This window comes from Micromonospora sp. NPDC004336 (genome assembly GCF_053602615.1).
Genome location: NZ_JBSGDY010000043.1, coordinates 1 through 41,766, shown reverse-complemented (window position 1 = coordinate 41,766; position 41,766 = coordinate 1). Strand labels below are relative to the sequence as shown.

The following is a 41,766-nucleotide window of genomic DNA, read 5'->3' as shown; positions in this document are numbered from 1 at the left end:
AGCTGCTCTCCGCGCTGGTCACCCAGAACGTGGTGGGCGAGGCGAGCCGGATCGGCCGTACTCCCGCCGGTCAGCGGACCGGGGCGGGAGTTCGGGCGGGGGCCCGGGCGGCGCGCAGCGCGGCGACGCGGCGGTCGCGGGCCGGGCCGGTCAGCAGGTGGCAGCCGGCGGCCAGCAGCCCGAGCCCGCCGACGATGAGCCAGTGCCGGTCCCCGAGGTACTGCAGGCTGACCCCGCCCAGCGTGGGCGCCACGAACGACGCCGCCGGGAACGCCAGGTAGAACACGGACTGGTAGCGGGCGCGCAGCTCCGGCGGGGCGAGGTCGGCGTTGATCTGGGCGTTCGGCGGGGCGGCGAGCATCTGGCCGACCGTCCACACCACCGCCGCCCCCAGGTAGACCACCAGTTCGTCGGCGACGGCGAGGGCGGCGAAGCCGGCGGCCAGCAGGGCGGTCGAGACGGCCAGGACGTGGTGCTTGCGGTGCCGGTCGATCAGCCGCGGCACGAAGAGCTGCCCCACCACGATCAGCACGCCGCCGAGCGCCACCACCGCGCCGTACGCCGACGGCCGCAGCCCGTCCGCCCGCATGGCCAGCGGCATGATCGTCGAGGTCTGCATGGTCAGCACGGCCAGCACGAAGGTCAGGCCCACGAAGACCAGGAACGTGCGGTCGGTCAGCGCCGTGTGCAGGCCGGGCGCTCGGGTCCGCCCCTGCCGGGTCGCCCGCCCGCCGCGCGCCGCCGTCGCGTCCCGCGCCCCACGCTCCGCCGACGCGGCCCGCGCGTCATGCTCCGCCGACGCCGACGCCGACGCCGACGCCGACGCCGACGCCGACGCCGTGGCCGTCCGCGCGCCGAGCTCCGCCGTCGCGGCCCGGGCGGCGCGTGCGCGGGTCAGCGTCTCCGGGACCTTCCAGCCGATCACCGCCGCCGCGGCCAGGGTGGCGGCGGCGTCGACCAGGAAGAGCGCGACGAAGCTCGCCTCGGCGAGCAGGCCCGCCAGCAGCGACGCCACCGCCATGCCGAGGTTCCACGCCCAGAACTGGAGGTTGAAGGCGCGCGAGCGGCGCTCCTCCGGAACCACGTCGACGATCGCCGCGACGAAGGCGGGGCTGGGCATCGAGTGCGCCACCCCGACCAGGGCGGCGAGCACGGCGATCACCGCGAGGTGCCGGCTGAAGGCGAGCGCCGCCATCAGCCCGGCGGTGGCCAGGTGGGCGGCGAGCAGGGTGGCCCGCCGTCCCCACCGGTCGGCCAGCACCCCGCCGAGCAGCACGCCGGCCGCCCCGCCCAGCCCGTACGCGCCGACCACCGTGCCGGTCAGCGCCTCGCTCGCGCCGCGCGCCTCGGTCAGGTAGAGCGACAGGAAGAGCATGGCGAACGCGCCGGCCCGATTGATCAGCAGGCCGGCCCAGAGGTACCAGAAGGTGGCGGGAAGCCCGCCCGCGGTGTCGTCCAGCCAGCGGCGCAGGGCCCGCACTCGTCCTCCAGAAAGTTTTCTTAACTATTCAGCGTGGACCGTAGGAACCCCGGATGCGCGGTGCCAGCGAATTTCCGATCACCGCGCGCCGGTCGGCTCGGTCTCGCGGTGCGGGTCGTCCGACCGGCCGGCGTCCCGGCCGGGCGTCACCGGCTCGGCCGGGGCGATGGCCGCCGCCTCGGCCGCCTCCGGGGCGGGCGGCTGGACCGCCGTCACCGGCACCACGGTCCCGGTGGCGCCGCGCAGGGCGACGGCGCGCCGCTCCCGGGCCGGGCCCGAGATCAGGTGGGCGACGGCCATGAGTCCACCGATCGCGGCGCAGCCGAGCCAGAGCTGGGTGTTGCCGGCCTGCTCCCGGACCAGCCCGCCGAGGACCGGCGCGACGGCGCCGGCCACCTGCCAGGAGAGCGAGAAGACGCCCTGGTAGCGGCCGCGCAGCTCGCCGGGGGAGAGCTCGGCGATCAGGGTGGCGTTGGAGGGCGAGTTGAGCATCTCGCCGACGGTCCAGATCAGCACGGTCAGGCCGTAGAGCCAGGCGGCGTCGGCGAACGCGGTGAGGCCGAAGCCGACGCCCATCACCACCGAGGCCAGGGCGAGCACGTGCGACCGGCTGCGGCCCCTGATCAGCCGGGGCACGAAGAGCTGGCCGACCACGATCAGCACCCCGTTGAGCGCGATCACCGAGCCGTACGTGGCGGGGCTGAGGCCGTCGTCGCCCATCGCGATCGGCAGCATCGAGATGTGCTGGAGGAAGACCAGCGCGCCGAACAGGTTGAGCGTCACGAAGCCCAGGAAGACGCGGTCGGTCAGGATGGTGCGCAGCGCCCCGGCCGGTGCCCCGGCGTCCCTGGGGCGGGCGGCGGCGGGGGCCTGCCGCGTCTCGCGGACCTTGACGAAGATGACCAGCGCGGTGATCACGGTGGTGGTCGCGTCCACCACGAAGAGCAGCAGGTAGCCCGCCTCGGCGGCGAGGCCGGCGAGGACCGCCGCGCAGGCGAAGCCGAGGTTGATCGCCCAGTAGTTCAGCGAGAAGGCGCGCAGCCGGTCCTTCTCCGGCACCACGTCGATCATCATGGCCCCGAACGCGGGGCGGGACGCCTCGGCGAACGTGCCGAGCAGCAGCGCGCCGAGCGCGACCGCCCAGAGTTCCTCGGCGAAGCCGAGGGCGAGCATCATGGTGGCCGCGCCGAGGTGCGCGGTGAGCAGGGTCGGCCGGCGGCCCCAGCGATCGGCGAGCGTGCCGCCGACGGTGGTGCCGACGGCGCCGCCGACGCCCCAGAGCCCGATCACGAGGCCCGCCTGGGACGCGGAGAAGCCGCGCTCCTGGGTGAGGTAGATGGCGAGGAAGATCAGGACGAACGAGCCGAGGCGGTTGATCAGCGTCCCCGCCCAGAGGTACCAGAAGGTGACCGGCAGGCCGCCTGTCGTGTCCCGGAACCAACCTCGTACCGTCCGCATTCGGCGCCCCCCGCTCGCGTAATGACCGCTGTGATTGTTGCGCCTTACAACCTAGTGTCGGGCCGGTTTGCCGGTCATCGCCTTTTCCACGTGGTGGTCGTCACGACCACTGCCCGCGTGTTCCCGGGCGACGTGCGGCAGGATGATCGGCATGACTGCGAGCGAGGGGCCCACCGTCGGGACGCTGGTCCTGCTGCGGCACGGCGAGAGCGACTGGAACGCCAAGAACCTCTTCACCGGCTGGGTCGACGTCGACCTGACCGAGAAGGGCGAGAACGAGGCGCGCCGCGGCGGCGAGCTGCTGCGCGAGCACGGCCTCCTGCCGGACGTGGTGCACACCAGCGTGATGCGCCGCGCGATCCGCACCGCCGAGCTGGCGCTCAACGCGGCCGACCGGCACTGGATCGCCGTCCGCCGGTCGTGGCGGCTCAACGAGCGGCACTACGGCGCGTTGCAGGGCAAGAACAAGAAGCAGACCCTGGAGGAGTACGGCGAGGAGCAGTTCATGCTCTGGCGCCGCTCGTACGACACCCCGCCGCCGCCGATCGCGGACGACGACGAGTTCTCGCAGGTGGGCGACCCGCGTTACGCGCTGCTGCCGAGCGAGCTGATGCCGCGCACCGAGTGCCTCAAGGACGTCGTCGAGCGGATGCTGCCCTACTGGTACGACTCGATCGTGCCCGACATCCTGGCCGGCCGGACGGTGCTGGTGGCCGCGCACGGCAACTCGCTGCGCGCCCTGGTCAAGCACCTGGACCAGATCTCCGACGAGGCCATCGCCAAGCTGAACATCCCCACCGGCATCCCGCTGCGCTACGACCTGGACCCGCAGCTGCGCCCGCTCACCCTGGGCGGCACCTACCTCGACCCGGCCGCCGCCAAGGCCGCCGCCGCCGCGGTCGCCAACCAGGGCCGCTGACGCTCACGGAAGGGCCCCCGCCGGCGCGCGTCGCCGACGGGGGCCCTTCCGCGTACCTCAGGTCGCGGCGGGCGGGGTCTCGCCGGTGATCAGGTAGACCACGTGCTCGCCGGCGTTGACGGCGTGGTCGGCGAAGCGTTCGTAGAAGCGGCCGAGGAGGGTGGCGTCGATGGCGGTCTCCACCCCGTACGGCCAGTCCTCGCCGAGCAGCACCCCGAAGAGGCTCCGGTGCAGGTCGTCCATGGTGTCGTCGTCGCGGTCCAGCTCGGCGGCGAGGTCCGCGTCGGGCTTGGCGAGCACCGAGCCGATCTTGATGGCCATCCGGTCCGCGGCGGCGGCCATCTCGGTGAAGATCGGCCGCAGCTCCGCCGGTACGGCCGGCGAGGGGTGCCGGCGCAGGGCGGTCTTGGCGACGTGGTCGGCGAGGTCTCCCATCCGCTCCAGGTCGGCGGCGACGTGCAGCGCGGTGATCATCGCGCGCAGGTCGGAGGCGACCGGCGCCTGCCGGGCGAGCAGGTCGCAGACCCGCTCCTCGACGTGCCGGTAGAGGTCGTCGATCTCGGCGTCCCGCTCGATGACCGTCTCGGCCGCCCGGCGGTCCGCGGTGAGCAGGGCGCGGGTGGCCTGCCGCATCGCGGCCCGGACACCCTCCGCCATGTCCACCAGCAGCTGGCTGACGATCTGCAGGTCAGCCCGGAACTCGTCGCGCATTGTCACGTCCTGTGGTCGGTGGTCGCCGCCGCGTGGGCGGCGAGGGGCAGTGCGCCGCCCACGGTAGGTCGGGCGGGGCGGACCCGAGGTGAACCCCGGTGAACGACGCCGGACGTGGGAGTGAACTTTCCCGGAAGCGCGAGTGATTCACACTTTTTGTGGTGGTTGCCAGGTGAACAATGACCCTACGATCGCCGGGTGGAGTGGGCGGTGACGGTCGCGTTGACCGTGGGGCTGGTGGCCGGGCTGGTCGCCGGGGCGCTGCTGCCCCGGTTCGTCCCCGCGCTGCGCGGGCGCTCCACCTCGCCGGGGAGCCGGTCCGGCTCCCCCCTCACGCGTGGGAGGCTCCCGATAGCCGAGGATCCGCAGTCCGGGCTCGGCCGCCGGACCATCGACTCCCTCCGGGCGGGGGTGGTGGTGCTCGACCCCGAGGACCTGCCCGTCCTGGTCAACCCCGCCGCCCGCGCGATGGGGCTGCTCCGCACCGGCCCGACCCCCGGCTCCGTCGCCGCCCACCCGCTGATCCGTACGCTCGCCGGGCAGGTGCGGCGCACCGGCGTGCGGCGCGAGATCGAGCTGGACCTGCCGCGCGGCCGCGACAACGCGGAGGTGAACCCGCTGGGGGTGCACCTGCGGGCGATGGGGCTCGGCGCGGGCTACATCGCGGTGGAGGCGGCCGACGTCACCGAGTCGCACCGGCTGGCCCGGGTGCGCCGGGACTTCGTGGCCAACGTCAGCCACGAGCTGAAGACCCCGATCGGCGCCCTCCAGCTCCTCGCCGAGGCGCTGCTGGACGCCACCGAGCCGGCCGGCGCCGGCGCGCCCGACCTCTCCGAGGACCTGGTCGCCGCCCGGCGCTTCGCCGAGCGGATCCAGCACGAGTCGACCCGGCTGGGCCGCCTGGTGCAGGAGCTGCTGGAGCTGACCCGGCTCCAGGGCGCCGAGCCACAGCCGCCGCCGGAGCCGGTCGCCGTCGACTGGGTGATCGCCGAGGTGGTCGACCGGACCCGCACCTCCGCCGCCGCCCACCGGATCGACGTGGTCGTCGACGGGGAGCGGGGCCTCACGGTCCACGGCAGCGACACCCAGCTCGCGACGGCGGTGTCGAACCTGGTCGAGAACGCCGTCAACTACTCGGGCGAGGGCACCACCGTCCGGATCACCGCCCGCGCGGGCGACGAGCACGTGGAGATCGCCGTCGCCGACCAGGGCATCGGCATCGCCCCGACCGACGTCGACCGCATCTTCGAGCGGTTCTACCGGGCCGACCAGGCCCGGTCCCGGTCGACCGGCGGCACCGGCCTGGGGCTGGCGATCGTCAAGCACATCGCCGGCAACCACGGCGGGCGGGTCGAGGTGTCGAGCACCCTCGGCGGTGGGTCGACGTTCACCCTGCGGCTGCCCGCCGGTCCCCCCGACGAGATCCTGGCGACACTGCCGTCCGCTGGGATCGAGGCCGGCCCGGCCGAGCTCCGGCAGGTCTGACAGCAATGGAAAGGAAGTCCCCGTTGAGCCGCGTTCTGGTGGTCGAGGACGAGGAGTCGTTCTCCGACGCCCTGTCGTACATGCTCCGCAAGGAGGGCTTCGAGGTCTCCGTCGCCGCGACGGGCCCCGCCGCCCTGACCGAGTTCGACCGGACCGGCGCCGACATCGTGCTGCTCGACCTGATGCTGCCCGAGATGTCCGGCACGGAGGTGTGCCGGCAGCTGCGGCAGCGCTCGCACGTGCCGATCATCATGGTCACCGCGCGGGACAGCGAGATCGACAAGGTGGTCGGCCTGGAGATCGGCGCCGACGACTACGTGACGAAGCCGTACTCGCCGCGGGAACTGGTCGCCCGGATCCGGGCGGTGCTGCGCCGGCAGAGCGCCGAGGTGGCCGAGTCGGGCGCGCCGACGCTCGCCGCCGGCCCGGTCCGGATGGACATCGAGCGGCACGTGGTGACCGTCGACGGGGCCCCGGTGCAGCTTCCGCTCAAGGAGTTCGAGCTGCTGGAGCTGCTGCTGCGCAACGCCGGCCGGGTGCTGACCCGGGGGCAGCTCATCGACCGGGTCTGGGGCGCCGACTACGTCGGGGACACCAAGACGCTCGACGTGCACGTCAAGCGGCTGCGTTCCAAGATCGAACCGGAGCCGTCCGCGCCGCGCTTCATCGTCACCGTGCGGGGCCTGGGCTACAAGTTCGAGCCCTGACCGGCCCGCGCGACGAGGGGCCCGCGCATCGGCGCGGGCCCCTCGCCGGGCGTCAGGCGGGGTCGGCGGGGTGCGGGGCGACCATGCCCCCCCGGCTGCGCGCGCCGCACAGCTCGGCCAGCTTCGCGTACGCGGGCGCGCCGATGAGCGCCGTCAGCTCGGGGCCGTAGGAGACGTACATCGGCTCGGTGCCGACGTGCGCGTCGGTGGAGGAGGTGCACCACCAGTCCAGGTCGTGCCCGCCCGCGCCCCAGCCCCGCCGGTCGAACTCGGCAAGCGTGGAGACCAGCACCTTGGTGTTGTCCGGCCGCTTGACCCACTCCTGGTCGCGGCGGATCGGCAACTGCCAGCAGACGTCCGGCTTGTATTCCAGCGGGTGCACCCCGTCGCGCAGCGCCTGCGCGTGCAGGGCGCAGCCGGCGCCGCCCGGGAAGTCGGCGTCGTTGAGGAAGACGCACGGGCCCTCCGCCCCCTGGGTGGCGGTGCGGCGGGCCGGGTTCTTGCCGTCGACGGTGTCGTTCTCGGTCCAGTTCTTGAAACCGCGACGGTGGTGCTGCCACGTCGCCGGGCTCAGCCGCTTCACCGCCGCCCGGACCCGCTGCTCGTCGTCGGAGTCGGTGAAGAACGCGCCGTGCGAGCAGCAGCCGTCGGCGGCCCGGCCGGCGACGATGCCGTGGCAGCCCCGGCCGAAGACGCACGTCCAGCGGGAGAGCAACCAGGTGAGGTCGGCCCGGACGACGTGGCTCTCGTCCGCCGGGTCGACGAACTCGATCCACTCCCGGGGAAAGTCGAGCGGCACCTCGCGGCTGCGCGGGTCGTCCGGGTCGTCCACCAGCACTCGGAGTTCGATCTGCCCTGTCACCCGGCCCAGCGTACGCCCGGAGCCCGGCCCGGTCCGCCGAGCCGCGCGATCGCGTTGCCCCTACTGTCTTGGACATGCGACTGGGTGTCCTCGACGTCGGTTCCAACACGGTGCACCTGCTGGTGGTCGACGCCCACCACGGCGCGCACCCGTGGCCGGCGCACTCGGAGAAGGTGGTGCTCCGGCTCGCCGAGCAGATCGGGCCGGACGGCGCGCTCACCGAGGCGGGCGCGGACAGCCTGGTCAAGGCGGTCAGCATGGCCAGGGCGGCCGCCGCCGGGCTGGACGCCGACGACCTGATCGCGTTCGCCACCTCCGCCGTCCGGGACGCCACCAACGCCCAGGAGGTGCTCGCGCGGGTCCGCGACGAGGCCGGCGTACGCCTGGAGGTGCTGCCGGGCGCCGACGAGGCCCGGCTGACCTTCCTCGCCGTGCGGCGCTGGTTCGGCTGGTCGGCGGGGCGGCTGCTGGTGCTGGACATCGGCGGCGGCTCCCTGGAGATCGCGGCCGGCATCGACGAGGACCCGGCCGTGGCGGTGTCCCTGCCGCTCGGCGCCGGCCGGCTCACCCGCGACCGGCTCCGGGTGGACCCGGACAGCGCGGCCCCGCCCTCGGCGGAGGCGGTCGAGGAGCTGCGGGAACACGTCGACGGGATGCTGGAGCCCGTCGTCGCGCGGATGGCCGAGGTGGGCTGGGACCGGCCGGTGGCCACCTCGAAGACGTTCCGGACGCTGGCCCGGCTGGCCGGCGCCGCGCCCGCCGGGGCGGGCCTGTGGGCCCCGCGCCGGCTCACCCGACGCGGGCTTCGGCAGGTGCTCGGGTTCGTCCGGCACATCCCGCCGGCCCAGCTCGTCGAGCTGGAGGGCGTCAGCCCCGGCCGGGCCCACCAGCTGCTCGCCGGCGCGGTGGTCGCCGAGGCGGTGCTGCGCCGGCTCGACGTGGAGGCGCTGGACATCTGCCCGTGGGCGCTGCGCGAGGGCGTGATCCTGCGCCGCCTCGATCAGCTCGGTTCCGGGTGATCTGGGCGCTTTGCCGGCTCTCGTCGTGAGGGGTCGATCGGACGCGGCTACCCTCGATGGTGTGACTTCCCGCGTTCCGGTGCTCCTCTCCAGCTCATCGGTCTTCCCTGAGCGGACCGCGGCGGCGTTCCAACTGGCCGCGGCGCTCGGCTACGACGGCGTCGAGGTGATGGTCTGGACCGACGCCGTCAGCCAGGACGTCGGCGCCCTGCGCGGGCTCGCCGAGCACTACGGCGTCCCCGTGCTCTCCGTCCACGCGCCCTGCCTGCTGGTCACCCAGCGGGTGTGGAGCCCGGACCCGTGGGAGCGGCTGCGCCGTTCCGCCGAGATGGCGGCGACGCTCGGGGCGCCCACGGTGGTGGTCCACCCGCCGTTCACCTGGCAACGGGACTACGCGCGCAACTTCGCCGACGGGCTGAGCGCGATCGCCGCCGAGTTCCCGGACCTGAGCTTCCCGGTGGAGAACATGTACCCGGTGCGGATGGCCGGCCGGCAGTTCGTCCCGTACGTCCCGGGCTGGGATCCCACCGAGACCGGCTACTCGTCCTACACGCTCGACCTGTCGCACTGCGCCGCCTCGCACACCGACGCGCTGGCGATGGCCGACCGGATGGGCGCCGGCCTCACGCACGTGCACCTCGGCGACGGCACCGGCGAGGGGCGCGACGAGCACCTGGTGCCCGGGCGGGGCAACCAGCCCTGCGCCGAGCTGCTCTCCTCGCTCGCCGGGCGCGGGTTCACCGGCTCGGTCGCCGTCGAGGTCACCACCCGGGGCGCGAAGAGCCGCGCCGTGCGGGAGGCCGACCTGCGCGAGGCGCTGGCGTTCGCCCGCCAGCACCTCGGCACCCCGTCCCCGGTCGACGCCTGACCGCCGACCGGCTCCCGGCCGACCTCGGGTGGCGTCAGACGACCGTGGTGAGGGACTCCTTGGCGGCCGCGCCGGCCTGCTCGCCGATCGCCGCGCGCTTGCGGGCGCGGTGCGCGGCCACGTGGGAGCGGGTGGCGCAGCGCTCCGAGCAGAACCGCCGGCAGCAGTTGGACGAGGTGTCCAGGTAGACGTTGCCGCAGCGCTCGTCGGCGCAGACCCCGAACCGGGCGCTGCCGTACTCGCAGAGCCAGACCGACAGGCCCCAGACGGCGCCGGCCAGGTATTCGGCGCTGACCGAGGCGCCCCGGCTGGTCACGTGCATGTGCCAGTCGCTGGAGTCGTGCCCGGAGATGCGGGGCTGCACCGGGAACGCCTCCAGCAGGGCGTTGAGCTCGGTCACCGCCTGGGCGTCCCGCCCGGAGGTGCCGTACTCGAAGACGTCGCGCAGGCGCTTCTGCGCCCGCCGGAAGGTCGCGAGGTCCCGTTCCGCCACCTCGTCGCGCATCCACGCGTTTTCTTCGGGGAAGAGGGCTCGCAGGTCGTCGAGGTCGTCCAGGCGGGCGTTGACGAGGTCAACGCCGGTCCGGGCGTACGCGTCGAAGTTCACGCCCCCAACGGTAGTCGACTCGTCAGCCCCGTGGCGCGTCGATGTAGTGCGGCAGGAACCGCGCGTAGCCGTCGGTGATGAGGCTCGCGCTCTCCCGCAGCCCGGCGCCGGCCGACTCGCCGTCGACGATCCAGCTGCCCAGCACCGTCCGGTTGCCCTCGAACTCCGGCAGCGCGCGGAACTCCTGGTAGCACCAGCCCTCGTCGCCGTAGATCCCCGGGTTGGCGATCTCCCCGTCGCCGGTGACGATCCGCACCGAAGCGCCCTCCCGGCCGAGCAGCGGCTTCGCCACGTACTCGGACATCCCGCGCGGCGAGTCGAGATACGCCGGCAGCAGCAGCTCGTGGCCCGGGTACAGCTCCCACAGCACGGCGAGCAGGGCCTTGTTCGACAGGAGCAGCTTCCAGGCCGGCTCGATCCAGGTGGTCGGGGTGCCCGGCTCCAGCGCCGGCGGCCCGTACGGCTCGGCGACCATCCACTCCCAGGGATAGAGCTTGAAGCAGGTGGTGACCGGCTGGTCCGCCGCGTCGAGGAAGCGCCGGCCGTCCCAGCCGAGCTCCTGGATCGGCTGGAGCTCGACCTCCAGCCCGGCCTGCCGGGCGGTCTCGGCCAGGTAGCCGGCGGTCATGTGGTCCTCGCCGGACTCCTCCTCGTTCGACCAGACCACGTGCACCCGGCGGTCGTGCAGGCCGGCGCCGATCTTCGCCCAGGCGCCGACGAGGCGCTCGTGCAGGCTGTTCCACTGGTCCAGCTCCGGCCGGGTGTCCTCCAGCCAGTACCACTGGACGATGCTCGCCTCGACCAGCGAGGTCGGGGTGTCGGCGTTGTATTCCAGCAGCTTCGGCGGCCAACTGCCGTCGTAGGCGAGGTCGAAGCGGCCGTAGAGGGACGGCGGCGCCTCGCGCAGCGACCGGGCCACGGCCTCGGCGGCCCAGTCCGGGATGCCGAACTCGGCGTGCCGGCGGCGCGCGACGACGTGCTCGGCGGCGGCCACCGACATCCGGTGCAGCTCCTCCGTCGCCTCCTCCAGCCGGAGCACCTCGGCCAGCTCGAACGCGTACGCGGCGGTCTCGTCCCAGTACGACATGATCCCGCCGTCGGGCAGCTCGGTGTCGACGTACACCAGGCCCTGGGAGCGGATGGTGGCGTCCCAGCCCGGGCGGGGGTCGACGGACTCGCGGCGCACCTCAGCCGCCGCAGGCGGCGAGGTGGGTGCCGAAGCCGCCCCGGTCGGGTACGGCCGTGGCGGTCGGCTCCGGCGCGACGCGGACGGCGGTGACCTCGGGCGTCCGCTTGGCGACGGCCACCGTGCCGTCGCCGCCGGCGGGCCCGAGCGCGCAGTCGTCGTCATCGTCGTCGGAGGTCGTGTTGCAGGCGGTGAGGGCGAGCGCCAGGGCGGTGAGCGCGCCGAGCTGCACGGAGGCCGACCGGAGCCGGCGGCGGGGGCGTTGTTCCACGTCATGGTTGTAACCGATGAGCACCACCGCCGTCCGCCCGCGGGTGGGGCCTGTGACACGGTTGGGACGTACGCGCGGGCGCCCTGGCCGCCGCCCGGCGCGGGGGCGTGGCCGGGCGTTACGCTCGGTCCATGCTCCGTTCCGTCATCCTCGCCGCGTCCCGGTCATCCCAGGTCGAGCGGCTCGTCGCGACGGCCCCGTTCACCCGGGACCTCGTCCGCCGGTTCGTCGCCGGCGCCAAGACCGACGACGCGTTGCGCGCGACCCGCGAGCTCGTCGACGACGGTCTCGCGGTCACCCTCGACAACCTCGGCGAGGACACCGTCACCCCCGAGCAGGCCAACGCCACGCGGGACGAGTACCTGCGGCTGCTGAGGCTGCTCTCGGGCGCCGGGCTCACGCCGGCCGCCGAGGTGAGCGTCAAGCTCTCCGCGCTCGGCCAGATGTTCGACGAGCAGCTCGCGTACGAGAACGCGCGGGCGATCTGCGCGGCGGCCGACGAGGCGGGCACCACGGTCACCCTCGACATGGAGGACCACACCACCACCGACTCGACCCTCGACATCCTGGCGAAGCTCCGCAAGGACCACCCGTCCACGGGGGCGGTGCTCCAGGCGTACCTGCGGCGGACCGAGTCGGACTGCCGTGAGCTGGCCACGGCCGGCTCCCGGGTGCGGCTGTGCAAGGGCGCCTACAAGGAGCCCGAGTCGGTGGCCTACCAGTCGGCCCGCGAGGTGGACAAGTCGTACGTCCGTTGCCTGAACATCCTGATGTCCGGCGACGGATACCCGATGCTGGCCACCCACGACCCGCGCCTGATCGCCATCGGCGAGGACCGGGCGCGCTGGTTCGACCGCGGCCCCGAGCGCTTCGAGTTCCAGATGCTGTACGGCATCCGGCCGGAGGAGCAGGCCCGGCTGGTCGGCGACGGCTACACCGTGCGCACCTACGTCCCCTACGGCGACGAGTGGTACGGCTACCTGATGCGTCGCCTCGCCGAGCGCCCGTCGAACCTGGCCTTCTTCGGGCGCGCGGTGCTCAGCAAGAAGTGACTCAGCCGTTCGACCATTCCCGGGTGCTCAGCACCAGGCGGTAGCCGTCCGGATCGGCCACCGTCACCCCCCAGCGGTCCCAGTACGGGCCGGCGGAGACCCTCGTCCCGCCGGCCCGTTCCAGTTCCCAGACCAGCTCGTCGTCGACCGGGCCGTCGAGGTAGAGCACCAGCAGGTCCTCGGTGCTCGGCGTGGGCTCGGCGGCGAGCTGCTCGCCGCCGACGAGTTCCAGGTGCCAACCCGCACCCGGCAGGCCCACCATCAGCAGGTCGTGCTCGCCGGGCCCGTCGGCGGTGGAGCGCCACAGCACGTCGAGGCCGAGCCCGCCGACCCAGAACCGTTCGGCCGCCGTGAGGTCGCGGCTGGGGCGGGCGACGCGTACGTGTGGGTTCGTGGTGCGGGAGAGAGGCATGCCGTCGATCCTGCGAGCTCAAGCCGACTTCAGGCCAACCTTGACGGCGGAAGATAAGCCGATTAGCTTTCAGGCTATGAATATTAGCTACGTGGAGCGGGACGGCGGGCGGATCGCCTACGAGACGCACGGGCAGGGGCCGCTCGTGGTCCTCTCGCACGGCATGGGGGAGAACCGGGGCTCCTTCCGCCACCTGGTGCCGCTGCTCGTCGCGGCGGGGCACCGGGTGGCGTCGGTGGACGTCCGGGGGCACGGCGAATCCAGCGCCGGCTGGCCGTCGTACGCCCCGGCCGAGGTCGCCGCCGACCTCCTGGCGGTGGTCCGCGCCCTCGGCGGCGGGCCGGCCACCCTCGTCGGCAGCTCCTCCAGCGCGGCGGCCGTGGTCTTCGCCGCCGCCGACGCCCCCACGCTGGTCAGCGGGATCGTCCAGGTCGGCCCGTTCGTCGAGGAGCCGAAGCTCAACCCGTTCCTGCGGGTCGCGCTGGCCGCCGTGCTGCGCAGCCCCCGGCTGTTCGGGATGTTCCACCGCACGCTCTTCCCGTGCGACCGGCCGGCCGACGACGCGGCGTACCGCAAGGCGATGGTCGCCACCCTGCGCGAGCCGGGCCGGATGGCCGCGACCCGCGGGGTGGCCGCCCCCGTCGACCCGCACTGGACCGCCCGCGCCCGCGACGTCCGGCAGCCGGTGCTGGTGCTGATGGGCACGAAGGACCCCGACTTCCCGGACCCGGGCGGCGCGGCAGCCCGCGCCGCCCGCCGGCAGTTCGCCACCGCCGAGGCCCGCATGATCGCCGACTCCGGCCACTACCCGCACGCCGACCGGCCGGCGCAGACCGCCGCCGACCTGCTGGAATTCCTGGCGGTGACCGGGCGTGCCTAGGGCCGGGCTCAACCAGCGGGCCGTGGTGCGGGAGGCGGCCCTGCTCGCCGACGAGGTCGGCGCCGACCGGCTCACCCTCGCCGCGCTCGCCAACCGGCTCGGCGTCGCGCTGCCCAGCCTCTACAAGCACGTCCGGGGGGCCGACGCGCTCGCCCAGAAGCTCTCCGCGCTCGCCACCGACGAACTCGCCGACGACCTCACCACCGCCGCCGCCGGCCGGGCCGGACCGGACGCGCTGCGCGCCGTCGCCGCCGCCTACCGGGCGTACGCCCGCCGGCACCCCGGCCGCTACCCGACCACCCAACGCGTACCCGACCCGACCGACCCGGAGCACGTGGCCGCCGGCGAACGGGCCGTCGGGGCGATCTACGCCGTCCTGCGGGGCTACGGTCTCGACGGCGACGCCGCCGTCGACGCGACCCGGATGCTGCGCAGCACCCTGCACGGCTTCGTCTGCCTGGAGGCGGCCGGCGGGTTCGGCCTGCCCCGCGCCGTCGACACGTCCTTCGACCGGCTGGTCGCCGCCCTGGACGGCACGTTCCGCTCCTGGCCGGAGTGAGCAGCGCCGATGTACGCCATGGGTCTGCTCCTGCCCTTCCTGCCCTTCCTGCTCTGCCTGCTCTTCCTGCTCGAACTGGCCGTGCTGGCCGTCGGCGGCTGGTGGGGCTGGACGCTGGACGTCGGCGGCCGGTGGGGCTGGACACCGGACGCCGGCGGCTGGTGGGGCTGGACGCTGGACGCCGGGGCGCCGGTGCGGGCGGCCGCCGCCGTCGCCGTGCCGCTGCTGCTCGCCGCCCTCTGGGGCATCCTCGGCTCGCCGAAGGCCCGGGTGTCGCTGCCGGCGGTGGGCAAGCACGCCTTCCAGGCCGCCTGGTTCGCCGCCGGCGGTGGGATGCTGGCCCTGCTCGGGCGGCCACTGGCCGGCGTCGCGCTGGTCGCCACCTGGGCGCTCACCGTCGCCCTGCTGCGCCGTGCCGGCCGCCCCGCCTGACCCGCCCTTCCGCCCGTTCTGCGGTTTGCCGTCCCGTGTTTCTACCCTTCCGCCTGTTTTGTCATTCCGTCTGGCCGCTGCCCCGTCTGGCGGGTCGCCGTCGGCCCCGCAGCCCCGTCTGGCCCGCCGGGCAGACGCCGTAGATCTTGGTAGGTAACGGCCCCTGGAGGGGCCATTTCTCGCCAAGATCGCCCGATGCCCTACAACTTTGTCCTGGCACCCTTCGACTCTTGCCTCGGCAACCCCGGCGTCGGTCTTCGGGCGGCCTTCGGCGTCGGTGTCCGGCCAGCGTGGTTGCCGCCGCGTGTGGGCACCGTGGCACGAGTTGCCCGAACGGCGGCGCACCGAGGCGGGTGGTCGCCGGGGCGTCTCGGAGGTCGTACCCTTCGCCGGGTGAGCGACGGGAAGCCCGGGCTGGACGGCCACCGGCAGACGGCCGACGTGCCGGCCCCGGCCGCCCCCGAGGTGTCCGCCGCGCGACCCGCCCGGGACCCACTGTCGAACAGCCCGGTCCCGCCAGCCCCGCCCGCCGTGCCGTCCGCGTCGTCCCCGTCCGCCGTGCCGTCCGCGTCGTCCCCGTCCGCTGTGCCGTCCGCGCAGTCCCCGCCCGCTGTGCCGTCCGCGTCGCCCCCGCCCGCTGTGCCGTCCGCGTCGCCCCCGCCCGCTGTGCCGTCCGCGTCGCCCCCGTCCGCCGTGCCGGCCGCGCCGTCCCCGCCCGTTGTGCCGGCGGGAGTCGACGTGGTTGCGCCGGTCCCGTCCGCAGCGTCGGCCGGAGCCGATGTGGTCGAGTCGGCCGCGCCCGTCGGGCCGACGGCCGTTGATTCAGCCTTGGTTGGGCCGGTGGCCGTTGATTCGGCCTTGGTCAGTCCGGCGGCCGTCGGATCAGTCCTCGTCGGGCCCGTCGTTCCCGGTCAGGGGGCGGCGCGGCGTCCCGGGCGGGTGGCGGGGCGGCTTCGGCCGTTCTGGGCGGCGGTCGCGGCGGTCGCGGTGATGCTCGCCTGCGGCCTGTCCACGGCGCTGCTGGCCGACCGGGTGCGGCACGGGGCGGGGCCGCTGCCGTCCCGTACGGCCGCCGACGACCCCGCGACGCAGGCCGCCCGCCAGCTCGGCGAGCGGATGACGGCCGAACTGGCCCGGCAGTCGACGGCCCTGCTCGGCGGGGACCGGGCCGGTTTCCTCGCCGTCGCCGAGCCGGCCGCCCATCCGGACCTGCGCCGCCGGTACGCCGCGCTGCGAGCGCTGCGGGTGACCACCTGGCAGGCCGGCGCGACCGACCTGCCCACCCCGGTCGAGGGGCGGCCCGGCGAGTGGCGGCTGCCGGTCGAGTTCCGGTACTGCTTCGTCGTGCCGGACTGCCGGCCCAGCCGCCTGCTGACCGTCACCCGCTGGCGGGCGGGGGAGGAGCGGCCCCGGCTGCTCGCCGTCGAGCCGTCCCGTTCGGCTGAGGCCGGCACCCGGCCCTGGGAGGTCAGCGAACTGGCCGTCGCCGTCGGCCCGCGTACCCTCGTGGCCACCACCCCCGCCCTGCGCGGGAAGCTGCCGGGCCTGCTCGCCCAGGCCGAGGCGGCCGCCACGGTCGCGGACGCGTACGCGGTCGGCGACCGGAAGCCGGACCGGTACCGGATCTTCTACGCGGGCCGCGCCGAGTGGAAGCGCTGGTACGGCGGCGGCCGTCCCCAGTGGACCGGCGGGTACGCGGTCACCGTCGGCGGCGGCCATCACGAGGTGGTGCTGAACGCCGACGGGCTGGCGTCCGGCGGGGTGGACGACCTGCTCCGGCACGAGCTGACCCACGCCGCCTCGCTGCCCGAGCGGGGCTACCCGGGCAAGGGCACCTGGTGGCTGGTCGAGGGGCTGGCCGAACACGCCGGCGCGGACGGCCAGCCGGTCGACCGGTACGAGGGGCTGACCGAGGTGCGGCGGCTGGCGAAGGGCGGCTGGGACGGCCGGCTCGACGGTCTCACCCCCGCCGACGACGCCCCGGCCGACCGGGTCAGCGGCAGCTACGGGATCTCCTACCTGGCTGTCCGGCACCTTGCCGACCGGTTCGGCCCGGAGCGGCTGCTGGCCTTCTTCGCGGCAGTGGTGCACGAGCGCCGCCCGCTGGCCGACGCCGGCGAGGCGACCTTCGGCGAGCCGTGGAGCGTCCTGCACGACGAATGCGTCGCGTACGTCCGCGCCGTGGCCGCCTGAGCGCGGTCGTCGGCGTGCCCGGTCGCCCATCACGGGCCGCCCCGTTGGCCGCCGCCCGCCGCCCGCCGCCCGCCGCCCGCTGGTCGCCGCCCGCCGCCCGCTGGCGGTCGCTCGTCGTCCGCCCCCTGGCCGCCGCCCGCCACCCGTTGCCCGCCGCCCGCCACCCGTTGCCCGTCGCTCGCCGGCCGCTGACCGTCGCTCGTCGCCCGCCGGCCGTTGCCCGACGGCGGTGCGGTCGTCCGCGGTGCGGTGACCGGCGACGGCGCAGCCCGGGATATTCATGATCGACCGCTGTCGGGCGTCGCCGACCGACCTGACACACTGGTGCCCGCTCCCAGCGCGGAGCCCCGGTCCGCGTCCGGAAGCGGCCCGGGGCACCCGCCCGGTGGTTCCGGTGGCGCCGCCGGAACCACCGGGCGCCTTCCGCCACCGGGCGCGGACCGGGTGACGAGCGCGGCGGCGGCGCCGGAGACCGACCGGACGGCGGGGCCACGGGCCGGCGGCAACCGACCCGACGGCCGCCCGGCGAGCGAACGGCAACCGACCTGACGGCCGCGCCGCAGGCGAATGGGGGCCGACCGGGGCCGGAGCGAGGACCGACCGGACGCCGGGCGCAACAGGTTCGACGACGACGTAGCCGGTCGGGTGGACAACGGCCCGAACCATGATCAGTTGTACGAAGGGATCGCGCCGGTCACAGCCGCCCCGCTACCGTACTGGTAACACGCGCGTCGCCGGTCCGGGCGGGAGGATCCCGTCCGGTGGCACGCGCCGGGCATGGGATGGGTCGGTGAGCCATGGCCGGGTCGCAGTCCGACGGACGGCTGTCGGAGGTCAAGTTTCTCACCGTCGCCGAGGTGGCGACGGTGATGCGGGTGTCGAAGATGACGGTCTACCGCCTGGTGCACAGCGGTGAGCTCACCGCGGTCCGGGTCGGCAGGTCGTTCCGGGTGCCCGAACACGCGGTGCACGAATACCTGCGGGGCGCCTTTCAGGAGACCGCCTGACCCTCGGGCGGACCGCCCGTCGGGGGCGACGTGACGGGCATCGACGGGGGCGCGTTGGTCCTGCTGACGCTCTCCGGCTACCCTGGACCCCGACCGTGACCGCAGGTGTGCCCTGCCGCTTACCCCGCTGGTCCGGTCCGTTGTCCGCAAGCGGCCGCCGGCGCCACACCGTGGCGTCAGCCGGTCGCCCCGCACGTTGCATCGAAAGGCTTTCGTATGGGCTCGGTGGTCAAGAAGCGCCGCAAGCGCATGGCTAAGAAGAAGCACCGCAAGCTGCTGCGCAAGACCCGCGTCCAGCGTCGCCGTCTCGGCAAGTGACCGGGGCCGGGCGCTGCCCGGCACCCGTCGTCACTTGCCAACTGTCGACCCTCGGAGGCTCAGGTGATCAGGCCGTGGATGTCCCGGCTCGATCCCGCCTGCCGGGGGAGGTGCGCGACATGACCCCCGGTGGCACCCCAGGTGCCCCGGGGGTCGTCGTCGTGACCGGGGTCGGCCGCTACCTCGGCGCGCACGTCGCCGCCCGGCTCGCCGCCGACCCGCGCATCGAGCGCGTCATCGGCGTCGACCCGCCGGAGCCGGGCGCCGAGTTCACCGACCTGCTCGACCGGGTCGAGCGCGTCCGCGTCGACGCCGGCTCGATCGGTGGCCTCCTCGCCGACCTCGACGTCGACGCCGTGGTCCACCTCGCCCTGGTCACCGCCCCCGATCCGCAGCACGGCGGGCGCGGGGCGATGAAGGAACAGAACGTCATCGGTACGATGCAGCTCCTCGCCGCCTGCCAGCGCGCGCCCCGGCTGCGCAAGCTCGTCGTCCGTTCCTCGACGGCCGCGTACGGGGCGTCGTTCCGTGACCCGGCGGTCTTCACCGAGGAGACCGAGCCGCGCGAGGTGCCGCGCGGCGGCTTCGGGCGCGACATCCTCGACATCGAGGGGTACGTCCGTGGCTTCCGCCGCCGGCGGCCCGACGTCACCGCCACCGTGCTGCGCTTCGCGCCGTTCATCGGCTCGACCGCCGACACCACGCTGACCCGCTACTTCTCCCAGCCGGTGGTGCCCACCGTGTTCGGGCGCGACCCCCGGTTGCAGTTCCTGCACTTCGACGACGCGCTGGAGGTGCTGCACCGGTCGATCGTCGAGGACCACCCGGGGACGTACAACGTGGCCGGCCCCGGCGTGCTCTCCCTCTCGCAGGCGATCCGGCGGGCCGGCCGGATCGCCGTGCCGGTCCTGGAGCCCGGCCTCTCGGGGGCCGTCGCGTTCGCCCGCAACCTCGGCTTCGGCCGCTACGGCCTCGACCAGGTCGACCTCTTCGTGCACGGCCGGGTCGTCGACACCACCCGCCTGGAGCAGGAGTACGGCTTCACGCCCCGCTCCACCGCCGCCGCGTTCGACGACTTCATCCGCGCGCACCACGGCGGCGTCGTGGTGACCCGCGACCAGTTGGCCGTGGCCGAGCACCTCGTGCTGGAGGGCATCCGGCAGGTCCGGGACGCCGTGCGGGAGCGCTCGTGAGCGGGCGGGAGGAGCGGCGCGACGGCCGGTACGACGTACCGCTGACCGTCGCCGCGCCGAGCGCGGAGCCGGCGCGGGCGAACGGACACCGCCGCGCCGCCACGACCGACGAGCCGGCCCGGGGTGCCGCCACCAACGAGCCGGACACCGCCGCGACCGACGAACCGGTCGCCGCCGGACAGCGGCGCTGGCCCGACGAGGCGACCGCCGCCGACGAGCGCGACGCACCGGCCTCCGCCGCCGGCGGGCCGGCCGGCCCGGCGGGGGGTCAAGCTGGCGGGGCCGGCGGTCGGGCGGCGGGTCCGGCGGTGCCGGACCGGCCGGGTGACCACTGGGACCGGCGGGTCGCCAAGGGGCTGGCGTTCCTGCGTCGCCGGCTGTCCGGGGACTACGAGGTCGACGAGTTCGGCTTCGACCCCGACATCACCGAGGCGGTCTTCCACCCGCTGCTGCGGGTGCTCTACCGGGACTGGTTCCGCACTGAGGTCACCGGCCTGGAGCACGTGCCCGCCGAGGGCGCCGGCCTGGTGGTCGGCAACCACTCCGGCACCGTGGCGCTGGACGCGCTGATCCTGTCGGCGGCCCTGCACGACCAGCACCCGGCCCGCCGCTACCTGCGGCTGCTCGGCGCCGACCTGGTCTTCCGGATGCCGGTGGTCTCCGAGATCGCCCGCAAGACGGGCGGGACGGTCGCCTGCAACCCGGACGCCGAGCGGCTGCTCGGCAACGGCGAGCTGGTCGGCGTCTTCCCGGAGGGGTTCAAGGGCATCGGGAAGCTCTACTCCGAGCGCTACAAGCTGCAACGCTTCGGCCGGGGCGGGTTCGTCTCGGCGGCGCTGCGCACCGGCACGCCGATCGTGCCGGTCGCCATCGTCGGCGGCGAGGAGATCTATCCGATGCTCGCCGACATCAAGCCCCTGGCGCGGCTGCTCAAGCTGCCCTACTTCCCGGTCACGCCCACCTTCCCGTGGCTGGGGCCGTTGGGCATGGTGCCGCTGCCGAGCAAGTGGCTGATCGAGTTCTGCCCGCCGATCCCCACCGCGCACCTGACGGACTCCGCCGACGACCCGCTGGTGGTGTTCAACCTCGCCGACCAGGTGCGGGAGACCATCCAGCAGACCCTGCACAGGCTGCTCGAACGCCGCCCGGACCCGTTCGGCGCGTGACGCTGGCGGCCGGCGGGCCGCGACCCGGATCCGGTCCGCGCGTCGGCCTCCCGGGCCGCCGGCTCAGCCGTTGCGGCGACGCCGGTGCAGCGCCATCCCGGCCGTGACCGCCCCGGCCAGCAGCCCGGCGGCGGCGGTGGACGGCACCGCGATCTTCACGGCGCGGCGGCCGGTGCGGAAGTCGCGTACCTGCCAGCCGCGCTGGCGGGCCTCCCGGAACAGGGCGGCGTCCGGGTTGACCGCCACCGCGCGGCCGACCGTGGAGAGCATCGGCAGGTCGTTGCTGGAGTCGCTGTAGGCGGTGCAGCGGGCCAGGTCGAGCCCCTCCACCGAGGCGAGTTGGGTGACCGCCTCGGCCTTGGCCGGGCCGTGCATCAGGTCGCCGACCAGCCGGCCGGTGTAGGCCCCGTCGACTACCTCGGCGACGGTGCCGATCGCGCCGGTGAGGCCGAGCCGGGCGGCGATCACCCGGCCGATCTCCACCGGCGCGGCGCTGACCAGCCAGACCCGCTCGCCGGCGTCGAGGTGCTGCTGGGCGAGCCGGCGGGTGCCGCCCCAGATCCGGGGCGCCATCAGCTCGTCGAAGATCTCCTCGGCGAGGCGTTCGACGTCGTCCACCCGCCAGCCCTCGATGAACGCGAGCGCGGCCTCCTTGGCCTGCGACATGTCGCCGGCGTGCTCGGTGGCGAGCACCCGGAAGCGCATCTGCTGCCAGGCGAACCGGGCCAGGTCCATGGTGGTGAAGTAGTTGCGCGCGGCGAGGCCGCGGGCGAACCAGTAGATCGACGCGCCCTGCATCATCGTGTTGTCGACGTCGAAGAAGGCCGCCGCGGTCGGATCGGGCTGCGGCGGCGTGAGCGGCGCCTGGTCCGTCTCCGCCCAGCCGGCGGTGTGCCCGTGGGCGTCGGTGCTGACCGTCACCTTTCGGCTGCGGGCCACGCGACCTCCCTCCGCTGCCGGCGCGACGTGTGCCTGCCGAGGGTATCCGGACGCGGGTTGCCGGCGACCGCCCGGCGGGTGAACTGTGGCGGGGACGGCTCGCCGACCTGGTCAGCGGTCGCCGGGACAGCTGGTCGGCGTCGGGCCGAGGGTGTCGCTGCCGGCGGGGGCCGGCAGACCGCACGCGATCGCCGCCCGGAGGGCGTCGGAGCGCTTGCGGACCGCGTCCAGCAGGGCCAGCGAGCGGCGGGTGCGGTCCCGGTCGGCCCGGCTGCCCTCGTCGAGCAGCCCGCCCACCGCCTGCCGCTGCCCGGTCAGGAAGGAGTTGACCGCGTCCAGCGCCGCCGGGTCGGAGCGCTGCACCGCGGCGGTGGTCAGCAGGCGTACGCCCTGTCGGGTGTCCGCGTCCATGTCGTCCAGCACGGCGCTGTAGCCGCCCCGGTCCCCGCGCAGCGCGGCGGCCTCGGCCAGCCGGGTGCGGGCGAAGTCCAGGAAGAGCTGGCCCCGGCTCATGTCCGAGCTGGCGAGGGCGAGCTGGGCCCGTTCCGTCGACCGCTTCATGCCGTACAGCGCGTCACCGGGGACCGCGTTCTCACTCGCGGCGGAGATGCCGGAGAGGGCGATCGCGCCGGCCGCGACGCCGACCAGGATCGCGCCCCGGGCACGGGCTCGTCGGGCGGTGACGGCGGGTAGCAGCCGGCGGCCGGTCTCGGCGGCGGCCGGCTCCGCCGCGGCGGCGACCGGTGTGCCGATGCCCTCGCGTTCGGCCGTGGCCAGCAGCATGGCGCGCAGCCCGGTGCGGAACTCGGGGTCCACCTCGACGGCCGGCGGGGCGGCGCCGAGCCGCTGCCCGACGGCGACGAGCGCGGCGAGCTGGTCGTCGGCCCGGGAGCGGACGTGGTGTCGTCGGCCGCCGTTGGCCTCGTCGAGAAGCTGCGCGAAGCGCTCCGCGCGCCGACGGGAGAAGAGGTCGCTGTCCACCGCAGGCACCTCCTCTCGCTGGTCACGGCCGGTCGGCCGCTGTCTTCGCCAGCGACCGGTGACGGCGTGACGCCACGGACGTACGCCGTGGCCGGCCGCGCCGTGGACCTGGAGGCCCGGGGGTTGCCGGGGCTACCACCGGTCGCACCCGGAGAAACGGTCCGAACCAGGCATGGGTTACGGGGCCGGCGGGGCCGAAATCACGGAAAGTGATTGCCGTCACGGGCCGGAGGCGGCGCCGGGCCGGGCGGACGTGGATCGACGACGGTCGGTACCGCGCACGGGACTACGGCTGGAAGCCGTCGGGCAGCAGCCGGGCCAGCGCCCGCACCGCGCGGTACTGCAACGCCTTGATCGCGCCCTCGTTCTTGCCCATCGCGCGGGCCGTCTCGGCCACGGAGAACCCCTGGAGGAAGCGGAGCACGATGCACTCCTGCTGCTCCGGGTTGAGCTGCTTGACGGCGGTGAGCAGGGCCACGTTGGTGATGTGCTCGACGACCGCCGCCTCCGGGCTGCCCTCGGGCCCCCGGTCCTCCCGGTCGGCGTCCAGGACGTCGCCGGTGGTCACCTCCAGGCGGTAGCGGCCGGACTTGAAGTGGTCGGCCACGAGGTTGCGGGCGATGGTGACCAGCCACGCGCCGAGGTCCCGGCCCTGCCAGGTGAAGCTGCCGATCCGCTTGAGGGCGCGCAGGAACGTGTCGGAGGTGAGGTCCTCGGCGAGCTGGCGGTTGCCGACCCGGAAGTAGACGAACCGGAACACGGTGTCGACGTACCTGTCGTAGATCAGCCCGAACGCCTCCGACTCGCCGGCCTGGGCGCGCTCGACCAGGGCCCAGACCTCCGTCGCCGGGTCGGACGGGTCCGGCCGGCTGGGGTAGCCCGTCGAGGTGAGGGGGGCGGCGGCAGCCGCCGGCACCGCCGGGATGACCGCCGTCTCCTCCGACGTCGTCGACTGTTCCGTCGTGCGGCGGCCCTGCGCCGGCATGGTGGGCCGGGCCGGCGCGGCGACCCGGCTGCCAGCGGGGCTGGCGTTGCCCCCCGGCGTCGCGGGGCGTGGCGGCGGCTCGTTGTGGTGCGGCCGGTGGCGGGTCCGGCTGGACGCGCCGTCGCTCCGGCCCGTCAGGCTGCCCGTGTCGTCCAGCGGGCTGCGCGCGGCCGGCCGCTCGTTGACCGGGGCGCGGCTGGCCGGAGTGTGCAGGCCGAGTGGTCGTTCCGCGTAGCCGAAGGTGGTCACCGCGCCGCCTCCGTTCCGCCGGCGACCGGTCGCGCGGGTCGGCGCGTCGGTGCCGCGCCCGGGCCGGGGCGGCCGGGCAGGGCTGGCTCGGGGTGTGCCGACGGGCGGCAGATCCCCTTGAGGTGCTGGTCCAATGCGCTCACAGGCACGGGGGCCTCCTCGGGCTGAGGGGTGTCGACTCACGGCAAATGGGGTGAGCCGACCCGAGTGATGATAGGGCCAACGTCACCCGCGCGTGGCAAGTCCGTTACACAGGGCGGAAGTATTTCCCGCGGCGTCGCACAACTGGCGGACCCGTTGTCCGTCGTGTGCGGTTGACTTTCGAATCCCGGCGTGATCGTGAATGTATTTCCAGGTCAGCGGCCACGCGGGTCGACGCGGGAGGGTGCCGCGGCCCGAGGGTCGACAGAGGACCGCCCGGCCCCGTGGGGCGTGCCGGCGTGTCCCGTTGACGGGACTGATCCGTTGCGTCGGTCCCCTGCGGATCGTCCTGCCGGCGGGACTCGGCGCCGCCGGCCCCTGTGGCTGCCCCGTCCACCCGGGAAGCGTCGCGGGGGCATGGCCCGCGCCCCGGTGCTGTGCCAGACTCAGCCACCGTGCAGGACGCAACCGACAGCACCGCGTCGAACCTCGCCGACCGGCTCCGCCGGGCGGCCGTCGCCCACGGCGACCGAGCCGCGCTGCACTGGCGCGAGCGGACCATGACCTGGTCCGAACTGGACGCCTCCGTGACGAAGGCCGCCCGGGCGCTCGCCGACCTGACCGGCGACGGGGCCGGCGGTGCGGTGGGACCGTCCGTCGGCGGCGCCCGGGCGGACGTGACCGGCGACGGGGCCGGCGGTGCGGTGGGGCCGTCCGTAGGTGCCCTGGCGGACGTGACCGGCGGTGCCGTGGGGCGGTCCGCCGCCGTCGACCGGCACCCGCCCCGGGTGGCGATCGCGCTGGGCAACACGCCGGACTTCGTGGTCGGTTACCTGGCCGCGCTGCGCGCCGGGCTGGTGGCGGTGCCGGTGAACCCCGGCCTCACCGCCCCCGAGCTGCGGCACGTGCTGGCCGACTCCGGCGCCTCGGTGCTGATCGGCACGCGGCGCGTCCGGGACCTCGTGGCCGGCGTCGCCGGGGAGCTGCCCGCGCTCACCGCCGTGTACGACGCCCCGCCCACGGCCGACGGCGGGGGCCAGTCCGAGCAGCCGGGACAGCTGCGGCGACACGGCCACCCGCAGTTCCCGCGCCGGGGCGGCGACGACCTCGCGGTGCTGCTCTACACCTCCGGCACCGAAGGTCGGCCGAAGGGCGCGATGCTCACGCACCGGGCGCTGGCGGCCAACCACGAGCAGGTGGGCCGCATCGACCCGCCGGTCGTGGGCCCGGGCGACACCGTGCTGCTCGCGCTGCCGCTGTTCCACGCGTACGGGCTCAACTCCGGGCTCGGGGCGGTCGTCCACCACGGCGCGACCGGGTTGCTGGTCGACGAGCCCGGCCCCGACGCCGGGCTGGCCGAGATCGCCCGTCACCGGGCCGGCGTGCTGGTGGGCGTACCGTCGATGGTCGCCGCCTGGTCCACGGCGGACGCCGACACGCTCGCCGCGGCGATGGCGTCGGTGCGCCTGGTGGTCTGCGGCGCGGCGCCCCTGGAGCCGGCCGTCGCGGCGCGCTTCACCGAGGCCACCGGGCACCCGGTGCACGTCGGGTACGGCCTGACCGAGACCGCGCCGGTGCTCACCTCCACCCTGGTCGGCGGCGAGCCGAAGCCCGGCTCGATCGGCCGCCCGCTGCCCGGCGTGGAGCTGCGCCTGGTCGCCACGGACGGGGCCGACCTGTGGCGCGACGGCGTGCCCGAGCCGGACGACGACGCCGACGAGCTGGACCTCTCCGACCTCGCGCCGGGCACCGACCCGGGGCAGATCGTCGTGCGCGGCGCGAACCTGTTCGCCGGCTACTGGCCCGACGGCCGGGGCGGCCCGGACGCGGACGGCTGGTGGGCCACCGGCGACGTCGGGTACGCCGACTCCGACGGCGACCTCTTCCTGGTCGACCGGATCGGCGAGCTGATCCTGGTCAACGGGTTCAACGTCTACCCGCGCGAGGTGGAGCTGGTGCTCTCCGCCCACCCGGGCGTGGCCGAGTCGGCGGTACTGGGTGTGCCGCATCCGCGGAGCGGCGAGACTGTCCGGGCGTACGTGGTGCCGGCGCCGGGGCGTTCGGTCACCGGCGAGGAACTGCTCGCCCACTGCGCCCGCAACCTGGCCCGGTTCAAGTGTCCGACGGCCGTCGAGTTCGTCGACGAGCTGCCGCACTCGGTGATCGGCAAGGTACGCAAGACCCTGCTCCGGCCGGCGTCGCCCCCGGCGGCCCCGGCGCCGTCCCCGGCGGCGTCGCCGGAGAACCGCCCGCCGGCCCCGGCCGACACCAGCACGACGGAGGAGACCGATGCGTGAGCCCCGACTCACCCTGATCACCCGACCCGACTGTCACCTCTGCGAGGACGCCAAGGCCGCGCTGGACCGGGTGGTGGCGGTCACCGGGGACCGGTGGACCGAGAAGGACGTCACCGACGACATCGAGCTGGAACGCGAGTACGGCGACCGCCTGCCGGTGGTGCTGCTCGACGGCAAGGAGCACGGCTACTGGCGGGTGGAGGAGGAGCGGCTGCTGCGGGACCTGACCACCCCGCAGCTGTAGGGCCGCCCGTTAGGGTGCTGCGATGACCTCTGCGCGCCCCCACCTGGTCTGGGACTGGAACGGCACCCTGCTCAACGACCTCCATCTGGTGGTCGCCTCCACCAACGCGGCCTTCGCCAGCGTCGGCGGTCCGTCGGTGACCGCCGACGAGCACCGGGTCAGATTCCGCCGCCCGATCGCCGACTACTACGCCGAGGTGCTCGGCCAGGCGGTCGACGACGAAGAGTTCGGCCGGCTGGACCGGATCTTCCACGACGCGTACCGGAACGGGCTGACCACCTGCGAGCTGGCGCACGACGCGACGGTGGCGATGGCGGCGTGGCCGGGCAGCCAGTCCCTGCTGTCGATGTGGTTCCACGAGGAGCTGGTGCCGACCGTGCGGACGTACGGGCTGAGCGGGCACTTCGTCCGGGTGGACGGGCTGCGGGCGACCGTCGGCGGCGACCGCAAGGCCGAATCCCTCCGGGCGCACCTGGCCGAGCTGGGCGTGGACGGCCGGGACGTGGTGCTGATCGGCGACTCCATCGACGACGCCGACGCGGCCCTCTCCGTGGGCGGTCGGGCGGTCCTCTACACCGGCGGGTTCACCGACCCGGCCCGCCTGCGCGCCTCCGGCCACCCGGTCGCCGACACGCTCACCGAGGCGGTGACGTTGGCCGCCGCCGTGTCCTGACCTCGACCGCCGGGCCGGGCGGGGGCTGCCGTCGCCGGGCCGCCGCCGTCGCCCGGGCTGCCGCCGGGGCCGGGCTGCCGTTGCGCGGCCGGGCCGCTGTTGCGGGGCCGGGCCGCTGTTCCGGGGCCGGGCCGCCGGGCCAGGGCCGGGCCGCCGGGCCAGGGCCAGGGACGCCGCCCGGGACCCGCGACGCGCCGGGCCAGGGTCAGTTGCGCAGGTAGGCCAGGACGGCCAGCACCCGGCGGTGCTGCTCCGTGTCGGGCGGCAGCCGGAGCTTGGTGAAGATGTTCCGCACGTGCTTCTCCACGGCGCCGTCGGTGACGACCAGGGTCCGGGCGATCGCCGTGTTCGAGCGGCCCTCGGCCATCAGGCCGAGCACCTCCCGTTCGCGTGGGGTCAGCTCGCGCAGCGGGTCGTCGCGGCGGCGCCGGGCGAAGAGCTGGCCGACCACCTCGGGGTCGAGCACCGTCCCGCCGGCGGCCACCCGGTCCAGCGCGTCGAGGAACTCGTCGATCGCGGCCACCCGGTCCTTGAGCAGGTAGCCGATCCCGCCCCCGCCGCCGCCGGTCGTGGCGAGCAGGTCGTCGGCGTACGACACCTCGACGTACTGGGAGAGGACCAGGATCGGGGTGCGGGGCACCAGCCGGCGGGCCTCGACCGCCGCGCGCAGCCCCTCGTCGGTGTGCGAGGGCGGCATCCGGACGTCGACGATCGACACGTCCGGCCGGTGCGTCACCACCGCCGCCACCAGCGCCTCGCCGTCGGCGACGGCGGCCACCACCTCGTGGCCCCCCTCGCTGAGCAGCCGGACCAGCCCTTCCCGGAGCAGGACGGCGTCGTCCGCGATCACGATCCGCATGGTCCCGATGTCTACCACGTCCGGATCACAGCGGGAGTTCGGCGCGGATCTCGGTGGGCCCGCCCGTCGGGCTGGTCACCGAGAGCCGGCCACCGGCGGCGCGGACCCGGTCGGCGATGCCGACCAGCCCGTGCCCCTTGGCCAGGTGGGCGCCGCCCTGGCCGTCGTCGCCGACGCCGACCTCCAGCAGCCCGTCGCGGCGGGCCACGGTGACCTGGCACTCGGTCGCCCGGCTGTGCTTCGCGACGTTGGTCAGCGCCTCGGCGACGACGAAGTACGCGGTGCTCTCCACGGCCGGGTCGAGCCGGCCGGCGGGGCTGGCCAGCTCCGGGTCGACCCGCAGCTCGATCGGGATCAGGCCGCGCCCGGCCAGCGCCGCCAGCGCGCTGGGCAGGCCCCGGTCGACCAGGATCGGCGGCGCGATGCCCCGGGACAGGGCGCGCAGCTCGGCGAGCGTCTCCCGGGTCTGGGTGACCGCCTCGTCCAGGGTGCGCCCGGCGGCGTCCGGGTCGGTGGCGAGCTGTTGGCGGGCCCGGCTGAGGTCCATGGCGAGGCGGACCAGGCGCTGCTGTGGCCCGTCGTGGATGTCCCGCTCCAGCCGGCGCAGCGCGCTCGCCTCGGCCGAGACGGCGGCCCGCTTCTGCTCCTCCAGCACGGTGATCCGGTTGCGCATCTCGGCCACCCCGGTGAGCATGGCCCGGCCGAAGCCGGCCTGGAGCAGCGCGCAGCCACGGGCCACGATCGGCAGGGTGATCAGGAAGAACAGCCCGATCGCGGTGTGCAGCCCGATCCGGGCGACGGTCGAGTTGCCCAGCCCGAGGAGCTGGGGGAGGCCGACGTCCTCCGGGTCGCCGTGCGGCAGCGCCCAGTCGTACGCCCAGTAGAGCGTGCCGGCGACCGCGCCGGCCCACCAGACCAGCGTGACCACGAAGGTGATGATGGCCACGATCAGCTTGAGGATGCCGTGCGCCAGGTCGAGCCAGGACTGCGCGTCCCCCATCGGCACGAAGATCCGCCGCCAGGCGCTCGCCCCGGGCTCGGGGAGCCGGTACTGCGGGCGGATCCGGGACTGGCGCAGGACGGCGGGGAGGCGCAGCCGCTCGATGTCGGCCAGCCCCCGGGCGGCGTACAGGGTGCCGCTGAGGACGGGCAGGCCGATCACCGTCACCACCAGCCCCAGGCCGGCGGCGAGGCCGACGATCAGGACCACGAAGCTGGCCAGCGCCAGCGGGAGGCCGAGCAGCACGTAGCCGGAGTCCAGGAGGAGCTGTCGGGAGATGGTCGGCGCCGGCACGGGCTGGTCGACGGCGGCGGGTACGGCGGTCATGCCACGAGGCTAGGCAGCGCGGGGGTGGCGGACCCATCCCGTCGGCCGGCCTCTCCGGCGTAGGGCTGTCCCTACCGCGACGGTGGTCGGCGGCGCCGCCGTCACCGACGTGACGTAATCGGCGGCGAGCCGCGCTCGCGCGATTGGTCAGAGAAGTCGTAATTGAGCAATAATCGCCGAGCGGCGCCGGCGGAGGCCGCTGGATCGATCTTGCGGAATGGAGGGCCAGGTGAAGCCGCGTCGCGAGCTGTCAAGATCGCGATTTGTGCACGCCTTCACAAGCGCCTACTCTGTAGTTCCGACGCGCCCTGCTAGCACAGCCGGCATTCTCGGTCGCCAGCGGGAGTCCCGAAACGGCCGGCCGCTGGAGCTGGCCGAGGATCGCACCGCACGGAGTCTCATGAGTCAGCACCGTCACCCTGGCGCGCCCGGTCGCGCCGGTGCCGTACCGGCGCTCCCGGACCTGCCCGAGGCGACCGTCGCGCGGCTCCCCGAATACCTCCGTGCCCTGCACAACCTCGCCGAAACCGGCCACGAGACAGTCTCCAGCGAGGGGCTGGCCAGCGCCGCGGGCGTCAACTCCGCCAAGCTGCGCAAGGATCTCTCACACCTCGGGTCTTACGGCACGCGCGGCGTCGGCTACGACGTGGCGCTGCTGGTCGACCAGATCGAGTTCGTGCTCGGGCTCACCCAGCGCCGGGCGGTCGCCCTGGTCGGCGTGGGTAACCTCGGTCACGCCCTGGCCGGCTACGACGGCTTCGCCAGCCGTGGCTTCCGCATCGCCGCCCTCTTCGACGCGGACCCGGAACGGGTCGGCGAGGAGATCAACGGGCTGGTCGTCCGGCACGTCGACGAGCTGCCCCGGGTCGCCGCCGAGGAGTCGATCGCCATCGGCGTGATCGCGACCCCGGCACCGGCCGCCCAGGCCGTCGCCGACCAGCTCGTGGCGGTCGGTGTGACGAGCATCCTCAACTTCGCCCCGTGCGTACTCTCGGTTCCGGAAGGGGTCGACGTGCGCAAGGTCGACCTCGCCATAGAGCTGCAGATCCTGTCCTTCCACGAGCACCGCAAGGCATCGCTGACCGCGCTCCCCGCCACCGGGGGGTCCGCCCTCACGGCCCTGCCGGGCGGGCTCGCGGTCACCGACACCCAGGAGGCGATCGGCACGTGAAACTGCTCGTCGTCGGCGCGTCCTACCGCACCGCTCCCGTCGCCACGCTGGAGCAGCTCGCGGTCCCGCCCGCAGACCTCACCCGCACCCTGGACCGCCTGGTCGCCCAGCCGTACGTGACCGAGGCCGTGCTCGTCTCCACCTGCAACCGGGTGGAGGTCTACGCCGCCGTGTCCGGCTTCCACGGCGGCCTCGGCGACATCTGCGCGGTGCTGGCCGACCAGGCCGGCTGCCAGCCCGCCGCGCTCGCCAACCACCTCTACGTGCACTTCGACGCCGCCGCGGTCGACCACGTCTTCCGGGTCGCCGCCGGGCTCGACTCGATGGTGGTGGGCGAGGCCCAGATCCTCGGCCAGCTCCGCGACGCCTACCACTCGGCGACCGGGGCCGACACGGCCGGTCGCCTGCTGCACGAGCTGATGCAGCAGGCGCTGCGGGTCGGCAAGCGGGCCCACGCGGAGACGGGCATCGACCGGGCCGGCCAGAGCGTGGTGACCGCCGCGCTGGAGCTGGCCGCCGGCCACCTCGACGGTGACCTGGCCGGCCGCCCGGCCCTCGTGGTGGGGGCGGGGGCGATGGGCTCGCTGGGCGTCGCCACGCTGTCCCGGCTGGGCGCCGGGCCGCTCACCGTCACCAACCGGGGCGCCGACCGGGCCGTCCGGCTGGCCGAGGCGTACGGCGCCAGCGCGACGCCCATGGCGGAGCTGACCACGGCGCTCTCCACAGTGGACATAGTAGTCGCCGCCACGGCGGCCACCGAGGCGGTCCTCACCCGCGAGGTGGTCGGCCGGGCGCTCGCCGGGCGCGACCCCGGCCGGGGGCCGCTGGTCCTGCTCGACCTCGCGGTGCCGCGCGACGTGGAGGCCGGCGTCGCCGAGCTGCCCGGCGTCGAGGTGATCGACATCGACCGGATGGCGACGCTGCTCGCCGACGGCCCCGCCGCCACCGACGCCGCCGCCGTCGAGCGGATCGTGGTCGGCGAGGTCGACGCCTTCCTCACCTGGTTGCGCGGGGCCGACGTGGCGCCGACCGTGGCCGCCCTGCGCGGCCGCGCCGACGACGTGGTCACCGCCGAGCTGCGCCGGCTCGCCCAGCGCCGCCCGGACCTCACCGACGACCAGCGCGCCGAGGTCGCCCGGACGGTGCACCGGGTGGTCCAGCGCCTGCTGCACCAGCCCACCGTGCGGGTCCGCCAGCTCGCCGCCGAGCCCGGCGGCGACCAGTACGCGGCCCTGCTGCGCGAGCTGTTCGACCTCCAGGTGCCGCAGACGTCACCGGTCGACAGCGTCCCCGACGTCGTGGACGACGACGTCGTGCCACTGTTCGGTCTCGCCGACTTCCCGCCGTCGGCCGGCCCGGCCGACGTCCCGCCCACCGGAGGTGAGCGATGAGCACGCCCCTGCGCCTCGGTACCCGGGGCAGCAAACTGGCGATGGCGCAGTCCGGCCACGTCGCCGAGGCACTGACGGCGGCCACCGGCCGCCCGGTCGAACTGGTCGAGGTGGTCACCGCCGGCGACCGCTCCACCGCGCCGGTGCACCGGCTCGGCGTCGGCGTCTTCGTCTCCGCGCTGCGTGACGCGCTGACCGCGGGCACCATCGACTTCGCGGTGCACTCCTACAAGGACCTGCCCACCGCGGTGCCCCCGGGGCTGCACGTCGCGGCGGTGCCGCCGCGACAGGACCCGCGGGACGCGCTGGTCGCCCGCGACGGCCGGACGCTCGCCGAGCTGCCGCCCGGCGCGCGGGTGGGCACCGGCGCGCTGCGCCGCACCGCCCAGCTGCACGCCCTCGGGATGCAGCTGGAGGTCACCCCGATCCGCGGCAACGTCGACAGCCGCCTCGCGCGGGTGCTCGGGCCGGAGGCCGATCTGGACGCGGTCGTCCTGGCCCGGGCCGGGCTGGCCCGGCTCGGGCGGACCGACGTCATCACCGAGACGCTCGATCCGATGCTGATGCTGCCCGCCCCCGCCCAGGGCGCGCTGGCGGTGGAGTGCCGGGTCGACGACACCGACATGGTGGAGCTGCTCACCCTGCTCGACCACGCGCCGTCCCGCGCCGCGGTCGTCGCGGAGCGGGCGCTGTTGGCCACCCTGGAGGCCGGATGCTCCGCTCCGGTCGCCGCCTACGCCGTCATCGCCGAAGGCGAGCCAACCGGCTCGGAAGGCGGCACCGGCGAGGAGATCTACCTGCGCGGGGCGGTGATCAGCACGGACGGGACGAGAGACCTCCGGCTGTCCCGCACCGGAACGCCCGCCGACGCGGCGGAGATCGGCAAGGCACTCGCCGCCGAACTCCTCGACCTCGGCGCCGACTCGATCCTCGGCCAAGAAGGACACGCCGGCCCGGGGACCCAGCAATTTGGGAGCACAGAATGACCCGCACCCGTAAGCCCGTAGGCCGTATCGCGTTCGTCGGGGCCGGTCCCGGCGACCCGGGCCTGCTGACCCGCCGGGCGCACGACGCCCTGGTCGACGCCGACCAGGTGGTGTACGACCGGGGAGTCCCCGAGTCGCTGCTCGACGCCGTCCGCGCCCAGGCCAGGTCCGACGCCCAGTTCACCCCGGCGGAGGGCGCGCCGGGTGACGTGGCGAAGGTGCTGATCTCGGCGGCCCGGTCCGGGCTGAACGCGGTGCACCTGGTCGCCGGAGACCCGTTCGGCCACGACTCGGTGGTCCGGGAGGTGCAGGCGGTCGCGCGTACCGCCGCGCACTTCGAGGTGGTGCCGGGCGTCGGCCAGGCCGAGGGCGTGGCGACCTACGCCGGCGTGCCGCTGCCGGGCGTACGCACGGCGGCCGACGTCGAGGACGTCAGCACGCTCGACTTCGACGCGCTCGCCGCGGCCGTCGGCCGGGGCTCGCTCGCGCTGGCCGTGGACGCCGGCGACCTCGCCGCGATCCGGGACGGGCTGCTCGCCGCCGGGGTGGACGGGGCCACCGGCGTCGGGGTGACCGGGGACGGCACCGGCGAGACGCAGTACACCACCACGTCGACCGTGGACTCCTTCGTCGCGGCGGCGCTCGGCTTCACCGGCCGCGTGGTGCTCACCGTCGGCGAGGGCGTGGGCCAGCGGGACAAGCTGAGCTGGTGGGAGAACCGCCCGCTGTACGGGTGGAAGGTCCTCGTGCCCCGCACCAAGGAGCAGGCCGGCGTGATGAGCGCCCGGCTGCGCGCGTACGGGGCCATCCCGTGCGAGGTGCCGACGATCGCGGTCGAGCCGCCGCGCACCCCGGCGCAGATGGAGCGGGCGGTCAAGGGCCTGGTCGACGGCCGGTACGCCTGGGTGATCTTCACCTCGGTCAACGCGGTCCGGGCGGTCTGGGAGAAGTTCGCCGAGCACGGCCTGGACGCCCGGCACTTCGGCGGCGTCAAGATCGCCTGCATCGGCGAGGCGACCGCCGACGCGGTCCGCGCGTTCGGCATCCAGCCCGAGCTGATCCCGTCGGGCGAGCAGTCCTCCGAAGGGCTGCTGGCCGAGTTCTCGCCGCACGACGAGATCCTCGACCCGGTCGGCCGGGTGCTGCTGCCGCGCGCCGACATCGCCACCGAGACCCTCGCCGCCGGGCTCACCGAGCGGGGCTGGGAGGTCGACGACGTCACCGCCTACCGCACGGTGCGCGCCGCTCCGCCGCCCGCCGAGATCCGCGACGCGATCAAGTCCGGCGGCTTCGACGCGGTGCTCTTCACCTCGTCCTCCACCGTCCGGAACCTGGTCGGCATCGCGGGGAAGCCGCACGCGCGTACCGTTGTTGCGGTGATCGGGCCCAAGACGGCGGAGACCGCGACGGAGTTCGGCCTGCGGGTCGACGTCCAGCCGCCGCACGCCTCGGTCCCCGACCTGGTCGAGTCGCTCGCCGCCTACGCCGTCGAGCTGCGCGAGAAGCTCGCCGCCATGCCGGCGAAGCAGCGCCGCGGCTCGAAGGTGCAGGGGCCGACCGCCCTGAGGTTCCGGTAGTCGTCGTAGCAGGAGGCCCGTGATGCCGTACCCCGAGATCCGGCCCCGCCGGCTGCGCCGCAACCCGGCGATCCGGCGGCTGGTGTCCGAGACCCGCGTCGACCCGGCCGAGCTGGTCGTGCCGATGTTCGTCAAGGAGGGGCTGACGGAGCCGCGGGCGATCGCGTCGCTCCCGGGGGTGCTCCAGCACTCCCGGGACTCGCTCCGCAAGGCCGCCGCCGAGGCGGTCGAGGCGGGCGTCGGCGGCATCATGCTCTTCGGGGTGCCGGAGCGGCGGGACGCCACCGGGTCCGGCGGGATCGACCCCGGCGGCATCCTCAACGTCGCGATCCGTGACGTCGTGGCCGAGGTGGGCGACGCCACGGTCGTCATGAGCGACCTCTGCCTGGACGAGTTCACCTCGCACGGGCACTGCGGCCTGCTCACCCCCGGCGGCGAGGTGGACAACGACGCCACGCTCACGGCGTACGCCGAGATGGCCGTGGCCCAGGCCGCCGCCGGGGTCGGCGTGGTCGGGCCGTCCGGGATGATGGACGGCCAGGTCGGCGTGGTGCGCGGGGCGCTCGACGCCGCCGGCCACCAGGACGTGGCGGTGCTGGCCTACGCCGTCAAGTACGCCTCGGCCTTCTACGGCCCCTTCCGCGAGGCGGTGGAGTCGGCGCTGGAGGGCGACCGGCGCACCTACCAGCAGGATCCGGCGAACCTGCGCGAGTCGCTGCGCGAGGTCGAGCTGGACGTCGCCGAGGGCGCCGACATGGTGATGGTCAAGCCGGCGCTGCCGTACCTCGACGTGGTGTCGGCGGTCCGCGCGGCGGTCGACGTCCCGGTCGCCGCCTACCAGGTCTCCGGCGAGTACGCCATGGTCGAGGCCGCCGCCGCGAACGGCTGGATCGACCGCGAGCGGATCATGCTGGAGACGCTGACCTCGATCCGGCGGGCCGGCGCGCAGATCATCCTCACCTACTGGGCGGTCGAGGCCGCCCAGCTGCTCCGCCAGCGCTACTGACCGTCCCGCCGGTGCCGCCTGCCGGCCCGGCCGCCCGGTGGCGTCCGGTCGCGCACCTCCGGTGCCCGGCCGCGCCGGTCAACCGAGGCCCGCACCCCCGGTGCCCGGCCGCGCCGGTCGAAAGAGGCCGTGAGCCGGGGCCGTGAACGGCGACGGTCCGCCGGCCCGGTGCTCCCCGGCCGGCGGACCGTCGGAACGGACCGTCGGGCGACGTCAGTCGTCGTCGGTGATGGTGCCCACCGCGACCGGGTCGGCGAGGCGCAGCCCCGGCACGCCGGCCACCAGCAGCGTCAGCTTCTCGTCGGCCTCCCGCTTCCGGTCACCGCGCACGGTCACCGGGAACACCACCGACGTCTGCCCGGCCGCGAGGACCTTGCAACCGACGTACGGGTCGTAGTCGGCGCCGGCCTGGGCCGTGGTGCCGTACGTGGTGGCGCAGAGCAGCACCGGCTGGGACAGCGGCCGGGACACGGTGGCGGTGAAGGCGAGCTGCCGGGTGCCCTTGTCGCCCTCGACCACCGACACGTCGGCGACGCTCAGCGCCGCCCGCGAGCGGAACCGGGCCACCTGCGGGTCGTGGTCGCTGGAGCCGCGCGTGCCGTCACCGGCGTGCTCGGCCGGCCAGTCGGCGTTGATGTGCGCCGCCCGCATCTGCACCAGGTCCCGATGCAGCGCGCCGTTGACGAACAGGTGGTCCAGCGTCTGCGCCTGCCCCTCGAAGCTGTACGAGTAGGCGGACGACGGCGCGTCGGCGAGCAGGTCGTCCCAGAGGTTGCGCAGGCCGGCGGCGTAGAGCGGCCCGAGCTGGTCCGACGGGGTCGGCTGGTCCGCGGTGGCGATCGGGTCGTCGGGGCGGGGGAAGACGTTCAGGTCCCCGCCGTACACCACCCGCGCGTGCGGGTCCGCCGCCTCGATGGCGGTGACGATCGCGGCGCCGTACGCGGCCTGCTCCCGGCGCTGCCCGACCCGGCTGTCCGGCCCCGACGAGTAGTGGTTGCTGGCGGCCCACAGCGTGTACCGCTCGGTGGACCCGGGCGCCGCGGCGACGGTGAACCTGCCGAGCTGCGGGGCGCGGGTGAAGACGTTGTTGCCGTCCTTGCCGGTGGACGTGTCCACGTCGGCGGGGAGCACCGCGTTGAGCGCCTTCGGGTTCTGCACGTCGGCGTTGCCCGGCAGGCCCGCACCCCGGTACGCCACCGTCGGCGCCGAACCCAGCAGCGGGTCGCCGGCGGTCGCCTCGGCCAGCGAGACCCGGTCGGTGCGGTACAGGAACGCCGCGGTGATGCCCCGCGCGTCCGCGCCGCTGCGGTCGTACGCGGCGGCGTAGGCCGGGCCGCCGTTGGCCGCGATCGTCAGCGCCAGCTCCTGCAGGCTGTCCGGCGCGCCGTCCGCGTCGTCCGTGGTGCCGCAGACCAGTTGGCCGCCCGAGACCGAGCAGATGTCCTGGTCCTCGGTCTCCTGCACCAGGATCAGGTCCGGCGAGTGCAGGTCGGTGGTGATCTGGTCGGCCAGCGCGGCGAGCTGCTCGCGGTACTCCTGCTCGCTGCCCGGGACGTAGTCGAACGGCGGGCGCACCCCGGTGCAGCCGGCGTTGCCGGCGAAGTCGCAGCCGTCGAACGGGTCGTCGCGGTAGTCGTACAGGTTCTCGACGTTGTAGGTGGCGACCGCCAGCTCCTCCGACCGGTTGGCCGGCTGCGGCGGGTGGTTCGCCGACGGGTCGGCCCCGCCGGTGAACGCGGCCTGCTCGACCTGCACGCCGTACTTCTCGAACGAGTAGTAGAGCCCGCCGACCGCGTCGGCGGTCAGCGTGTCGAAGGTGCGCGCGGGCGGGAGCAGCGCGCCGCTGTCGCCCGTGGCGCCCTTGACGCCCATGCTGCCGAGCAGGATGCGCTGGCCGTTGCCGTCGTCGAAGCGGCGGGTCGGGTCGTTGTCCAGCGGGTGCGCGTCCCGGAACACGCGGCGGGCGTACGGGTCGGCGCGGTCCAGCAGCGGGTCGTCCCGATCGATCACGAAGATCTCGCCGTCGGCGGTGGAGGCGAAGACGTTGCGGCCGCTCACCGCGCCGCTGCCGGCCCGCACCCGCAGCCGGGCGCCCTCGTGCCGCTCCCAGAACCGCTGCGCGTCGGCCACCTCGACCGGCGGCACCGCGTCGGCCACCTCGACCTCGGCGTCCACGTCGACGCCGGAGGCGAGCTTGCGGACCAGCGACGCGCCGGAGAGCTGGGTGAAGTTGTAGTACTCCGAGACGCGGGCGCGCAGCACCACCTCGTCGCCGACCGTCGGCACGTAGCCGCCGATCAGCGAGGTGAACGAGCCCATGAAGACGAAGATGCCGTCCGAGCTGGTCGGGTCGCCGTCGGTCGCGCCGGAACGGCTCTGCAGGAAGAAGCCGTGCTGGTCCCGGCCCGACGAGTCGCGGGCCAGGGTGCGCTGGGTGATCACGCCGCGCACGTCGTACAGCGTGCTGCTGGTCCCGTTGCCGGACGCCGGCGCGAGCGGGGACCGGTCGGCGGGCCCGGACTCGCCGTCGGTGGTCGGGCCCTGCACCTCGCCGACGGTCAGCTCCCGGGTGACCTGCACGGCCAGGGTGCAGGTGGCGGTGTCGCCGTCCGCGTCGGTCGCGGTCACCACCACGGTGTACGCCCCGGCGGCCAGGTCGGCGCTCGCGCCCACCGTGGCGCGGGCGGTGCCGCCGACCGCGTCGGCGGGGGTGACGGCCGTGCGGCTGACGGAGCCGGCGGCCGGGGTCGGGCTGACCGAGGTGACCGCCACGTCGACGATCCGGTCGTCGGGGTCGACGGCGGTGACCTCCCGGGTCGCCGCCGTGCCGGCCGGGGTCACCAGGGCCGGGCCGCAGGTGAGGGTCGCCGGCGCGTCGACGGGGCCGCCCCCGTCGACGGTGTGCGCGCCGAGCCCGTCGAACGTGTCGACGGGGAAGCCGACCCACTGGGCGGCCGGGTCGAACGCGTCGGAAGGGTCGGTGTCGCCGGCGGTCACGGCGGCCGACCGGCGCAGCGTGTTGTCGGCGGTGCTGGTGACGCCGGTGCCCCACTCGGTGCCCGGGTCGACGCCGACCTGGCCGATCGAGTCGAGCACGGTGCCGCCCCGGCGCAGCACGATCGCGTCGTCGCCGTTGAACAGGCTTGCGGTCGTGGTCTGGTCGGCCCGGTCGAGGATCCCGGCCGCGGCCGAGGCGGAGGCGAGGACGAAGGCGTCGCCGGCCGCGACGGTCCCGGTCAGCGCCAGGTTCGTCGCAGTGGTGGAGCCGTTGAAGTACAGCTGGAGCTGGTATCCGCCGGCGGCCAGGTCGACGGCGGCGCCGGTGCCGTTGAACAGCTCGATCGCCTTGTTGTTCGACGAGCCTTCGACGTACTCCGAGATGAACAGGTCGGTGGGCGCGGCGCTGGCCGCGGTGGGTGCGACGCCGACAGCCGCCACGGTTACGGCGGCGGTGGCGGTCGCGAGCGCGGCAAGGGTGCGGCGCGGGCGCATGAGGCCTCCACGATGGGTGGACGGGGGAACTAACGCACGTTAAGGGGCGTTGCCGACCCCCGTCCATCCCCCACCGGAGGCGTTTGGTGAACTCTCCGGTCAACGCCCGGCGTCGAGACGGTGCACCAGCTCTGCCACGTCGACGCTGTATTCGCACCACTCGCGGTCCGGACGGTAGCCCAGCTCGGCGTTGACCTTGAGCATGGCCTCGTTGGCCTGCGCGTTCCAGGTCTGCACCTCGGTCAGCTCCGGCTCCGCCGAGCGCAGCTCCAGCAGCATCCGGGCCTTGATCGCCCGGTCGATGCCGTAGCCCCGGTGGTCCTGCACGACGATGGTGTCGTACTGGTCGGCGCGGGTGGGATGCTGGGCCGGCACCACCACCTCGGTCAGGCCGGCCACCTCCCCGGTCTGCTCGTGGCGGGCGAGCACGATGTAGGGCTTCATGCCCCGCCGGTGCAGGCAGTCCAGGCTGTCCCGCAGCCGCTGCGGGTCGTAGGAGCTGGGGCGCAGGTCGCCGTCGTCGACGTCGCGCACCTCGGCCTTGGCCCGGGCGTACGCCTCGATCAGGTCGTCCGGCGGGCCGCCGGGGCAGAACTCCAGGTGGTAGCCCGCGCCGATGCCGGTGGCCATCTCGGCCAGCTCGGCCCAGTCCACCCCGGACAGCTCGAGCACGCTGCGGGTCTCGACGTATTCCTTGGAGAAGCCGAGCGACTCGTAGAAGGCGACGGCCGGCGTGTCGCCGACCACCTCCACCCCGATCGACCGGAAGCCCTCCTGGTAGACCCGACGGGCGGCGACCAGGACGAGGTCACGGCCGAGCCCGCTGCGCCGCTGCGAGGGGTGCACCAGCACCTCCAGCACGCCGATGTCGCCGAGCAGGAGCACGTTCACCTGGCCGAGGATCGCCCCCGGCGGCCCGTCGGCGGTCGGCCCCGCCTGGGCGACCCAGCAGATCCGCCGCTCGCCGGGCATGACCTCGGAGAGGTATTCCCGCAGGGAGCTCTCCCGCCACGGCGGATCCCGCGGCAGATCTGTCGCCAGGACCGCGTTCAGCGTGTCCAGCAGCGACGCGATCTCGGCGGACGACGCGGTCCTGGGGTCCCACTCGCGCACCATCACCTGTCTAGCTTGCCGGTAACGGCTGCCCGGGGGAAGTGTCCAGTTCTCCAATGTATGCGGACGATCACTTCACGTGCGGCTGGCCTGCCCGTAGCGGTTGGCGGTGTCGAAGACGTCCTGGGCGTACTGGCGGACGTCGTTGTAGGACAGGATGGCGTTCCACCAGTCGGCCGGGATGGTCAGGTTCCGGCCGCCCTTGCAGAGGTAGTTGCCGGCGGCGAGGGCGGCGTCGTCCAGGTCGTGCGGGTCCTTGACGCCGTCGTTGTCGGCGTCCGCCCCGATCTCCTGCCAGGTGGTCGGGATGAACTGCATCGGCCCGATCGCCCGGTCGAAGGTGGTGTCCTTGTCCAGCCGGCCGCCGTCGGTGTCGGGGATCCGCATCCGGTTGCCCTGCCCGTCCAGCGGCAGACCGATGATCTCCGGAAGCGCCTTGCCGTCCTGGCCGAGCCGGGCGTTGTTGGCCTGCCCGTGCCCGGACTCGACGAAGCCGATCGCCGCCAGCGTGGTCCAGCTCAGGCCGCAACTGCGGTTGGTCTGGGCGAGCACCAGCTCGGCGTAGCCGTACGCCTGCATGGCGACCGGCGAGATGCCGACCTTCGGGCCGACCTCGGCGGCCCAGCCGGCGAGGGCGTCGGAGGGCCGGCCCGTGGTCACCCCGCCGCCGGCGGGACCGGTCGGCACCGTGCCGAGCGGCGGAACCGTCTCGGTGGGCAGCGGCAGCCCGCCGGGCAGCGGATCCTGCGGGGCCCCGGTCGGCGTGACGGAGGCGGCGTCGGCGACCGGGCGGGGCGCGCGGGCCGTCGCCGGCACCAGCAGCGCCCCCGCCGCGGCGGTCGCCGCGACCAGCGCCAGCAGGAACACCCCGGGCAGGGTCAGCCGCCCGCTGGGCCGCCGCGACCAGTCCCGGGTCGCGCGGACCGCGGTCGCCGCCATCCGGTGCGGCGGCAGGCGTACGGCGTGCGCGAACGGCACCCGACGCCGCCGCGCCCGCGTGGCCGCTCGGTCGGCGGGCACGTCGACCTTCGTCGTCGCGAGGTCGGCCCCGCCCGCCGGCGTCGACCCGGCGGAACCGTCCCCGGAGCCGCCGGCCTTCGCCGTGCCGCCGGCCTTCGTCGTGTCGGTGGCCGTGCCGCCGGCCTTCGTCGTGTCGGTGGCCGTGTCGCCGGCCTTTGTCGTGTCGCCGGTCTTCGTCGCGTCGGTGGGTGTGCCGGCGGGCTTGGCCGCGTCGCCGGTCTTCGCCGCGTCGGTGGGTGTGCCAGCGGGCTTGGCCGCGTCGCCGGGCTTCGCCGCGTCGGTGGGCGTGCCAGCGGCCTTGGCCGGGTCGGCGGGTGCGCCGGTTGCGGCGGGCGTGCCGGTGGTGTCGGCGGGCTTCGCCGGGCCCGTGGGCCTGTCGGCGGGCTTCGCCTCGTCGGCGGGCGCGCCTGCTGCTGCGGGCGTGCCGGTGGTGTCGGCGGGCTTCGCCGGGCCCGTGGGCGTGCCGGCGGGCTTCGCCTCGTCGGCGGCCCGCCCGGGGGCGACCGCCGGGGCCGGGCCGGCCGCCCGGG

38 protein-coding genes and 1 pseudogene are annotated in these 41,766 nt (G+C 74.8%); 23 read left to right on the top strand and 16 right to left on the bottom strand.

Annotation, left to right across the window (positions count from 1 at the left end; translation table 11 throughout):
* Window positions 1-70: 70 nt before the first annotated feature.
* Window positions 71-1,480, bottom strand: a complete 1,410-nt coding sequence (locus ACWENR_RS12335; RefSeq protein ID WP_452277070.1) for an MFS transporter — start codon at window positions 1,478-1,480, stop codon at window positions 71-73.
* 78 nt (window positions 1,481-1,558) lie between these two features.
* Window positions 1,559-2,938: an MDR family MFS transporter gene (locus ACWENR_RS12330; RefSeq protein WP_452277069.1), complete on the bottom strand. Its 1,380-nt coding sequence runs from the start codon at window positions 2,936-2,938 to the stop codon at window positions 1,559-1,561.
* A 151-nt stretch (window positions 2,939-3,089) separates the two neighbouring features.
* On the opposite strand from ACWENR_RS12330, the gene ACWENR_RS12325 reads away from it, so the two are divergent.
* Window positions 3,090-3,857, top strand: a complete 768-nt coding sequence (locus ACWENR_RS12325; RefSeq protein ID WP_452277068.1) for a phosphoglyceromutase — start codon at window positions 3,090-3,092, stop codon at window positions 3,855-3,857.
* 57 nt (window positions 3,858-3,914) lie between these two features.
* Here the strand turns inward: ACWENR_RS12325 and phoU are convergent, their stop codons facing one another.
* On the bottom strand, window positions 3,915-4,568 hold the full coding sequence (gene phoU / locus ACWENR_RS12320) for a phosphate signaling complex protein PhoU (RefSeq protein ID WP_452277067.1): 654 nt from the start codon (window positions 4,566-4,568) through the stop codon (window positions 3,915-3,917).
* A 198-nt stretch (window positions 4,569-4,766) separates the two neighbouring features.
* On the opposite strand from phoU, the gene ACWENR_RS12315 reads away from it, so the two are divergent.
* Together ACWENR_RS12315 and ACWENR_RS12310 are read left to right on the top strand one after the other, a co-directional pair.
* A complete protein-coding gene (locus ACWENR_RS12315) occupies window positions 4,767-6,053 on the top strand; it encodes a sensor histidine kinase (RefSeq protein ID WP_452277066.1) in 1,287 nt (428 codons plus the stop codon).
* A gap of 23 nt (window positions 6,054-6,076) precedes the next feature.
* Complete coding sequence (locus ACWENR_RS12310) at window positions 6,077-6,760, top strand: response regulator (protein WP_452277065.1); 684 nt, start codon at window positions 6,077-6,079, stop codon at window positions 6,758-6,760.
* Between the two features lie 52 nt (window positions 6,761-6,812).
* Here ACWENR_RS12310 and ACWENR_RS12305 read toward each other — a convergent pair whose 3' ends face one another.
* Complete coding sequence (locus ACWENR_RS12305; RefSeq protein WP_452277064.1) at window positions 6,813-7,622, bottom strand: hypothetical protein; 810 nt, start codon at window positions 7,620-7,622, stop codon at window positions 6,813-6,815.
* 74 nt (window positions 7,623-7,696) lie between these two features.
* Between ACWENR_RS12305 and ACWENR_RS12300 the strand changes: the two genes are divergently transcribed.
* Together ACWENR_RS12300 and ACWENR_RS12295 are read left to right on the top strand one after the other, a co-directional pair.
* A complete protein-coding gene (locus tag ACWENR_RS12300; RefSeq protein WP_452277063.1) occupies window positions 7,697-8,641 on the top strand; it encodes a Ppx/GppA phosphatase family protein in 945 nt (314 codons plus the stop codon).
* A gap of 61 nt (window positions 8,642-8,702) precedes the next feature.
* Window positions 8,703-9,509: a sugar phosphate isomerase/epimerase family protein gene (locus tag ACWENR_RS12295; RefSeq protein WP_452277062.1), complete on the top strand. Its 807-nt coding sequence runs from the start codon at window positions 8,703-8,705 to the stop codon at window positions 9,507-9,509.
* Window positions 9,510-9,543: 34 nt separating this feature from the next.
* Here the strand turns inward: ACWENR_RS12295 and ACWENR_RS12290 are convergent, their stop codons facing one another.
* From ACWENR_RS12290 to ACWENR_RS12280, 3 genes are read right to left on the bottom strand one after another with little or no spacing between them, the layout of a single operon-like run.
* Window positions 9,544-10,116, bottom strand: coding sequence for a CGNR zinc finger domain-containing protein (locus ACWENR_RS12290; protein WP_452277061.1), 573 nt, complete (start codon window positions 10,114-10,116; stop codon window positions 9,544-9,546).
* Window positions 10,117-10,138: 22 nt separating this feature from the next.
* Entirely contained in the window at window positions 10,139-11,302 is a 1,164-nt protein-coding gene (locus ACWENR_RS12285) for a glutathionylspermidine synthase family protein (protein WP_452277060.1), read from the bottom strand.
* Window position 11,303: 1 nt separating this feature from the next.
* Window positions 11,304-11,573, bottom strand: coding sequence for a hypothetical protein (locus tag ACWENR_RS12280; protein ID WP_452277059.1), 270 nt, complete (start codon window positions 11,571-11,573; stop codon window positions 11,304-11,306).
* 131 nt (window positions 11,574-11,704) lie between these two features.
* Between ACWENR_RS12280 and ACWENR_RS12275 the strand changes: the two genes are divergently transcribed.
* Window positions 11,705-12,625, top strand: coding sequence for a proline dehydrogenase family protein (locus ACWENR_RS12275; protein ID WP_452277058.1), 921 nt, complete (start codon window positions 11,705-11,707; stop codon window positions 12,623-12,625).
* A 1-nt stretch (window position 12,626) separates the two neighbouring features.
* On the opposite strand, the gene ACWENR_RS12270 is transcribed toward ACWENR_RS12275, so the two are convergent.
* Window positions 12,627-13,037 carry a VOC family protein gene (locus ACWENR_RS12270; protein ID WP_452277057.1) on the bottom strand — a complete coding sequence of 137 codons (411 nt, stop codon included), beginning with the start codon at window positions 13,035-13,037 and terminating at the stop codon, window positions 12,627-12,629.
* A 76-nt stretch (window positions 13,038-13,113) separates the two neighbouring features.
* Here ACWENR_RS12270 and ACWENR_RS12265 point away from each other — a divergent pair, with 76 nt between their 5' ends.
* The 9 genes and pseudogenes from ACWENR_RS12265 to ACWENR_RS12225 all read left to right on the top strand — a co-directional run bounded on the left by ACWENR_RS12265 (window position 13,114) and on the right by ACWENR_RS12225 (window position 20,785).
* Window positions 13,114-13,917, top strand: coding sequence for an alpha/beta fold hydrolase (locus ACWENR_RS12265; protein ID WP_452277056.1), 804 nt, complete (start codon window positions 13,114-13,116; stop codon window positions 13,915-13,917).
* On the top strand, window positions 13,910-14,476 hold the full coding sequence (locus ACWENR_RS12260) for a WHG domain-containing protein (protein WP_452277055.1): 567 nt from the start codon (window positions 13,910-13,912) through the stop codon (window positions 14,474-14,476). The genes ACWENR_RS12265 and ACWENR_RS12260 overlap by 8 nt, the downstream gene beginning before the upstream one ends.
* A 9-nt stretch (window positions 14,477-14,485) precedes the next feature.
* Window positions 14,486-14,908, top strand: a complete 423-nt coding sequence (locus ACWENR_RS12255; protein WP_452277054.1) for a DUF2568 domain-containing protein — start codon at window positions 14,486-14,488, stop codon at window positions 14,906-14,908.
* A gap of 939 nt (window positions 14,909-15,847) precedes the next feature.
* On the top strand, window positions 15,848-17,101 hold the full coding sequence (locus tag ACWENR_RS12250) for a hypothetical protein (RefSeq protein WP_452277053.1): 1,254 nt from the start codon (window positions 15,848-15,850) through the stop codon (window positions 17,099-17,101).
* A gap of 279 nt (window positions 17,102-17,380) precedes the next feature.
* A pseudogene (locus ACWENR_RS12245) lies at window positions 17,381-17,521 on the top strand (ABC transporter ATP-binding protein); the annotation flags it as partial.
* A 377-nt stretch (window positions 17,522-17,898) separates the two neighbouring features.
* A complete protein-coding gene (locus tag ACWENR_RS12240) occupies window positions 17,899-18,108 on the top strand; it encodes a helix-turn-helix domain-containing protein (protein WP_007465625.1) in 210 nt (69 codons plus the stop codon).
* 216 nt (window positions 18,109-18,324) lie between these two features.
* On the top strand, window positions 18,325-18,426 hold the full coding sequence (locus ACWENR_RS12235) for a 30S ribosomal protein bS22 (protein WP_007465623.1): 102 nt from the start codon (window positions 18,325-18,327) through the stop codon (window positions 18,424-18,426).
* 119 nt (window positions 18,427-18,545) lie between these two features.
* Window positions 18,546-19,619 (top strand): NAD-dependent epimerase/dehydratase family protein, encoded by a 1,074-nt coding sequence (locus ACWENR_RS12230; protein WP_452277052.1) that lies wholly within the window; start codon window positions 18,546-18,548, stop codon window positions 19,617-19,619.
* A 308-nt stretch (window positions 19,620-19,927) separates the two neighbouring features.
* A complete protein-coding gene (locus tag ACWENR_RS12225) occupies window positions 19,928-20,785 on the top strand; it encodes a lysophospholipid acyltransferase family protein (protein WP_452277072.1) in 858 nt (285 codons plus the stop codon).
* 63 nt (window positions 20,786-20,848) lie between these two features.
* On the opposite strand, the gene ACWENR_RS12220 is transcribed toward ACWENR_RS12225, so the two are convergent.
* The 3 genes from ACWENR_RS12220 to ACWENR_RS12210 form a co-directional block, all read right to left on the bottom strand.
* Window positions 20,849-21,724, bottom strand: a complete 876-nt coding sequence (locus ACWENR_RS12220) for an HAD family hydrolase (protein ID WP_452277051.1) — start codon at window positions 21,722-21,724, stop codon at window positions 20,849-20,851.
* A gap of 111 nt (window positions 21,725-21,835) precedes the next feature.
* Window positions 21,836-22,705 (bottom strand): DUF5667 domain-containing protein, encoded by an 870-nt coding sequence (locus ACWENR_RS12215; RefSeq protein WP_452277050.1) that lies wholly within the window; start codon window positions 22,703-22,705, stop codon window positions 21,836-21,838.
* Window positions 22,706-22,991: 286 nt separating this feature from the next.
* Window positions 22,992-23,939, bottom strand: coding sequence for an ECF subfamily RNA polymerase sigma factor, BldN family (locus ACWENR_RS12210; protein WP_452277049.1), 948 nt, complete (start codon window positions 23,937-23,939; stop codon window positions 22,992-22,994).
* A 596-nt stretch (window positions 23,940-24,535) separates the two neighbouring features.
* Between ACWENR_RS12210 and ACWENR_RS12205 the strand changes: the two genes are divergently transcribed.
* The 3 genes from ACWENR_RS12205 to ACWENR_RS12195 are packed head-to-tail and all read left to right on the top strand — an operon-like array spanning window position 24,536 to window position 27,294.
* On the top strand, window positions 24,536-26,377 hold the full coding sequence (locus tag ACWENR_RS12205) for an AMP-binding protein (protein WP_452277048.1): 1,842 nt from the start codon (window positions 24,536-24,538) through the stop codon (window positions 26,375-26,377).
* Complete coding sequence (locus ACWENR_RS12200; RefSeq protein ID WP_452277047.1) at window positions 26,370-26,621, top strand: glutaredoxin family protein; 252 nt, start codon at window positions 26,370-26,372, stop codon at window positions 26,619-26,621. The genes ACWENR_RS12205 and ACWENR_RS12200 overlap by 8 nt, the downstream gene beginning before the upstream one ends.
* Window positions 26,622-26,643: 22 nt before the next feature.
* Window positions 26,644-27,294 carry an HAD family hydrolase gene (locus ACWENR_RS12195; protein ID WP_452277046.1) on the top strand — a complete coding sequence of 217 codons (651 nt, stop codon included), beginning with the start codon at window positions 26,644-26,646 and terminating at the stop codon, window positions 27,292-27,294.
* A gap of 205 nt (window positions 27,295-27,499) precedes the next feature.
* Here the strand turns inward: ACWENR_RS12195 and ACWENR_RS12190 are convergent, their stop codons facing one another.
* Window positions 27,500-28,153: a response regulator gene (locus ACWENR_RS12190; RefSeq protein ID WP_452277045.1), complete on the bottom strand. Its 654-nt coding sequence runs from the start codon at window positions 28,151-28,153 to the stop codon at window positions 27,500-27,502.
* Window positions 28,154-28,178: 25 nt separating this feature from the next.
* On the bottom strand, window positions 28,179-29,480 hold the full coding sequence (locus tag ACWENR_RS12185; protein ID WP_452277044.1) for a sensor histidine kinase: 1,302 nt from the start codon (window positions 29,478-29,480) through the stop codon (window positions 28,179-28,181).
* 400 nt (window positions 29,481-29,880) lie between these two features.
* Here ACWENR_RS12185 and ACWENR_RS12180 point away from each other — a divergent pair, with 400 nt between their 5' ends.
* Genes ACWENR_RS12180 through hemB form a run of 5 tightly spaced genes read left to right on the top strand, consistent with a single transcriptional unit; the run spans window position 29,881 to window position 35,611 of the window.
* Entirely contained in the window at window positions 29,881-30,651 is a 771-nt protein-coding gene (locus ACWENR_RS12180) for a redox-sensing transcriptional repressor Rex (RefSeq protein WP_452277043.1), read from the top strand.
* Entirely contained in the window at window positions 30,648-32,042 is a 1,395-nt protein-coding gene (locus ACWENR_RS12175) for a glutamyl-tRNA reductase (protein WP_452277042.1), read from the top strand. The genes ACWENR_RS12180 and ACWENR_RS12175 overlap by 4 nt, the downstream gene beginning before the upstream one ends.
* Window positions 32,039-33,028, top strand: coding sequence for a hydroxymethylbilane synthase (gene hemC, locus ACWENR_RS12170; RefSeq protein WP_452277041.1), 990 nt, complete (start codon window positions 32,039-32,041; stop codon window positions 33,026-33,028). The genes ACWENR_RS12175 and hemC overlap by 4 nt, the downstream gene beginning before the upstream one ends.
* Window positions 33,025-34,605 (top strand): uroporphyrinogen-III synthase, encoded by a 1,581-nt coding sequence (locus tag ACWENR_RS12165; RefSeq protein WP_452277040.1) that lies wholly within the window; start codon window positions 33,025-33,027, stop codon window positions 34,603-34,605. Before hemC ends, ACWENR_RS12165 begins: the two co-directional genes overlap by 4 nt.
* 22 nt (window positions 34,606-34,627) lie before the next feature.
* Entirely contained in the window at window positions 34,628-35,611 is a 984-nt protein-coding gene (gene hemB, locus ACWENR_RS12160; RefSeq protein WP_452277039.1) for a porphobilinogen synthase, read from the top strand.
* A 213-nt stretch (window positions 35,612-35,824) separates the two neighbouring features.
* On the opposite strand, the gene ACWENR_RS12155 is transcribed toward hemB, so the two are convergent.
* The 3 genes from ACWENR_RS12155 to ACWENR_RS12145 all read right to left on the bottom strand — a co-directional run.
* Window positions 35,825-39,103 (bottom strand): lamin tail domain-containing protein, encoded by a 3,279-nt coding sequence (locus tag ACWENR_RS12155; protein ID WP_452277038.1) that lies wholly within the window; start codon window positions 39,101-39,103, stop codon window positions 35,825-35,827.
* A 99-nt stretch (window positions 39,104-39,202) separates the two neighbouring features.
* Window positions 39,203-40,219 (bottom strand): GNAT family N-acetyltransferase, encoded by a 1,017-nt coding sequence (locus ACWENR_RS12150; protein ID WP_452277071.1) that lies wholly within the window; start codon window positions 40,217-40,219, stop codon window positions 39,203-39,205.
* A gap of 72 nt (window positions 40,220-40,291) precedes the next feature.
* Window positions 40,292-41,766: lytic murein transglycosylase (locus ACWENR_RS12145; RefSeq protein WP_452277037.1), on the bottom strand; the 1,475-nt coding region annotated here is incomplete at its 5' end.

Excerpts from the sequence above, each read along its gene's own strand:
- ACWENR_RS12270 (WP_452277057.1), bottom strand. The coding sequence starts at position 13,037 with ATGCCTCTCTCCCGCACCACGAACCCACACGTACGCGTCGCCCGCCCC.
- ACWENR_RS12325 (WP_452277068.1), top strand. The coding sequence starts at position 3,090 with ATGACTGCGAGCGAGGGGCCCACCGTCGGGACGCTGGTCCTGCTGCGG.
- ACWENR_RS12155 (WP_452277038.1), bottom strand. The coding sequence starts at position 39,103 with ATGCGCCCGCGCCGCACCCTTGCCGCGCTCGCGACCGCCACCGCCGCC.
- ACWENR_RS12195 (WP_452277046.1), top strand. The coding sequence starts at position 26,644 with ATGACCTCTGCGCGCCCCCACCTGGTCTGGGACTGGAACGGCACCCTG.
- ACWENR_RS12300 (WP_452277063.1), top strand. The coding sequence starts at position 7,697 with ATGCGACTGGGTGTCCTCGACGTCGGTTCCAACACGGTGCACCTGCTG.
- ACWENR_RS12330 (WP_452277069.1), bottom strand. The coding sequence starts at position 2,938 with ATGCGGACGGTACGAGGTTGGTTCCGGGACACGACAGGCGGCCTGCCG.
- hemB (WP_452277039.1), top strand. The coding sequence starts at position 34,628 with ATGCCGTACCCCGAGATCCGGCCCCGCCGGCTGCGCCGCAACCCGGCG.
- ACWENR_RS12230 (WP_452277052.1), top strand. The coding sequence starts at position 18,546 with ATGACCCCCGGTGGCACCCCAGGTGCCCCGGGGGTCGTCGTCGTGACC.
- ACWENR_RS12185 (WP_452277044.1), bottom strand. The coding sequence starts at position 29,480 with ATGACCGCCGTACCCGCCGCCGTCGACCAGCCCGTGCCGGCGCCGACC.
- ACWENR_RS12240 (WP_007465625.1), top strand. The coding sequence starts at position 17,899 with ATGGCCGGGTCGCAGTCCGACGGACGGCTGTCGGAGGTCAAGTTTCTC.
- ACWENR_RS12150 (WP_452277071.1), bottom strand. The coding sequence starts at position 40,219 with ATGGTGCGCGAGTGGGACCCCAGGACCGCGTCGTCCGCCGAGATCGCG.
- ACWENR_RS12165 (WP_452277040.1), top strand. The coding sequence starts at position 33,025 with ATGACCCGCACCCGTAAGCCCGTAGGCCGTATCGCGTTCGTCGGGGCC.
- ACWENR_RS12190 (WP_452277045.1), bottom strand. The coding sequence starts at position 28,153 with ATGCGGATCGTGATCGCGGACGACGCCGTCCTGCTCCGGGAAGGGCTG.
- ACWENR_RS12255 (WP_452277054.1), top strand. The coding sequence starts at position 14,486 with ATGTACGCCATGGGTCTGCTCCTGCCCTTCCTGCCCTTCCTGCTCTGC.
- ACWENR_RS12275 (WP_452277058.1), top strand. The coding sequence starts at position 11,705 with ATGCTCCGTTCCGTCATCCTCGCCGCGTCCCGGTCATCCCAGGTCGAG.
- ACWENR_RS12200 (WP_452277047.1), top strand. The coding sequence starts at position 26,370 with ATGCGTGAGCCCCGACTCACCCTGATCACCCGACCCGACTGTCACCTC.
- ACWENR_RS12265 (WP_452277056.1), top strand. The coding sequence starts at position 13,114 with ATGAATATTAGCTACGTGGAGCGGGACGGCGGGCGGATCGCCTACGAG.
- hemC (WP_452277041.1), top strand. The coding sequence starts at position 32,039 with ATGAGCACGCCCCTGCGCCTCGGTACCCGGGGCAGCAAACTGGCGATG.
- phoU (WP_452277067.1), bottom strand. The coding sequence starts at position 4,568 with ATGCGCGACGAGTTCCGGGCTGACCTGCAGATCGTCAGCCAGCTGCTG.
- ACWENR_RS12180 (WP_452277043.1), top strand. The coding sequence starts at position 29,881 with ATGAGTCAGCACCGTCACCCTGGCGCGCCCGGTCGCGCCGGTGCCGTA.
- ACWENR_RS12235 (WP_007465623.1), top strand. The coding sequence starts at position 18,325 with ATGGGCTCGGTGGTCAAGAAGCGCCGCAAGCGCATGGCTAAGAAGAAG.